This is a genomic window from Pectobacterium hainanensis, assembly GCF_046237015.1.
Lineage (GTDB): Bacteria > Pseudomonadota > Gammaproteobacteria > Enterobacterales > Enterobacteriaceae > JBJYIN01.
Map to the genome: position 1 here is coordinate 56,105 of NZ_JBJYIN010000018.1, position 49,780 is coordinate 105,884.

A 49,780-nucleotide genomic window follows, 5' to 3' on the forward strand; every position below is an offset into this window, starting at 1 on the left:
TTTGGTTGTGGGTACGGTCCATATGACCGAAATTTTTGAGTTCTTCTATGTCTTGAAAATTAACAACTGGAATGGGGTGTGGCAACTCGATCAGTTCCCATTCCGTGAAAATCATGTTGAAGCAGCCAAGCTGTCTATCCGTTTCCTGAAACACATTTATCGTGCGTTGGATAAGCTCGATATCCCGGCACTTCAAGCGGCGCAAGAAGCACAGAATCCTTTATTAGCGCAGCGGATTGTTCAGGATGCGTTACTCTCGTCGATCAAGGTGGACGAGTAAGTAACGATATGTGCAGGTGTACGGGTTATACCAGTGTTTCGGCGGTGAGCCTGTCGGTAATCAGCACATCAACATAATGACCTGATAAAGCGCCTCGAATCGCGGCGCTTTTTTCTACGCCACCTGCCAGCGCAACCACTCGCGGACACTTGCGTAACTGTGGTAATGCCATACCAATCACCGGATCTTCGCTTTCACGTAATACCGGTTCTCCCTCAGCGTTGTAATAATGCAGGCAGAGATCGCCTACCGCACCTCGTTCAGCCAAAAGCCGCAGCATTTCTTCGTGGTAATAGTTACCGGAGTTTTTCAGCAGTTGGGACGGCTCTAATACGCCGATCCCAACCAGTGCGAGGCTCACCTCGCTAAACTTGGCTACCACGTTGGATACTTCATCACTGGTTACCAGTCGAGCACGATCTTCTACCGAGCGTTCGATGCTTTGTGCGGGCAGCAAATAGGCCGCGCAGTTCAGTTGGTTTGCCAGTGTTTGTGTGAGGATCGTGGCCTGAACGTTACCATTTGGGCCGACGCCGCCTAACAGTTGAATGACGCCTTGAGCCTTAATCGCCAAGGGATGAAGATTATCAACCATCGCCCGGAGCGTACTACTCCAGGATGAAATCCCCACTAAATCGTCAGGTCGAATACTGGTCTGGACATAGTGTGCAGCGGCGGAACCAATCGCCTGCTTTACCTGTGCAAGGCTAGCGTTATCGGCAACATCAACCACGATAGCCTGATCGATGGCGTACCGTTTTTGAATCGCTGATTCTAACGTCATAAACATGTTAGGGGGTTGAATAACGCTGATTTTGACCACACCTTCTTTAACACAGCGCGTAATCGCACGTGACACAAATGACTGTGATAAATGGAGTGATTCAGCAATTTCTGCTTGTTTCATCCCTTCGCTATAATAAAGCGTGGCGATCTTGACCAATAATCGCTGCTCATCCTGTTTTGACATGTATCCTCCCGCTGGCTCACGGTTGTCATTTTTATTCAGCTTGGAATAAATAACAAGCACAGGCGATCGTAGAAGAGAATATCACCGTTTTTAGGTGTTCTTAGACAGCATCAAGACGCGTTTAAAGGGGAAAAAGGGCGTTTCGACACCAATATTTCCCTGTCAGCGCGATGGATGGTAATTTAATAGGGTATGTCGCCAAATTTTGGCATAATTCATCCGGTTAATGGGATATCACAGGAAAGAGAACGTGAAATACTTACTGATTTTTTTACTCGTGCTGGCGATATTCATCATTTCTGTCACACTGGGCGCAAACAACGATCAGGTGGTTACGTTTAATTACCTGCTGGCGCAAGGGGACTATCGCATATCAACGCTGCTTGCGACGTTATTTGCGCTGGGTTTTGTGCTTGGCTGGGTAATCTGTGGCTTGTTCTATCTACGTCAGCGTATTGCGTTGGGTCGTGCACTACGAAAAATTAAGCGTCTGGAGCAACAGCTTCCAACCTCGAGTGAGGTGAATGTGACGCCAGCACAGACTGTTACCCACTAAGGAATCATTCTCTATGTTAGAACTGCTGTTTCTGTTGCTGCCAGTGGCCGCCGCTTACGGCTGGTACATGGGCCGCAGAAGTGCGCAGCAGGATAAAGAGCAGGAATCGAATCGCCTGTCTCGTGAGTATGTGACCGGGGTGAACTTTCTGCTTTCTAACCAGCAGGACAAAGCTGTCGAACTCTTTCTGGATATGCTCAAAGACGACAGCAACACGTTTGAAGCTCATCTTACGCTGGGTAATCTGTTTCGCTCTCGCGGTGAAGTTGACCGCGCTATCCGTATTCACCAGGCATTGACCGAGAGTGCGTCCCTGACGTTCGAACAACGGTTATTAGCCGTTCAACAGCTTGGGCGAGATTACGTTGCGGCTGGGCTGTATGATCGCGCCGAAGAAATTTTCAATCAGCTGGTCGACGAAGAAGATTTTCGCCGCAGTGCGTTGCAGCAGTTATTGCAGATTTACCAGTCGACCAGCGATTGGCTAAATGCGATTGAAGCCGCCGAAAAATTAGTGAAAATGGGCAAAGAGGAACTCCGGGTGGAGATTGCACATTTTTACTGTGAGTTGTCTCTGCTTGCCATGGGAAGCGATGACCTGGACAAAGTGTTGCAGCTACTGAAAAAAGGGGCGGCAGCGGATAAGCAATGCGCACGAGTGTCCATCATGTTGGGACGTATTTATATGGCTCAGCAAGAGTATGAACGTGCGGTTGAAGCATTGCAGCAGGTTCTCGATCAGGACAAAGCCTTCGTTAGCGAAACACTGCCCATGCTGCAAGAATGCTACCAGCACCTACAGCAACCACAGAAGTGGTCTGATTTTCTTAAACGTTGCGTCGAAGAAAATTCGGGTGCGACGGCAGAATTAATGTTGGCGGATATCCTTGAGCAAGAGCAGGGGGCCGATGTCGCGCAGGTTTATATCAACCGCCAACTGCAACGCCATCCTACCATGCGCGTATTCCATCGGTTAATTGATTTCCATCTGAGCGAAGCCGAAGACGGCAGGGCAAAAGAAAGTCTTGTGGTTCTGCGTGATTTGGTTGGTGAACAAGTTCGCACCAAGCCACGTTACCGTTGCCATAAATGCGGATTTACGTCCCAATCACTTTACTGGCATTGTCCTTCCTGCCGGGCTTGGGCAAGCATAAAACCGATTCGTGGATTGGACGGTCAATAATCACGCCATTGTTCTTTTTAATACCGGAATGTGTTTGTTATCAAATTAGTTACAACATACTTATTTTTATCCTACTTACCGTGCCAGAAATAAAGGTGATGGTTCTGGCTTCCCAAGAAGCAAGATCACGGACTGCTGGGATTTAAGGTGTCGGATAGGTAAAATACGGCGGAATTTTTTGCGCGACGACCGATCTTTTCATCAAGGGGCAACAGGTGACACATCAAAAGACACAAGAAAATAGCCAGATGGCTTCATCCCCAATTATCGTGGCGTTAGATTATGCCGACCAAGGCGCTGCACTCTCTTTTGTTGATCGCATTGATCCTCAGGATTGTCGTTTAAAAGTGGGTAAGGAGATGTTTACGCTGTTTGGCCCACAGTTTGTTCAGTCTTTACAACAGCGCGGTTTTGACGTTTTTCTCGACCTGAAATTCCATGATATCCCCAATACGACCGCTCATGCGGTTGCGGCGGCGGCTGAACTGGGTGTATGGATGGTGAATGTCCACGCTAGTGGTGGGGTACGCATGATGACGGCAGCAAAAGAGGCTCTGTTACCCTTTGGTAAGGACGCGCCGCTGTTGATTGCTGTTACCGTCCTGACCAGCATGGATGCTGATGATTTACGTGGTTTAGGTATTACGGCATCGCCTGCTGAGCAGGCTGAACGATTGGCAGTATTAACACATCACTGTGGTTTAGATGGTGTAGTCTGTTCTGCGCATGAAGCCGCGCGTTTGAAACAGGTATGTGGCCAATCTTTTCGTTTGATTACGCCGGGTATTCGCCCTGCTGGGAGTGATGTCGGCGATCAGCGGCGTGTGATGACGCCCATTCAAGCCAAACTTGCGGGTGTGGATTATATGGTGATCGGTCGACCCATTACGCAAGCTATCGATCCTGCACAAACGCTGCGTGATATTCGTCAGTCACTGCTTTCTGGAGCGGAATAATGAGTAACAGCGATAACAGTCGTCTGGTCTATTCCACAGAGACAGGACGTATTAAGCCTGAAGAAGAGAAGGTTGCCCGTCCACAAGGCGATGGCATCGTACGTATTCAACGCCAGACCAGCGGACGTAAAGGAAAGGGCGTGTGCGTCATCAGCGGGATTGATCTTGATGATATCGCCCTGGATAAACTTGCCGCTGAATTAAAGAAAAAATGCGGCTGTGGCGGGGCGGTCAAAGATGGCGTGATTGAGATTCAAGGCGACAAACGTGATTTATTGAAACAACTGCTGGAAGCCAAAGGGATGAAGGTTAAACTGGCTGGCGGGTGAGTCTTGTCGATATATCATACTGAACGCGCTCAATGGCAGCAGGATCAACGTGTAGATGAACCTGCTGCCCGAGGACGTATTAATCGACCTGGCGACCAATCAACCCGCCAATGGCGGCACCACCCAGCGTCCCTAATGTTCCGCCATCCGTTAAGATTGCCCCCCCAACGGCTCCTGCACCGGCACCAATGGCTGTATTGCGATCGCGTTTCGACATATTTGAACAGCCAGCCAGCACCACTGTCAGTGTAATGGCGACTGCGGCAGTGGTGAGTCGTCTATTGAATTTCATGTTTCCCCCTACGGATTTTTGACCTCACACGTTTGTGAGGAAAATATCGTAAAATGACATTTTTACGGTATTAAATAACAACATCGTCCTTTCCATTGCTTAAGGGAAAGTATAATCATCGGCAGAAACCACAACAGGTAAAAACTCTTAATTCCCCATGCATGACGTTAACGATAGCAAGAATTGACAAAATTGGTGATTTTTTATCCATATGTATCAGGCTATAGATTTTGTGCTACAGCGAAACACCACTCGGTCTTTAGCGATTTAGACCATAGCGATAGAGGTTGGGGGTCGCGAGAATGACAGGATAGTCACGTCGTCGCTGGAGGCTGAACATGTTGGATAGACTGAAAAAACAGGTGTTAGATGCGAATCTGGCATTACCGCGGCATCATCTGGTGACATTTACCTGGGGTAATGTCAGTGCAGTTGATCGTCTACAGGGAGTGATGGTGATTAAGCCATCGGGTGTCGAGTATGACGAGATGTCAGTCGACGACATGGTTGTGGTGGAACTAGACAGCGGTAAGGTGGTTGAGGGAACGAAAAAACCGTCTTCGGATACGGATACGCATCGTGCGTTATATCTGGCGTTTCCAGACATCGGCGGTATCGTTCATACCCATTCCCGCCATGCCACGATTTGGGCTCAGGCCGGGCAAGATATTCCCGCCTGGGGGACGACACATGCTGATTATTTCTATGGCGGTATCCCTTGTACACGCTTGATGACCGATGAGGAAATTAACGGGCGTTATGAATGGGAAACAGGCAATGTGATTATTGAAACCTTTCAATCTCGCCAGTTATCGCCAACCGATATCCCTGCGGTCTTGGTCCATTCGCATGGTCCATTTGCCTGGGGGAAAGATGCCGATAACGCGGTACATAATGCCGTTGTATTGGAAGAGGTTGCCTATATGGGGATTTTCTCTCGTCAGTTGGCACCTTCACTCGGTGATATGCAACAAACCCTGCTGGATAAGCACTATCTGCGTAAGCATGGTAAAAATGCTTACTACGGACAGTGATCGTTTATCAAACCACATCACACCAACCCAAACTTAGTCGCCCCTGCGTAAACAGGGGCGACTAAGATGATTAGAAACAGTAAAACAATACGTTAGCTGTGGTGCGTACCTTCACGTAACACAACCGGCGTTTCTTTGGCGGTTGGTTGATCGCTATTAAGTGCTCGTCTAATGACAAAGAATGCTGAAACTAGCATTGTGACCGCAACCAACATAAAGAAGCCGCAAAGCGCCGCATTAATCTGATTACTGAACACAATTGTTTCCATGTCTTTAATCGTCTTTGCTGGTGCAATCAACGTGCCTTGCTCAATGCCCGCAGAGAAGCGTTTTGCCTGTGCCAGGAAACCGATGCTGGGTTTTTCGTGGAAAATCTTCTGCCAGCCGGCGGTCATTGACGTAATGAATAACCAGGCCGTTGGCACAATAGTGACCCACGCATAGCGCTGTTTCTTCATTTTGAACAACACGACAGTACCGAGAATCAATGCCATTGATGCCAGCATTTGGTTACCGATACCAAATAACGGCCAAAGCGTATTAATACCACCGAGTGGGTCGATGACACCCTGATAAACAAAGAATCCCCAACCTGCGACGGCAACGGTGGTTCCTGCCAGATTTCCCAGCCAGGAATGGCTTTTCCCCATCCCAGGGATCACGACACCGACCAGATCCTGCACCATAAAGCGGCAAGCACGTGTGCCAGCATCAACCGCTGTTAAGATAAACAGGGCTTCAAATAAAATGGCAAAGTGGTACCAGAAAGCCATCATGGCCCGACTGTTAAAAATCTCGGTAATAATGTGTGCCATACCGACCGCAAAGGTTGGCGCGCCACCAGCACGTGATAGCACGGACGCCTCACCGACATCACGCGCGATGTCGCTAAGTGCTTCCGGTGTGATCACGAATCCCCAACTGTTGATCACCTGGGACGCATTTTCTACCGTGGTGCCAATTAAGGCGGCCGGTGAGTTCATGGCGAAGTAAACGCCCGGTTCGATAACCGATGCACAAATCAGCGCCATAATGGCAACGAAGGACTCCATCAACATTGCGCCGTAACCGATAAAACGGATATGACTTTCACGTTCGACCAGTTTGGGTGTGGTACCGCTGGAAACCAGCGCATGGAAACCCGAGATCGCACCGCAGGCAATGGTAATGAACAAGAAGGGGAACAGGCTACCGGAGAATACCGGGCCCGTGCCATCAATGAAGCGGGAAACCGCTGGCATTTTCATTTCCGGCATGGCAAAGACAATTCCGACCGCCAGCCCAACAATAACGCCGATTTTCAGGAAAGTGGACAGGTAATCACGCGGAGCCAGCAGTAACCAAACGGGGAGCACTGACGCAACAAAGCCATAAATCACCAATACCCAGGTCAGTGTCGTGCCTTTTAATGTGAAAAGAGGACCCCAGTACGGATGGGCTGCGATGTTACCCCCGTAAACAATCGCCAGCATCATCAGAACGAAACCGATGATAGAGACTTCTGCAATTTTTCCGGGACGTAGAAAACGCATATAAACGCCCATGAAGAGCGCGATAGGGATAGTGGCCGCAATCGTGAACAACCCCCAGGGGCTATCAGCCAGCGCTTTGACCACCACCAGAGCCAGTGCAGAAAGGATAATGATCATCACGCCAAGGGCGCCGAGCATGGTGATGACCCCGGCAAAGGCTCCGAGTTCCTGTTTTGCCATTTCGCCTAACGAACGACCGTCGCGGCGGGTTGAAATGAACAATACCAGGAAATCTTGCACTGCACCGGCCAGCATAACACCAACCAGAATCCAGATAGTACCGGGCAAAAAGCCCATCTGTGCCGCCAGAATCGGGCCAACCAGCGGGCCCGCACCGGCAATTGCCGCAAAATGGTGACCGAACAACACCCATTTATTGGTCGGGACATAATCCAGACCGTCGTTATGGCGCTCAGCTGGCGTTAAACGACGATCGTCGAGTTCAAAGACTTTTTTGGCGATAAATAAACTATAAAAACGGTAGGCAATGCTATAACAAGATACAGAAGCAACGACCAACCACACGGCATTCACGTGTTCACCACGGCTTAATGCCAGCATGGCGAAAGCGGTTGCTCCCACCAGGCCGACTAATAGCCAGATCACCATGCTCTTGACGTTATTCATAGCAACGGCTCCTTCGTTATTCGGAAAGAAATATAGCGCGAGTGTTAATGCAATTTAACAATAGTGTGTTTAAGGCAGGTGAGAAGGGAGATTGATGAGAAAGTGTGAGCAGCAATGAATTTTTGTAAATAACCTTAAAGAATCGGTCAGGATGAATGCCATTTTGTTGACAGTAAAAGCATAAAAAACCCTGCGATACGTTGCAGGGTTAAAGGCAGATACGATGGAAAACCGATGTTATCAGAAGATTTATGCTGCTGGTTTTGCCAGAATGCTGCGAGTTTCCAGACGGACTTCGACAATGACAACATCGAAAACATCGCCTTGACGGTAGGCCACTTCACCTTTAACTGAAACGGTTCCCATCTCCTGGCTGCACACCAGTTCGTCGCGCACCGCGTGAATAAAGGAAGAGGGGATAAATGCCACCGCACCATTATCCAGCAGACGAACACGTAAACCACCGCGAGTCACATCCATAATTTCTGCGGAAAAACGGATCGCTGTGCCTGCTTTATCTTTCATGAAGCGGGCATACAGCCAATCACCCACGTCACGTTCTGCCATCCGGTTCAGGCGGCGGCGTTCAGCCAATTGAATGGTCACATCATCCTGTGGTTTTTCCACTGATTGACCCGTAATTACCGCTTTCAGCAGACGATGATTAATCATATCGCCGTACTTACGAATAGGCGATGTCCAGGTGGCATAGGCTTCCAGACCCAGACCAAAATGTGGTCCCGGTGTGGTGCTGACTTCGGCAAATGATTGGAAGCGGCGGATTCGATTGTCCAGAAACGGCGTGGGTTGAGCATCAAGTTCACGACGAAGCGCACAAAAGCCTTCCAGCGTGAGTAATGCTTGCGCATCGGCTTTAACACCATGCGTGTCCAGCACGGCAACCGCCTGTTCGACTGAAGCAGGATCGAATCCGTTATGAACGTTGTAAATGCCAAAGCCCAGCTTGTCGCGCAGCACTAACGCGGCACAAACATTCGCGGCAATCATGGCTTCTTCTACCATACGATTTGCGATGCGGCGCTGTTCAACCACGATATCCAGTACGTCGCCTTTCTCGCCCAATAAGAAACGATAATCAGGGCGATCTTTAAAGACCAGCGCATGCGTATGACGCCAGTTGCTACGAGCCAGACAAATGCGATGCAACAGGCGGATTTGTTCAGCGATGACATCGCTGGACGGTTGCCATTCACCCGTCTCTTCTAACCAATCGGAAACGTCATCGTAAGCCAGCTTGGCTTTGGATTCGATCCAGGCGGCGAAGAAATGAATATCGTTGCCTAATGCACCCTCAGCGTCGATGGTTACACGGCAGGCCAGAACCGGACGGCGCTCGTTAGGACGAAGTGAACAAATATCGTCCGAGAGTGGACGCGGAAGCATGGGAATATTGAAGCCGGGCAAATAATTGGTGAACGCTCTTTTCCGTGCGATGTTGTCCAGTTCGCTGCCTGTAGCGACGTAGGCTGTCGGGTCGGCGATCGCGATAGTCAGTTGCAGCGAGCCATCGCCGTTATCCTGAGCGAACAAGGCATCATCCATATCCTCAGTGCTGGCACTATCGATGGTAACAAAGCTCAGGGCAGTCAGATCTTCTCGCACCAGATGGTCATCGTTGCGTTCGGTTGCCTCAGCATCAGGGGCGGTACGCTCCAGATTGTGACGTGACAACGTCACCCACCACGGTACGAGTGGGTCATCGCCGGTCGTAATGTATTGCGTTAATTCAGCATGAAAGCCCCGGTCACCTTTTAACGGGTGACGACGCATTTCGGCTACAGCCCAATCGCCATCCTGAAATGCATGGGTAACCTCGCGCGCTGCACGGCAAGGGATGGCATCTTTTAACAGCGGGTGATCGGGAATAATGGACAGGCGATCGTCTTTTTTCTGCACGCGACCGACGAAACGGGTCAGAAAGGGTTCAATCAGTGATTCCGGTTCGGCGATCTCGCGTTCTTTCTCGGTATGCAGCGTGGCGGTAATCCGGTCACCGTGCATCACTTTTTTCATGTGTGGCGGTGGAATGAAATAACTCTTTTGCGCGTCAGCTTCAAGAAAACCAAAGCCTTTGTCGGTGCCTTTGACGACACCTTCAACCCGTGGCGTCTGAGAATGAAGTTGCTGTTTTAGCTGTGCAAGCAGCGGATTATCTTGAAACATAGCGTCCAGAAATACGGTTGTCAGTAGCTCGATTAGCGGCTGACAGTTTTACGCGAATCAGGTGCTGGCGGCAAGCATTCCCTGTGACCTTCATCATGCAATTCGCAGTAACGATTCGGGCTGTTCGCTACGGCGAATACTTACTGGTACGGATTTGGATGTCGGCGTGTGGGTCTCGTCACCGAAGCTGGATAAGGGCACCAGTGGATTGGTTTCTGGATAGTAGGCTGCCAGATTACCACGCGGAATGTTGTAGCCGACCAGTTTGAAACCACATACTTTTCGGGTAATCCCGTCATTCCATAGCGTTTCAATGTCCACCCGATCGCCATCTTCCAATCCTAACGCAGCAATATCGTCAGGGTGAATGAACAACACTTCACGCTGACCATAAACGCCACGGTAGCGATCGTCCAGACCATAAATAGTCGTGTTGTACTGGTCGTGAGAACGTAAGGTTTGCAAGGTAAAGGGGACGGTTTGCCCAGCTAACTGTGGGAATAAGGTATCTGGCAGTGGCGCATGGCTAAACTGTGCCTTACCGCTGGTAGTATCAAAACACAGGCTGGCTGCCGCATTCCCCAAATAAAAGCCGCCGGGTAAATCGCAGTTGGCATTAAAGTTCTCAAACCCTGGGATCGTTGCCGCAATATGATCGCGAATACGGCCATAATCGTCCGCCAATGCCAGCCAATCTACTTTTTCATTGCCTAATATGGCATGGGCGATGCCTGCCACGATGGCAGTTTCGGAACGCTGTAGGGGAGATAAAGGATGTCCGACGCCCTGCGAGGCATGCACCATACTGAAAGAGTCTTCAACGGTAATAAACTGCGGACCACTCGCCTGCATATCGAGGTCGGTACGTCCCAGCGTTGGCAGGATGAGTGCGTCAACCCGGCCAGTAATCAGGTGGCTGCGATTCAGTTTAGTGCTGATATGAACGGTCAGGTCACAGCAACTAAGAGCCTCTTCGGTTCTGGCTGAGTCGGGAGCGGCGGCGGCAAGGTTGCCTCCCAGTGCAATCAGAACCTTTACCTCTCCGCGTAGCATGGCTTCCAGTGCTTCGACGGTGTTATGGCCCGGCGCATAAGGCGGAGTAAAATCGAAATGCGTGGCTAAACGATCCAAAAAGGCGGCAGACGGTTTTTCATCAATTCCCATGGTGCGGTTGCCCTGCACATTGCTGTGCCCGCGTACGGGGCACAAACCGGCACCGGGTTTGCCAAGCTGGCCGAACAAAAGCTGTAGGTTGACGATTTCCCGTACGGTGGCGACCGAGTGTTTATGTTGGGTTACCCCCATTGCCCATGTGCAGATAACACGTGGGGATTGCTGATAAATCGCTGCCACATAGCGCAATTGGGCTTCACTCAAGCCTGATTGTTGCTCGATTTTTTGCCACGTCGTGTCATCAACAACAGCCAGATAGTCTTCAACCTGTCGTGTATGTGCCGCGATAAAAGCCTGATCAAATAAGCCAGCATCACCCGCACTTAAGCGTTGACGGTGTGTCTCCAATAAGGCTTTAACCATACCGCGAACGGCAGCCATATCACCACCCAGATTGGGTTGCAGATATGTTTCGCTGATGGTTCCGGAAAGGGGCGTCAGAAGTTCCAGCGGATTCTGTGGGTTGGCAAAACGTTCCAGCCCACGTTCGCGCAGCGTATTGAATGAGACGATATGCGCACCGCGATCCGCGGCATGGCGCAGGCTGTGTAGCATTCTGGGATGATTCGTACCGGGGTTTTGACCGAAAACGAAAATCGCGTCAGCATAATCAAAATCATCCAGACGAATAGTTCCTTTCCCAACGCCAATACTTTGTTTGAGCCCAGTACCGCTGGCCTCATGGCACATATTGGAACAATCGGGGAAATTATTGGTACCCAACATACGGCCAAATACCTGATACAGATAAGAGGCTTCATTGCTGGCGCGGCCAGAAGTATAAAGTTCCAGTTGGTCAGGATGCGCCATGTTTTTAACATGCTGGGCAATCAACAGAAATGCATCATCCCAACTGATAGGAACATAGCGATCACTGGCGCGATCGTAACGCATCGGGTGCGTTAACCGCCCCTGATACTCAAGGAAATAGTCACTTTGCTGGCGTAGCCGGGTGACGCTGTGCTTCGCAAAGAAGTCGAGATCGACCGATTTACGCGTAGCTTCCCAACTAACCGCCTTGGCCCCGTTTTCGCAAAAGCTAAAGGTGCTGCTGTTATCGTCACCCCAGGCACATCCAGGGCAGTCAAATCCTTTGGATTTATTGACCCGCAACAAATTTCGAATATTTTTCAACGCTTGCTTACTGTCTAAGACAAAACGCGTGGTGGCTTCTAAAGAGCCCCAGCCGCCAGCTGCATTGCGGTATGGCTTAATGGATGGTTTAAATTTCATGGTTGAATCCGCAGGTGTAAATGTTTTTTTAATGTGAACGAAATTTTAAATATTTGCTCTTGTGTAAGAAGTTTAGGTTGTCGGTGTGATAGCGTCTAATCAAATACGGCTATGGCGGGATAGAGCATATTGATTGATGGTTGAAAGATGAACGCGACTACATTTTGAAAGGAAAAGGGAGCTGCCAGGCGTTCAGATTCGCGATAAGGCGTTCGTTTGGCGTCTCGCATCCGGTTGGAGACACTATTAAAGCGTGAGCCAGTGATATACTGATGGCCCACATCATGACAGGCCACCGCGATGGATATAAAACAGCTCATTTATCTGTGCAATTTGGAGAAGGAACGCCATTTTGGTCGGGCTGCCGAAGCCAGTTTCGTTAGCCAGCCGACGCTTTCAATGCGGTTAAAAAATCTGGAACGTGAATTGGATTTGGCATTGATTAATCGGGGGAATAATTTTGAAGGCTTTACGGCGGAGGGGGAACGGGTTTTGGCCTGGGCTCGGGAAATTGTCTCCGTCTATCAAGGACTAAAGCTGGAAGTGGCTTCATTAAAACGTGGCGTAAGTGGCATACTGCGTATCGGCACGGTACCTCAAAGTAGTATGGCGTTATCCTGTTTACTGGCGGCAGTGAATGAGCATTACCCGCAGTTGGATTTTCAAATATCCTTGTTTAGCGCTGATCAATTGCTGGAAGCGTTAAACGCACATTCTGTTGATGTTGGTATCGGTTTTTTCGAACTCTCGACGTTACAGGAACTACACTTTCAGGCCGTTCCATTGATGGAGCAAGGTGTTGACCTGATCTTTCATCCCCAGCATTTTCCGCAAATGGTTGGCGATACGCCTCTGGGTTTACATGACATCGTTAACCTCCCGCTGTGTCTGGCTGAGCCGAGCCGTTATTTCCGTCGTTATCTGGATAGCCATTTCCGGGGTACCGGTGTGTCGTTATGGGTCAAGGTGGAAAGCAGTTCGATCCTGCAATTGTTGCAAAGTGTTTTTGTCGGCCTGGGGTGTGGTATCGTCCCGCGAGGTAGCCTGATCCCCGAGATGACGCCAGCATTGAGTATGCGGCCGATTACGTTGCCCGCCATGCAACGGCGGGCAGCCATTGTGGTGGCGCAGGTTGGGCGAGCGACGCCGCTGGCGCAGAATTTTTTTGCCGCAGCGCAAGCGTGGCTTGTTCGAACACAATAATGGTTAGTCGTAGAGATGATCGTCCTGCACAGGGGCATGGGTTTTACTGGGGCGGAGCCGTCGCACGGAATCGCGAGTAACCAGTTGCCCGTTTAGTAGCAGGTTGCCTATGGGCGCGTCGGGCTGCATTAACTGACGCTGTAGTAGGCGGACGGCTTCTTCACCTAGCGCCTCCCGGGGAACGAGTACCGACGTTAATGGAATATCATGAATGGCAGCCAGATTAAAACCGTCCATACTCATGACTGAAATATCCTGTGGAACTCGTAAGCCTGCCTGACTGAGCGCATTGACCGCGCCAACGGCAATAAAATCCCCACCAGCAAGAATCGCCGTCGGCCTTTGTTCCGGCGGACATTGTGCCAGAAATGTCGCCATTTTCTCTTCGGTTTCTGCCGTGCTGAAATTTCTCAGCATCAGCAGATTATGTTGGTCGGAAAACGATAAATTATGATTCTGGTACGCGTCACGAATGCCTGCCAGACGGGATTCCATCGTATAGCGGCGCAAGCAGAGTAGGGTAAGAATGTCGCGATGTCCCTGTTCAAACAGGTAGTTCAGGGAGAATTCCCCGATTAATCGATGCGCTGGCGCGACGCCAGATAATCTCATCTTTTGGTCGAGACAATTTATCAGGATGCAAGGCTTGCCAATATCAGCAGCCAACGCGTGAATATAGGGATCATCAATACCGATTAGCATGGCCGCTTCTGTCTCTGGATCGCTCATTTTCTCCAGAAAAAGTGGCACATCGCTATTGTTTTCATCCAAACCACAATAGCGCACACGCACTTCATGAGGTGCCAGCGCATCAATAATACTTTGTATGACCTTGTGATAAAAGATGTCAGACCGGATGTCAAAAGCACGCTGTGGTGCGAAGACGATAAGGCTGTTTAACAGCAGGCGACCGGTCGCTAAATCATTCAATACGCCATATTGGCGAGCCGCAGTAAGAATTTGTGATTTTGCCATATCGCTGGTATTGGATTTCCCCGACAAGACGCGTGATACCGTGCTGATCGAGAATCCAGTCTGGGCCGAAATTTCACGTATTTTCAGGTTTCTTTTCATTTTGTGATCTTGTTCAACTTATAAAATGACAAAATTTTCACGGCTGATAAGTTGGCATTTTAGCTATATCAGCACCGCCATTCGATTTAATTATGAGCTTACCATGAAAATTTTTGCAAAAAAGTGAGTGTTGTGACGTTTTTAATTGTTCTAGTCTCATTTTGGTAAACCAATTTTTATGAGTAATAAAACCGATATTTATTTTAAATTCTTAAAATACAGATAGATAAAAAGATGATATGTCTCTAAGAGGGTAAATTGTTAAAACCCTATCAACATATCAGACCAATATAACCTTATCTCGGCGAGGAAGTTCATAATGAGTCTCGATATTAATCAGACACCGATTGCAACAAAGGGAAAGCGAAAACTTAAAAATTTGCGTTGGTGGATACTGGCGCTGTTTTTACTGGGGGTGACCGTCAACTACATCACCCGCAACTCACTGGGCATACTCGCGCCTGAACTAAAAAGCAGTCTGGGTATTACCACAGAGCAGTACTCATGGATCGTTGGCGCATTTCAATTGGCCTACACGATTTTTCAGCCATTGTGTGGTTGGCTGATTGATGTCATTGGCCTAAAGGTCGGGTTCCTTGTCTGTGCGGTTATCTGGGCGGCAATGTGTATGTTGCACGCCGGTGCCGGAAGCTGGATTCATTTGGCGATCTTACGCTTCTTTATGGGGGCCTCTGAAGCCGCCGCCACCCCCGCAAATGCCAAAACGCTGGGTGAGTGGTTTCCTAAGAAAGAACGTCCGGTTGCGGCGGGTTGGGCTGGTGTCGGCTTTTCCGTCGGTGCGATGCTGGCTCCGCCTATTATCGTGATTGCCCATGTCAATTTTGGCTGGCAAGGGGCATTTATGTTCACCGGTGCGTTGGCCATGCTGTGGGTTATTCTTTGGTGGTTGTTTTACCACAACCCGGAAAATCACCCCAATTTGAGCCGTGATGAGCTGGATTTCATTCGTCAGGATAATGAACTCCCACCGGTTAAACTGCCGTTCTTCACCGCGCTGAAAACCGTATCGAAAAATAAGCGGTTCTACGGTATTGCCATTCCGGCATTTATGGCTGAACCCGCCTGGGCTGTGCTGAGTTTCTGGGTACCGCTCTACCTGGCGAATGAACGTGGTATGGATCTCAAACAAATTGCCATGTTTGCCTGGCTGCCGTTTTTGGCTGCCGATTTGGGGAGTGTGGCGAGTGGTTATCTGACTCGTTTATATGTGCGTCTGTTTGGATGTTCTCGCGTCAACTCTATCGTTGCCAGTTCAGTAACCGGTGCGTTTCTCATGTTATCGCTGGCATTGGTCGCGATTACTCGCGATCCCTGGATGGCTATCTTATTGATTTCTATTGGCGGATTCGGTCATCAGGTTATTTCCTGCATGCTCAGTGCGTTGGTTGTGGAATCGTTTGATAAAGGTCAGATGGCGACAGTGAATGGTATGCGTGGCTCTTTCGCCTGGATCGCCAGTTTCCTGTTTTCCCTATTGATTGGCGTTACCGCCGACAAAATTGGTTTTAACCCGCTCTTTGTGGCGATGGGATTCTTCGATCTTATCGGTGCGGTTTTCCTTATTGCTTTTATTGCTGAGCGTCGTCAAAAAACGCGGTCACTGTAATTTCTTTTTTGCTTAATCATTTCCTGAAAAGGACGCTGTATGAAAACGCTAAAAAATTGGGTATTTCGCCATCAAACCCCCGAGTATGTTGAACTGCTGGTTGATGATAAACACACTTTTCGGCTCTACATTTTAGAGCAAGGATTGGCCCGTGTATTGATCAAACAGAATGATGAGCTACAGCTCAAACGAACCTGGAGCATCGCGCCGCAGCAGGATGTCCCCTGGACGGGGCGGAACAGGGAAAGCAGTGAAGGCTTCAGCCTGCCAGGGTTCTTGCTGGAAGAGTATGAGGGCGGTTTGCGTGTTAGCACCGATCGCCTGCGGGTGACGATCCACCAACCGTTGTGGCTGTCGTGGGAATATTTTGATGCGCAAGGTGAGTGGCAACTGCTGGCCGCCGATCGTGCCACCAGCGCCTACCTACTTAACCAACACGGTGATGGTGTGGCGCACTATCAGCGTCGTTTTCCACAAGAACGTTATTATGGTTTAGGGGAGAAAGCCGGCAACCTGGAGCGCACAGGGCGGCGTTTTGAATTTCGCAATCTGGATGCCATGGGCTATAACGCGGCGGAAACCGATCCTCTGTACAAACATATTCCATTCACCATTACCCGGCGGGAAGACGTGAGTTTCGGGCTGTTCTATGACAACCTGAGCAGCACGTGGGTCGATCTGGGTAATGAAATCGATAACTACCACCAGTCTTATCGTCGCTATCAGGCAGAGGCTGGCGATCTGGATTACTACCTGTTTATCGGACCGCGCGTATTGGATGTCACCAAATCCTTTGTACGTCTGACGGGTAAAACGCTGTTCGGGCCGAAGTGGAGCCTGGGGTATAGCGGTTCTACGATGCATTACACCGATGCCCCCGATGCGCAGCAGCAGCTCATTAAATTTATCGCGTTATGTCGTGAACACGATATTCCATGTGATTCATTCCAGCTCTCGTCTGGTTACACGTCGATTAATAACAAACGCTACGTGTTTAACTGGAACTACGACAAGGTGCCGCAACCGGAAGTGATGTCACAGGCGTTCCATCATGCGGGTTTAAAGCTGGCGGCGAATATCAAGCCTTGTCTGCTTCAGGATCACCCGCGATATGATGAAGTGGCAACACAGGGACTCTTTATCCGTGATTCGGAATCGGATGCGCCGGAACGTTCGAGTTTTTGGGATGATGAAGGTTCCCACCTGGATTTCACCAACCCGGCAACGGTGGCATGGTGGCAGGAGAATGTGACACGTCAACTGCTGGAAAAAGGTATTGATTCCACCTGGAATGACAACAACGAATATGAAGTCTGGGATGGCGAAGCCCGTTGTCATGGCTTTGGTGAAGCGATATCGATCAAAAACATTCGACCGTTGATGCCGTTACTGATGATGCGTGCTTCTCTGGAGGCACAACAGCGCTTTGCCCCTGAACTGCGCCCGTATCTGATTTCTCGCTCTGGCTGTGCCGGAATGCAGCGTTATGTACAAACCTGGAGTGGTGATAATCGCACTAGCTGGCAGACATTACGCTACAACACGCGCATGGGTGTTGGTATGAGCCTGTCTGGTTTGTATAACGTCGGTCATGATGTGGGTGGCTTTTCCGGGGATAAGCCCGACGCAGAGCTGTTTGTACGTTGGGTACAGAATGGTGTGATGCATCCTCGTTTTACGATCCACTCATGGAATGACGATCATACGGTTAATGAACCTTGGATGTATCCGTCCGTGACGTCGGCTATTCGTAGTGCGATTGCACTTCGCTATCGCATGCTGCCGTATTTCTATACGTTATTGTGGCAGGCGAGCGCAGATGACGAGCCGATGATTCGTCCGACCTTCCTTGACCATGAACAGGATGCGGCTACGTTTGCAGAAACCGATGATTTCATGCTGGGACGCGATGTGCTGGTGGCCAGCGTGGTGGAACCCGAGCAGCGTCAACGGTCTGTCTACCTGCCAGCCAATGAATCAGGTTGGTATGATTTTTATTCCGGCCAGTGGTTTATGGGCGGACAAACGATCACTCTAGATGCCCCGTTGGAACGCTTGCCGCTGTTGGTTCGTGCGGGAGCGATGCTTCCACTGTCTGGACGAACGGCATACGTTAATCAGAAAGAAGATGACTGCCGCGAGTTTTTACTCTTTCCTCCCGCAGGGCCAGGAGTCGATCGTGGTTTGCTGTTTGAGGATGATGGTGAAACGTGGGGATGGAAACAGGGGAATGCGCTGTGGTTGCGTTGGGAAATCCGCGCCGATAGCCAGCGTATTGACGTTAGCTTTACCTCGGAAGGGGAATATCAACCGGCGTGGCATCAGGCTGAGATCCGTTTGCCAGCCGGAGAACAGCGTACGTTGTATATCAACGGTGAGCGAACCAATGTGTTTAAACGTTAATCACTGAATTGTTATCTCTGTTATCCAAACGCTAATCCCCACTAATCCGTGGGGATTTTTTTGCCTCGTCGATGTTCCTTTTTTTCTACCTATTCTTTGTCGTGTAGCCTATTCCATCCTTAAAAAGGGGTATTTATTTTGATAAGTACCAATAAGCTATTTTTTATCACATGTTCAATTATTGTTAATTAAATTAAGATCAATAATGGTTTTATTTCTTGATAAGATGCGTAGATGTTAATAAATATGATAGTGGCTAATATTATAATCATATATGACCTCAATCCCTTACTTTTTGTGATTATATCTGGCGATTAAAATATTAAAAAAAAGTATTAATATATTAAAAAAAATACATACTCGGTAAGTAATAACATTAGCCAAAAAAACAATGAAAAAACCATGGCTTTATTGTGCTTTATTTTATGAAGAATTTTTATTTTAAAGTGGAGAGTTCATCATGATGGATATTAACGCGCAGTTGTTAAAATCTTTCACCTTACCTAATGGCTTTTGTCTCAAAAATAGGGTGTTGATGGCACCAATGACGACCTGTAGTGGTTTCTTTGATGGCAGCGTGACGAAAGAGTTAATTGAATATTATGAACGGCGAGCGGGCAGTATTGGAACTGTCATTGTGGAATGCTGTTTTATTGACGACAGAGGGTTGGCATTCCCAGGTGCGATTGGTATTGATAAGGACGATAAAATCGCCGGTCTGGCAAAAATCGCCGCGGCAATAAAAGCGAAAGGTTCAACAGCGATATTGCAGATTTACCACGGTGGACGCATGGTTGAACCCCGCTTCATCGGTGGGCAAACACCGGTGGCACCGAGTGCGCTGGCTGCGCCGAGAGCGGGGACAGTAACGCCCCTCGAACTGACCGCTGAAGGCGTTAACGAAATGGTCAGGAAGTTTGGCGATGCGGTCCATCGGGCGATCCAAGCCGGTTTCGATGGTGTTGAAATTCATGGTGCCAATACCTACTTGATCCAGCAATTCTATTCTCCTAATTCCAATCAACGTACTGATGAATGGGGAGGAAGTCGAGATAATCGGGCAAGGTTCCCTTTAGCAGTATTGGATATTACTCATAAAGTAGTAAATAAGTATGCCGATCGTTCATTTATTATCGGCTATCGGTTCTCACCAGAAGAAATAGAAGAACCCGGTATTCGTTTTGACGATACGTTATATTTGCTCGACAAACTCGCAAAAAAAGGACTGGATTATGTTCATTTCTCAATGGGAAACATTTTGCGATCATCATTGGTCGATATTGGTGACCCAACGCCGCTGATTAAAAAATATATCGCTCAGCGCTCCAGTGAACTTGAAAAAATACCCGTTATAGGCGTAGGGGAAATAGTGACAGGCTCTGATGCTGTGAGTGCGTTGGAAAATGGCTATGATCTTATTGCCGTCGGGCGAGCATGTATTGCTTATCCGGATTGGACCGATCGGATTAGCGAACTCAACAATATCGAACTCTATATTGAAAGTGATAAACGTGAAGCATTAACGATCCCTGAACCGTTATGGCGTTTTTCCCTGGTGGAAGCGATGATTCGGGATGTGAGTTTAAACGGGAAGAAATTCAAGGCCGGTATTTATCAGGAAAAAATTCAGGATGAAAGTGGTGAAATAAAGCTGAATGTCAGCTTTGAACCCGATCGGATAAAAAATATTGAGTTGGAAGATTCGGGGGAAAATTCATCATTGCTTATTAGCTTTGACGTGATCAAAAGTCGAATTCTGGCGACCAATAGCCCACATGTTGATGCCGTAACTGGTGCAACGATGCAGAGCGAGGCGATTAAAAAAGCGGTAACGAAAGCGATGGTAAAATCCTGCAAGGCGGCTTTTCTGGAAGAAGGGGGAAACCCGGATGAAAAACCGGAAGTTGATGTGGTCGTCATTGGCAGCGGTGGTGCAGGGCTAGCGGCGGCCATTCAGGCTAGCGAAGCGGGCGCTCGCGTGATGATTATCGAAAAAATGCCGGTGATCGGGGGGAATACCATCAAGGCATCGGCGGGGATGAACGCGGCGGGAACCGTCTTCCAAAAAAGGAAAGGCATTGAGGATAGCCAGGATGTGTTTTATCGCGAGACGTTAAAAAGCGGTAAGCAAAAGAACAATCCTGAGCTGGTAAAATATTTCGTGGAACATGCCGCAGAAGCCATTGATTGGCTTGCTGAACACGACATTGAGCTGAGCGATATCACCACGACTGGCGGTATGAGTATCGATCGAACACACCGTCCCGCGAGCGGCGCAGCGGTCGGTGGTTATTTGGTCAGCGGGTTAGTGAAAAACGTCAATAAGCAAAATATTGATGTCATGCTGGATACTACGGTGCTGGACGTGCTTCAGGAAAATGGCAAAGTCACTGGGGTTCGTATTATTAATGATGAGAACGAAGAAAAAATCATTCTAACGAAAACGGTGATCGTCGCGACAGGAGGATTCAGCGCCAATGAAGCGATGGTGGTAAAATATCGGCCTGATTTGCACGGTTTTGTCACAACAAACCATAAAGGGGCGACCGGTGGCGGTATTCGCCTGCTGGAGAATATTGGCGCGAGTACCGTCGATATGGGGGAAATTCAGACGCACCCCACGGTTGAACAAACCACATCCTATCTGATCTCAGAATCTATTCGCGGCGGAGGGGCTATTCTGGTCTCTCAGTCTGGTGAACGGTTCTTTAATGAGTTGGAGACTCGCGATAACGTTTCTTCCGCCATTGTTAATTTGCCGGAAAAATACGCCTATATCGTGTTCGATCAGCAAGTGAGAGAGCGTAACCGGGCTGTTGAAGAATACCTATCACAAGGATTAGCCGTTTGCGGCGAAAGTATTGCCGAACTGGCGGACAAATTAGGCATTGCGTCGACGGCTCTGCAAGAGACGCTCAGCCGCTATAACGTTTTTGTTAACAATGGATATGATGAGGAGTTTGGCCGAACCACCGGTATGCGCTCTCCGCTTGCTCATGCACCATTTTATGCCATTAAGGTTGCGCCCGGCGTGCACCATACGATGGGGGGTGTCGTGATCAATGCTGATGCTGCCGTACTGGATCACCGTCAGCAGGTTCTCCCCGGCGTTTATGCCGCCGGTGAAGTGGTGGGGGGGATTCATGGTGCAAACCGTATTGGCGGTAATGCCGTCGCGGATATCATCATTTTTGGGATTCGCGCCGGATTGCAGGCTGCGGCTTATGCAACGTCAGTAAATAATGTGGCACAGGTGGATTTCGAAGAGAAAACCGTGAGGCTGAAGGCCGCGTCATAATCGCTCAAATCGTTATCCCCGCGGTAGTTAGCGGGGATTTTTTCCCGATCGTTGAGAGTGTGAAGGCGCGAATAGCGCCTAAATATCATGAAATCTGAAGGCCACATCTATTCCTATACTGCCCAACTGATGGGAAGCCCAATCCTACTGAAAACCTTTGTTCACGATGAAACACGGGTGAAGCAGATATTTCTCGCGATTAAGCAGCTTGAAGATCGTCTGACGGTCAATCGTGCTCAGTCTGAAGTCATGAGTATTAATCATGCGGCGGGCAAGATGGCGGTGAAGGTGAGTCCTGTCGTTTTCAGCCTAATTAAACAGGCTAAGGCCGCCAGCCTGTTAAAGAACAGCTGTTTTAATGTGGCGATTGGCCCACTGGTGAAGCTGTGGAAAATCGGTTTTAGCGGTCACGCTATCCCCGATGCGGATAAAATCATTCAGGCGCTGGCGTTGACCGATCCACTCCGCATTATTCTTAATGAGGACGATAACAGCGTTTTTCTGGAAAGCGCAGGGATGGAAATTGATTTAGGGGCAATCGCGAAAGGATATATTGCCGATCTCATCAGGGCGTTACTGTATCAACAGGGTATTTATGACGCACTCATCAATCTGGGAGGGAATGTTTTTGCCATTGGTCGGTCATTAACGCAAGGCGCTTGGAGTGTGGGGCTGCAAAAGCCCTTTTCGGCAAGAGATGACTTGCTGGGGGTGATCAGCGTCGTTAATAAATCGGTGGTCACATCGGGCATTTACGAGCGTTTTTTTACCGTCAATGGGCAGGTTTATCACCATATTTTAAATCCTGAAACAGGTTATCCACTGGATAATGACTTATACAGCGTGACCGTTATTTCAGATCACTCTATTGATGGTGATATTTATACTACTTTGCTTTACGGCATGGGTGTGGACGCTGGAATAGCCTATTTGCACACCCGTCCGGACCTTAGCGCGATCTTCGTTACCCGAGATAAAAAGATCGTTATTTCTTCTCCGTATCATGTCGAATTTAAATTGCTGAACGAGGCGTATTCGCTGGAGTATAGGATTAACGGTGATCAAACGGGTGGAAAGGTGGGGAAATAAAAATGCCCCAACAGTGTGGGGCACAAGTCGTATTCTGAAATAGCAAGATTAAAGATTAATCCAGTTCCAGCTCGTTCATTGCCGCGATGTTGAAACCGCCATCGACGTGCAATATTTCACCAGAGATACCGGCAGCCAAATTGGAACACAGGAATGCAGCCGTGTTGCCGACATCTTCAATCGTGACTACGCGACGGATTGGCGTTACCGCTTCGCAATGAGACAGCATTTTCTTGAAGTTTTTGATGCCAGACGCAGCCAATGTGCGGATGGGGCCGGCAGAAATCGCGTTAACACGAACACCTTGAGCACCCATGGCATTTGCCATATAACGGACGTTTGCTTCCAGAGACGCTTTCGCCAACCCCATCACGTTGTAGTTCGGGATGGCACGCTCTGCGCCCAGATAGGACAGCGTGACCAGCGCAGAATTCGGATTCAGCATTTTACGGCAGGCTTTTGCCATCGCCACGAAACTGTAAGAGCTGATGTCGTGAGAAATACTGAAACCTTCACGGGTAACAGCATCAACGTAGTCGCCATCCAACTGATCGCCTGGTGCATAGGCGATAGAGTGTACGAAACCATCGAAGTTTGGCCATACTTTAGCCAGTTCAACAAACAAAGCGTCAATGCTGGCATCTTCAGCGACATCACACGGCAGAACGATGCTGGAGCCCAGTTCGCTGGCAAAACCTTCAACGCGAGATTTCAGCTTATCGTTCTGATACGTGAACGCCAGTTCAGCCCCTTCGCGGTGCATCGCCTGTGCGATACCGAATGCAATAGAACGGTTACTGGCAACGCCAGTGACCAGAATGCGCTTACCGGTAAGAAAACCCATAGCAGTAATCCTTGTGATCGTTGTTGCTGCGATCATCAATAATTAAAATAAGCAGTTAGTGATGATCGAGATGAATAAACCGGGCGATTCTACCATGCCTGACGCGGGCGGGGTACTCCGAGCAGTCTATTGTGAGCCCAAAGTCGCGCCAGCCCGTAGTCATGGTCACTTATTTTTCTTTACGGTGGGTGGAATGTCTTATTAGTGTTCCATTTTCATCAAAGCCGAATAACATCGTCGCTGAGCCATTGTTACAGATTAAAGAGTCGGTTCCATCTGAATCAACGATCGGGTCTGAACATGCCATCATGCTGGTGTATCTTTTGAGCTGACATTGCTTGGTGATACCGTCTTGCAACTTCAGCATTCCCCCTTTTTGCAACTGTGATGGCGTGGGTTTGGGGCAATTGTCATTCCACCGAGCGTACCAGGGATCGCGTGGTGTGCAACCTTGAATGGTGACCATGATTGCTAAAGCGGAAAGAAAAGTTGATGGCTTCATGACGATATCCTTTTATCTATCCATGCCAACGATTATCAACACGATTTTCAGCACTTCTTATCGGATAAAGGCTGAGAGCGGTCCATCTGATTAATCTGAAAGACGTGTTAAAACTGCACACCGTCCTGTCGCCAGGCATCGGCGCTTAGCGCCTCACCGAAATGGCTGGCAATCAGTCGTTTGGTCAGATCGTGCAGTGGGGCGGCAAGCACCTCGGCAGTACTACCGCGCTCAACCACTTCTCCTGCATGCATTACCAGAATTTGATCGCTGATATGCTTCATCATGCCTAAATGCTGGGTGACATAAATATAGGAAATACCGTGCTGTTCTTGGAGTTCCAGCATCAGATTGATGATTTGTGACCGCATCGACATATCCAGTGCGGCCAGCGCCTCATCCGCAACAATGACTTTAGGTTGCAGGATCAGCGCACGGGCCAGACCGACACGCTGTTTCTGACCGGGCGCCAGCGCGTGTGGATAGTAGTAGGCGTGGTCGGGGCGTAGCCCGACCTGTTGTAGCGCCTGATTAATGGCTTTTTCACGAGCTTGTGCATCCAGTTCGGTATTGAGTTTTAGCGGTACATCTAACAACTGTCCGATACGTTGGCGCGGGTTTAATGCGTTGCCTGCATCCTGAAAGATCATGCGAATACGCTGACTGCGATAGCGATAGTCGCCGTAGTGTAGCGGGTAATCATCGATCAGCAGTTCGCCCGATGTTGGCGCGATCATACCGGATAGCATTTTTGCTAACGTGGATTTACCCGATCCGTTTTCGCCAATGATCGCCAATGTTTGGCGTTCACGTAAGGTAAAACTGACCGATTTTACCGCCTCAACATGTTGCCGACGAAATAACCCCGTGCGGTAGCGAAATGTTTTCGTCAGATTACGGGCTTCCAGCAAGGTTTCAACCATCAGGATTCCTCCATGTTGAGTGGAAAGTGGCAGGCATACCAATGGTTTTTTGCTGAAAGCAGTCTCGGCGTTTGCATACATTGTTTTTGCGAATAGGGACAACGGGGCCCCAGGCGACAGCCCACCGGTAAATGTTCCAGCGAAGGAATCGCGCCCGTCAGCGTATTCAGACGGCTTTTATGGGGTAATGAACGCCCAAAATCCGGCATTGCCCGAATGAGTGCCTGAGTATAAGGATGATGCGGCGCAGTGATCAAGTCTTCACTGGGGGCGCTTTCCACCGTCTGACCGCAGTAAAGCACATTGATTCTGTCTGCCCATTTGCTCATGGTTTGTAAATCATGGCTGATCAGTAAAATGGTCGTGTTGTTATTTTGGTTCAGGCGTGACAATAGACGGAAAATCTGGGCCTGCGTGGTGGATTCCATCGAGTTTGTCGGTTCATCGGCAATCAACAGACGCGGTTGGTTCGCCAGTGCGATGGCAATCATGACTTTCTGGCATTCCCCATCGCTGAGTTCATAGGGATAACTTCTCATGATGTCTTTATGATCTTTGATACCGACGCGGTGCAATAGCTCGATAGCGCGGCGTTTACGCCAGTTAAATCGTTGCCACCACCGGCCCTTGTAGGTCCAGCCGGGAATGGCTTGCACTAACTGGCGTCCGATGCTTTCTGACGGATCAAGACAAGATTGTGGCTCCTGAAAAATCATGGAGACATTGTGCCCAACCAACTTGCGGCGTTGGCGCGGCGACAGTTGTAGCAGGTCGATATCATCGAAACGGAAGCGATCTGCCGTTACCCGCCAGTTATCTTTAGTGATTCCGCAGATAGCTTTGGCAATCAGGCTTTTCCCTGAACCAGACTCGCCGACCAGACCACGTATTTCGCCCTCATTCAGCGTCATACTGACGCGGTCAACGGCTTTAACCGCCCCATCTGAGGTCAGAAACTCAATGGTCAGATTCCGAATATCAAGTAGTGGCATTATCTCGTCTCCACCATTATTCCGTTTCTGCAATCAAGGCACGGCGAATGCCATCGCCAAGCAGGTTAACGATCAATACGCTTAAAGCAATGGCGGCACCGGGCAACATGACGGTCCAGGGAGCGGCATAAACCAGTTCCAGCGAATTGCCAAGCATCGCTCCCCATTCCGTCGTCGGCAACTGTGCGCCCAGATCAAGAAAACCTAACCCGGCAATATCTAAAATCGCGATGGATAAGGCACGGGTAAATTCCGAAACTAACAGCGCAGCGATATTGGGCAGGACGACATACCAGACAATATAGCGGGTTGAAGCGCCGTCAAGCCGGGCGGCGATAACATATTCTTTGTTCATCTCCTCATGCACGGCACTGTAAATGGTTCGCACCATACGCGGTAATAGCGCTAACCAAACAGCCAGCATCGCATGCTCAAGCTTCGGACCGATGAACGCAATGACCACAATCGCCAATAGCAACGATGGGATGGACAGTAAGGTATCCAGAATGTGATTGAGCATCGCGGAGCGCAGCCCATGAGTGACGCCAGCGATTACCCCTAACACGATGCCAAAGAACGCCGCTGCGTAGGTGACAATCAACGCTGACCCTACCGTAGGTGCCGCACCACTAAGAAGACGGCTCAATTGGTCGCGCCCCAGATCGTCTGTCCCCAGGAAAAAGGCGATGTCACCATAGTGTGACCAGGACGGCGGTAATAACTGATACCCTAAAAATTGTTGGTCTACCTCATAGGGCGTCAGCCACTTGCCAAACAGGCACAGCCCAATCAGGATGAGGAAGCTATAAAAGCCGATCATCGCCAACATATCATGATGAAAAACCCGCCAGGTATCCCCCAGACGGCTGGGTAGGCGTTTTTCGCTGTAAACATTATCGAAGGGCATACCATTCCTTATGTTTCAGCGGGTTTGTCATGGCTCCCCAAATATCAGACAGCACGTTAACCGTGATCACCATGGCGCCAACAACCATGACGCCAGCTGAAATTGCGGCATAATCCTGTTGGCGGATGGCATTGACTAGCCAGCGTCCTAACCCCGGCCAGCTAAACACGACTTCGGTAATAATAGCCAACGTCAGCATGGTGGAGAACTGTAATCCCAGTTTAGGGATAATGGGCGGTAGCGCGTTATGTAGCACATGCCGGTGGATGATGGTCAGCTTTGATAAACCACGAGTGGCGGCTGCTTTGATATAGTTTTTACCAATGATATCGGTGGTGCTGATGCGCATCAGGCGGATTACTTCGGTGGTTGGTCCGACAGCCAGTACGGTAATGGGCAATATCAAATGACGAATTGCACTGACTATCATTTCGTCACGATACGGTGAGTCAGATAACCAGGCGTCAATCAACGCAAAACCAGTAATGGATTCCACCTGATAGAGCAGATCAAAACGACCGGAGACGGGCAACCAGCCGAGATAAAGAGAGAAAAACAGCGTCAATAGCAGTGCTAGCCAGAATACAGGGAGCGAAAACCCGACAAGCGCCAGTGTACTGATGACGATATCCGGTCCGCGATTCTGCATCATGCCCGCAGTAATACCCAATGGGATACCCACCATCAATGAAAAGGCAAACGCCAGTATGCAGAGCTCTATCGTCGCAGGGAGTACGTCTTTTAACTGTTCGCTGATGGCCTGCCCATTGATACTGGAACGACCAAAGTCGGCCTGTAGCAGGCTGGAAAGGTAAAACTGGTACGCGTCAAACAATCCAGCTCCGCTGAGTGGCGCACTGGGCGTGTAGTAACTCAGACTGAATCCGACCAGCGTGAGCATGAATAGCGTGACCAACAGTAACAGTAAGCGACGCAGGGTAAAGATAATCACGGTTGTTCTCCTTCAACGTTGTCCGGTGAAGAAGGGGCGGTTGGTTGCGTGGGATGCGGTGATTCTCGGAACACGCCCGCAAAAGAGGCGTTGCCAAACGGGCTAAGTACCAGACCTTTCATGTCATAACGATAGGCCAATAAACGCAGAGAGGAGGCGAGGGGCAATACAGGAAGTTGCTCCGCCAGAATTCTTTGCGCTTGCTGGTAATATTCGATGCGCTTTGACAACTGCTGTGAAGACAGGGCATTTTGTAATACGCCATCAAATGTTGGGTCGCACCAATGAGCATAATTGGTTTGCGAACGAATCGCCGCGCAGCTTAATAATGGACGGAAAAAACTGTCCGGATCATTGCTGTCGGTTGCCCAGCCAGCCAGTGTCAAATCGTGGCTCTGTTCCATCAACCTTGCTTCCTGAAAACGGCCTTCAACTGGCACTATCGTGACCTGTATCCCGACTTGCGCCAGATCGGCCTGAATTAGCTCGGCGGTTTTTAGCGGACTGGGGTTGTAAGATTGTGAAGCGCTGGGGACCCACAGGCGCAGACTAAGATTAGTCATGCCCAATTCCTGCAACAACCGACGAGATTTTTCCGGGTTGTATTCGGTGATCTGTGACTCGTTGTCATATGCCCAGGAGGCTCGTGGCAGGATAGAAGCGGCCGTTTCTGCCGTACCGTAATAAATGGATTGCATCAGTCGGTCATTGTTAATGGCCAGTGCAATCGCTTCACGCATCTGGCGATTATCTAACGGAGGTTTCCGGACATTAAAGGCAAGATAGGCGACATTCATGCCCGGACGCAGCGAGAGACGCAAGCGGGGATCGTTACGCAAAATAGTTAACTGGCTGGCGGCAGGATAAGCCAGTACGTCACATTCGCCAGTGAGGAGTTTAGATAAACGCCCTGTGCCACCGGATCCCAAGTCGACTACCACCTGTGACATTCGCGGTTGCCCACGCCAGTATTTTTCATTGCGGGTTAAACGAATATGTTGTCCGTTGCGGTATTCATTCAGTCTATAAGGGCCGCTCCCAACAGGCTCTCGATCGATTAACTCTTGTTTATCATCTTGCGTCAGCTTTTCGGCGTACTCGGCGGAAAGAATCGGAGCATAGTGCGTCGCCAGATGCCATAAGAACGAAGCGTCTGGGCTATGAAGCCGAATTTCTACCACATATTCACCCAGTTTACGGATGCTTTGCACGGAGTCGGCAAACTGTAGGCTGTCGAAATAGGGATAATCGCCGCCGTTAATATCGTGATAGGGATGTTTCTCATCCAGCATGCGCTGAAAGCTGAACAACACATCATCGGCGTTCATGTTGCGGGTCGGGGTGAACCAATTAGTCGTCTGGAAAGGGACATCGTGGCGCAGATAAAAACGGTAGGTAGAACCGTTGTCCAGAACTTCCCAACGTTGGGCAAGCTCTGGCATCAGGCGATAGGTGTAGGGATCGACGTCCAGCAAGCGATCGTATAATTGGGCCGCCAGCGTATCAATCGTCACGCCGCTGCGAGCCATTTGTGGATTGAATGTGTTCAGCACATCGTTCACACAATAAACAAAACCACTTTGACGGATAGACGCCATTGGTGGTTTTGCTGGCGAGGGTGAAGCGGTCGCCGCAGACGGTGGGGCCGCCAATGCAGGTAACGTCAACCAGACGAATGCCAGTGCGAAGCAGTATTTTCCAGACATACGGTGTTTTCAATCAGGGCGCAATACACAGAGTGTACCGCACTCTTGTCGTCCTCCCCACTGTGTTGTGTGCATCTGATGACTTTCCAACCGTTTGTATACTTACCAGAGGCCTATTCTCGTTGGTCGGTAAAATTCATTTCCAACGAATTTGTCGTGCAGTTTCTGCATGATGATACCGTTTTATCTCGCTACTCGAATGGTTCGGGGGGATATCTCACGATAAAGAGAGAAAGAGATTTGTTATTTTTGAGACCTGACTGCATCAACGCATTGCCCTGAATTTCGTGATGAGGTTCACAATTATTCTTTTATTTTCAGATATCATTTCATAACGTGCTTTGTAGTGGCTGAATATATTGGCATTGCTGTATTTGTTGAACAAGTTTATTAGTTTCGTAAAGTTATAATTATCTCTGTAATATATTCAGTCGGAATATTAAATTTAGTAATTGGGTGGCATGATTAATGCTGGCAATTAAATGTGTTAAATAACACATGTATTCCCGAAATAATGAGAGTCATGCAGTTAATTCATATGCGGCTTGAGGTATGGCGGGTATAAAATCTAATTCATAAGAGGAAGGTATATGTCAAATTATTATTTCTTACCGACAAGAAATGTTTTCGGTGAAGGTAGCGTACAGGAAGCGGGTGAGTTAGCAAAAACGTTAAAAGTTAAAAAAGTATTGATCGTTACAGATAAATTCCTTGCGCAAAGTGGTATGGCAGAGAAGATTGCCAAAATTTATAAAGAAGCCGGAATTGATGCGCATATTTTTGGTGGTGCCGAACCTAACCCAACCGATAAAAACGTGGCTGATGGTATTAAGGCCTACCATGATAACGAATGTAACGCGATCGTCTCTCTTGGTGGTGGTTCTTCACACGATTGTGCTAAAGGTATTGGCCTGGTGGCCTCTAACGGTGGGAATATCAGGGATTTTGAAGGCGTCGATAAATCCAACAATGATATGATTCCGTTAATGGCGATTAATACAACGGCGGGTACGGCATCCGAAATCACCCGTTTTTGTATTATTACGGATACCGATCGGAAAGTTAAGATGGCAATTGTGGATTGGCGCGTTACGCCACAAATTTCCATTAACGATCCTGAGTTAATGGTAGGGATGCCGCCTTCATTGACTGCTGCAACGGGGATGGATGCGTTAACGCATGCGATCGAAGCCTATGTATCAACAATGGCAAATCCGCTCACCGATGCCGCAGCGTTAAAAGCCATTAAAATGATTACGCAATATTTGCCTAAAGCTGTCGCAAATGGTGAATATATGAAAGCCAGAGACAATATGGCCTATGCCCAATATTTAGCGGGTATCGCCTTTAATAATGCCTCTCTGGGATATGTGCATGCGATGGCTCACCAATTGGGTGGTTTCTATAATTTACCTCATGGCGTTTGTAACGCGATTCTGCTGCCTTATGTCGAATCCTTTAATTTAATGAGTAACCTTAACCGGTTCAGAGATATTGCTGAAGCGATGGGCGAAAATGTCGCAGGCTTATCAACAGATGACGCCGCAGTTAAAGCGATTAGTGCTATCCAACGGTTAGGCAAACAAGTTGGTATTCCGCGCGATCTGAAGAGTCTGGGTGTTAAACCGGAAGATTTTGCGGTTATGGCTGAAAATGCTAAAAAAGACGTTTGCCAGCTTACCAACCCCCGTAAGGCGACGAAAGAAGAAGTTATCGAATTGTATCGTCAGGCCTATGAAGGGTCGTTGGCGATATAATTTCGGCGCGACCTTTCAGTATTGTTCCTGTTACGGACGAGGCCCATGGATGGGCCAGATAGTGAATCAGCATGAGAAAAAGGAGGGTTTTTCGTTCGTATTGTTGTCATAGATCATGACAATGTCATTTTCTTACCACAATTGTGATCTTTTACTGAATGTAGCATCGCCTATGCCGTTAATGATCAGGACTCATACCTGAAAAACGGAGCAATTCTTGATGGACGGTATTACCCCCCATAACGCTTCACAACCCTATCAAACAGATGACGCTGTTCAAATGTCGCATGGCTCGCGTGTTGATGCTTCGCTTGCCCACTTTGAAGCCATCAAATTTGCTGATACTTGCCATAAAGGTCATTCTGAATCGGCTTCACATTTGATGGCGTCGCTTACATCCGATGATGCTGAGACATACGACTTTTCCTGGTTTTTCACGCTAACGAAAGAAAAGGCAAAATATTCCACCGCGGCGCTTACAGACGCACTGCATGAAGCTTTATCCAGTCCGTTGCATGCCAATATGACTGCGACCACTCAATTATTTGATATTGCGACTAAAAAACAGAAACTGATGTTCATTAAAGATCATTTGTTAGTTGAAGCGTATCGGGCGCAGGCAATTAGCGTCATCAATAATTATATTAATAAACTGGTGGAACATCGGGATAACGCGCTGATGGATAAAGTGTTATCGATCGCCGATAGCGCACAAAGCTTTGCCGATATGCTCGACCAGTTTGAAATGATCATCAGAAATCAGGGGGGGACATCCTTCGAATTGCAGAGCATTAGCCAACTTGCCGATCATTGGGAAGATTTTGTACAGCGGTATGCCTGATAACCATTAAAAAAACCAACGGGAGCAGGGGCTGATAATACATTTGGTTGTGTGCTGAGTGAGCGGTTTGGATGATGTTTGAGCAGTCAGAACCTCATACTTTGTATGGAAATGAGAAAAATTCTCAACAAAGTGCTTTACAGATGATACTGATAACTATTATCATCATTTCCGCACTTCAGCAGTTGCTTCTTACGTAGGCACTGAAGGAGAGCACGACATTGCTCACATTGCTTCCAGTATTATTTTAGCCAGCCTCTGCGCTGGCTTTTTTTTATCTTAATTTTATCAACAGCGCTGTTTTTCATTCCTTATCTGCCTCCGCTTAAACCTGACTTAATGTCAGGTTATTCGTTCACGACGATGGCATGTTTTTTCAGTAACCCGCGCAGTTGATGGTAGGTTAATCCCAGGAGTTCCGCCGCCTTACGCTGATTAAAACGCGACTGATTCAATGCCCGAATGAGCAGCGCATTTTCCTGAGACAACTGCCATTGCCTCATATCCAACGGCAAATCAGGTTGTTCATCCTGAGAGTGTTGCGGCGTCAACGGGGATTGGGTGGTGGATGCCGGCTTCTGGAAAGGGTTGAGAATGATATTATCCAGCATCTTGTCGCTGTTACCGTGGCGGTAGACGGAGCGTTCAACCACATTCTTTAATTCACGAATATTACCAGGCCAGCTGTAGCTCGAAAGGGTTTCACGAGCTTGCATCGTAAAGCCGGGAAATAGCGGCAGGCGCAGTTCCCGACACATCTGAATGGCAAAATGCTCAGCCAGCAACATGATATCCTGCTGACGTTCGCGCAAGGGGGGAAGTTGCACTACATCGAATGCCAATCTATCCAGGAGGTCGGCGCGAAATTTTCCGCTAGCGGCTAATGCGGGTAAGTCGTCATTGGTGGCGCAAACCAGACGAACATCGACCTGTAATGCGTGGCCGCCGCCAACACGCTCCAGTACGCCATATTCAATCACCCGAAGCAGCTTTTCTTGTACCAACATGGGAGCTGTTGCCAACTCGTCCAAAAACAGCGTCCCGCCATCGGCACGTTCAAACCGTCCGAGGTGGCGTTTCTGTGCGCCGGTAAAGGCACCCGCTTCATGACCGAACAGTTCGGAATCCAGTAGGTTTTCGTTTAGCGCCGCACAGTTCAGTGAAACAAATGGCCCCTGCCAACGGGGGGAAAGGTAGTGTAAACGGCTGGCGATCAACTCTTTGCCTGTCCCTCGTTCGCCAATCACCAGAACGGGTTTATTAAGCTGCGCGAGTTGTGATACTTGCTCAAGCACTTCAAGAAAGCTGTTTGCTTCGCCCAATAGGTTTTCTTTTTCTTGCATCATCACTTTACACCATGTGATTTTTACTAACAGTTAGTGTATTTAACTAATTTAGCGGGTGTTGAAAAATAGTCAAAATATAAGGATGTTTAATTTTCAATGAGTTACTGCAAACAAAAAATTGGCACGCTTATTGATATAGCTTTAGCGGACTCGCATCCTAATCCGTCATAACGGGTCAGGATAATAAATCAGGCGTAATCAGACGCTGGAAATTGCTAAGAGGATTGGATTATGGGTATTTTTTCTCGTTTTGCCGACATCGTGAACGCCAATATCAATTCGTTGCTGGATAAAGCAGAAGATCCGCAGAAGTTGGTTCGGCTGATGATTCAGGAAATGGAGGATACGCTGGTTGAGGTTCGTTCGACGTCAGCGCGGGCGTTGGCAGAAAAGAAACAGATTGCCCGTCGTATTGAGCAGGCTCAGTCTCAACAGACACAATGGCAGGATAAGGCCGAGTTGGCGCTGAGAAAAGATAAAGACGATCTGGCACGTGCAGCGTTGATTGAGAAACAAAAGCTGACCGATTTAATCGACATGTTGCAGCATGAAGCGGAAAGTATTGATGAAACGTTGGAGCGCATGAAACGTGAAATCGGCGAGTTGGAAAACAAACTGACAGAAACGCGTGCACGTCAGCAGGCATTAACGTTACGCCATCAGGCTGCTTCTTCGTCCCGTGATGTGCGTCGTCAACTGGACAGCGGTAAGCTGGATGAAGCGATGGCTCGTTTCGAACAGTTCGAACGTCGGATTGATACGATGGAAGCGGAAGCAGAAAGCGTTGGTCTGGGTAAACAAAAGTCACTGGATCAGCAATTTGCCGAATTGAAAGCTGATGATGAAATCAGTGCGCAGTTGGCCGCGCTAAAGGCTAAAGTTAAACCAGCAGAATAACTGGCTTGTGTAGGTGGGCTATCGTCAGGGTTGGTGATAGCCGTAACCGGTAAACACCATGATTAAGGAGACACGATGAGTGCTTTGTTTCTTGCCATACCGCTGACCATTTTTATGCTGTTTGTGGCGCCGATATGGCTTTGGCTACATTACAGTCAGCGTAAGCAAAACAATGCTCAGTTAGGACAAAGCGACATGCAGCGTCTGACGCAATTGACTGAAAACGCCCAGCGTATGCGTGAGCGAATTCAGGCGCTGGAAGAAATTCTGGATGCAGAACACCCGGACTGGAGAAAATCGTCATGAAGAATACATGGTCAGGTAAAACGTTGTATCGCATACCGGAAGAGGGAATGCTCAAAGGCGTATGCGCGGGTCTGGCTCGCTACTTTGATGTCCCGGTGAAACTGGTGCGGGTCATCGTCGTGTTATCCATGTTCTTCGGGTTGTTCTTTTTCACGATTGTGGCTTATATCGCGCTGAGCTTTGTCCTCGATCCGATACCCGCGATGCACTATCGCGACCAGGATGAAGCGTCGAAAACGCCGGGGCAATGGCTTCATGATGTGGACGCCACATTGATGAAAAGTGAACAACGGCTACGTGATATTGAACGCTATGTCACATCGGATACCTTTGGCGTACAGAGCCGCTTTCGCCAGTTGTAATCTCATTACACGGCGCTGATATCAAACCGGCTACGGTGAGACGTCTCCATAACGGTCAATCAGCGTCGTTAATAACAAAATCATACTCTCTTTCCGCTATCCGGATGATTCTGTACTAGATTTGGAGTCAGTGCGGGATTTGTACGTTCCCCCCCGTTTCCTGTAAAACGCTTTGTTCATCTCACTCATGATTAAGAAGGGGCTTCATGGATGATATAACGATTTTTATCGGTAGCCTGTTCGTGCTGGCCTATTTCATCGTGATACCGATAGCGATGATTGTGGTGTTCCTGCGTAGCAAACAATTAAGAAAGAAGAACGAGCAGCTAGAGCAGACGATGGCACAACTACAGGTGAGTTTGCTTCGTTTAACGGCGCAGATAAATAGCCCATCACTATCGTCACATACAACTTCATCGTCGCATACAGCTTCATCGTCACGTACAACTTCATCGTCGCATACTGTTTCTCAGGCTGAGCCTACGGTTACGGCATCGGCGGCGGTTGAACCCATCCCCGCATGGGGAACGGATGCACCGGTCGAGTCTGCGAGTCAACCGCGTTCTGATAGGGTAGAAAATGTGACGCCGTCACTTGAGCGTGTGCATTCCGTGACTGAGTCGGAATGGCGTAGTCGCCGGGCAGATACCCGCGCCGAACGCTTTGATGTTAGAGATGAAGATGACACCCCAACGGAAAAACATGCCGGTATTCTTTCTTCATTAATCGGTTGGTTACTGCGCGGTAATCCTTTGGCAAAAGTGGGCGTTTTGCTGCTGTTTTTTGGCCTAGCTTACCTGATGAAATACACCATCGAACGAGACATGCTAGCGATTCAATGGCGGTTAGGTATTGCGGCGCTCATTAGTAGTGGATTGCTGGTATTTGGCTGGCGTTTACGCCATCAACAACGGCTTTACGCCCTTATTTTGCAAGGCGGGGCGGTCGGTGCGTTGTATATCACGATATTTGGCGCGTTTCGGCTTTATTTCTTGCTGCCCTATGTCGGGGCATTCGCGTTGTTGCTATTGGTCTGTATCGCCAGCGTGGGATTGGCGATATTGCAGCGTTCATTGAGCCTGGCGATGTTGGCGAGTATCGGTGGCTATCTGGCACCGCTATTGCTATCACAAGGTGGCGGTAGCCATGTGGTGCTATTTTCGTACTATCTGCTGCTTTCGCTGGGTATTCTGGCGATAAGTGCCCGGCAGTCGTGGCGAGAACTCAATCTGCTGGGGTTGATCTTTACCTTTGGCGTCGCCGCAAGCTGGGGGGCGGCTTACTATCAGCGCGATTTTTATCTGAGTAGCCAACTGTTTCTGATCGCCAATATTTTGTTGTTTGGCGTAGGGGCGTTGTTGTTTTCTTTGCGCCATCAGCCCACGAGTAAGCCAGTGGTCGATGGCGTACTATTATTTGTGCCGCCGCTGATTGGCTTTGGTATGCAGTACCTTATTACCGAACATTGGCAATACGGGCCAGCGGTATCGGCTTTGGCATACGGTCTGGGTTATCTGCTGCTCGGTGGGCTGACGCGTCGGTCGTCTCCGCGTTTAGGTTTGTTTGCCCTTAGTTTAGGGGGCTGCTTTTTGACGTTATCTGTACCATTAGCGTTGTCTGCGCAATCTACTGCTATGGTATGGATGGTTGAAGGCGTGTGTCTGCTGTGGAGTGGACTGCATCAGAAGCAGCGTCGCATGGGATGGAGTGGTTCTGTTGTGCTGCTGCTTGGCGCATTATCAGTAGCATACGCTTTCGTGGTGGGAGAATTGTCGTCAGCGTCGTTTGCCTTCATCTTTTTCACCGGTGGCATGTTGACGATGACTTCACTGTGCGCCGCCTGGTGTTGGTCGCATTATCGCCAGGTTGAAACGCAGTGGCGTAAGTTTGCGCAGGTTTTTTACCTGCTGGGTATGGTGTCGTGGCTGATTTGGATCCTCTATATTGCCGGGCGCGTAATAAGAGAATACACCAATGCGTTTTGGCTCGGCAGTGAGTTTATACCACTTTGGCGAGCGCAGGATTTGCTGCAACCACCGTTGTTTTTGGCGTTGATGGCGATTTCCTGCCTACTATGGCAAAAAGTAGGAAAGTCCCTGAAATGGCCGATGCTGCGCTACAGTAGTGGATTACTGTGGCTATTCATGCTGTATGCCGTTATCCAACTGGTTGATTTTTCTGGTTATAGCCAACTCCGATTACTCAGCGTCGGCGAGCAGATCGCCGTGTTTTTGGGGTGGATCGTCAGCTTTTCGATTGCTTATGGTTTGCTCTACCTCGAGTCGGAAAATATACCGCGTCGGTTAGCGCAGGCCTTTCACCTATCGCTGTTCTGGATGGCGCTGGCTTTCTTTTTCCTGATGGCCGAACAGTATTGGTATCCTCTGATCCCAGCCTATATCGACGAAGGTGCGCCGGTTCTGTCATGCATTCTGCTGGCAACAATTATTTTGGCGCTGGTATTGCCAGCGCGTCACCGATTGTGGCCGCTGACGCACTGGGCGCAGTTGTATAACCGAACGGGATTAGTGCCACTGGTGGCAACATTGTTCACGCTATTGGCAAGCGCTAATCTGCTGGATGGACAGATTCGATGGGGCGCACAAACGTGGCCTTATGTGCCATTGTTGAACCCGTTGGAGGGTAGTATGGCCTTTGGGGTGGCTGCGTTAGCGTTGTGGTATCGCCGAGCGTTAAGTGATTCGCCACCGAGTCACACATTGAAGCGTTCGTGTCGGCTGGGGCTGTGGGCACTGGTTATCTGGTTGCTGAATGGCCTGCTGATGCGTGCACTGGCCTGGTATACCGAGACGCCGTGGGACGCGGCGGCATTGTGGCGATCTCATCTGATTCAGGCAACGTTTGCACTGTTGTGGACATTTTCCGCATTGGTTTGCATGGTATGGTCAACTCGCCGTCAGCAACGTAGCGGATGGATGATGGGTGCATTGCTGCTGAGTTTAACCATTCTTAAACTGTTTCTGGTGGATAGTGCAAACAGCGGTGGGCTGGCGCGTGCGGTAGCATTTATTGGGGTCGCTATCCTTATTTTGATTGTGGGGTATTTTGCGCCACTGCCACCCAAAAAATCGATCAACCCGTCGGAGACAACGGTCATTCAATGAAACGATTACAAAACGAATTTAATTCACTGGTTAACCGTAGTGTGGATCGCCATTTACGATTGGCCGTTACCGGCCTGAGTCGCAGCGGTAAAACGGCGTTTATTACGGCATTTGTCAATCAATTACTGAATATACACAGTGGGGCACATCTGCCATTGTTTTCCGCTGTGCGAGAAGGCCGCTTGCTGGGGGCCAAACGCGTACCGCAGCGCGATCTCGGCGTTCCGCGTTTTGCCTATGATGAAGGCATGGCTGCGTTGTATGGCTCCCCGCCGGACTGGCCGACGCCGACTCGTGGCGTGAGTGAAATACGTCTGGCGCTGCGCTATCGTTCTAATGATTCTTTGCTGCGTCATTTTAAAGAAACTTCGACGCTGTACTTGGAAATTGTCGATTATCCAGGTGAATGGCTGCTGGATTTACCGCTGCTTGAGCAAACGTATCTTAGCTGGTCACGTCAGATGACAGGGTTGTTACAAGGCGAACGCGCCGAGTGGGCTAAGCCATGGCTGGCGTTGTGCGAGAAGTTGGATCCGCTGGCACCGGCTGATGAAAATCAACTTGCCGCTATCGCGCAGGCATACACCGATTACTTGGTACGCTGCAAACGGGAAGGTCTGCATTTTATTCAGCCTGGACGCTTTGTATTACCGGGGGATTTAGCGGGAGCACCTGTTTTACAATTTTTCCCTTGGCCGCAGGTCGATAAATGGGGAGAGGCTAAATTGGCGTCGGCTGACAGTAAAACCAACATTGGCATGCTACGCCGTCGCTTTGATTACTATTGCCAATCGGTCGTGAAGGGCTTCTATAAAGATCACTTTATTCGCTTTGATCGACAGATAGTGCTGGTCGATTGCCTGCAACCCCTGAATAGCGGTATCCACGCGTTTAACGACATGCGACTGGCGCTGACACAACTCATGCAAAGTTTTCACTACGGCAAACGAACATTATTTCGACGCTTGTTTTCACCGTGCATCGACAAACTGATGTTTGCCGCCAGTAAATCCGATCATATTACTGCCGATCAACATGCCAACCTGGTGTCATTGTTGCAGCAGTTGGTGCAGGAAGCCTGGCAGAACGCCGCATTTGAAGGGATTAGTATGGACTGTGCGGGGATTGCTTCCATTCAATCGACGCAAAGTGGCGTTGTTGAACATCAAGGGCAAAAAATTCCAGCACTGAAGGGGCATCGACTCAGCGATGGTCAACCATTAACGGTTTATCCGGGTGAGGTGCCCCCTCGTTTGCCGAGCGCCGCATTTTGGCAGACTCAAGGGTTCCATTTTGATGAATTTCGTCCCCGTGAAATGACGGTGGACACGCCGTTGCCGCATATCCGTCTGGATACGGTAATGGAGTTTTTATTGGGAGATAAATTGCGATGAATGAGCCACTGAAACCGCGAGTGACGTTTGATGACGTGTTGCCGGAGGAACCTCAGCCGCTGTTACGGGGCAATGTTGCGTTTGATGAGCAGGGCGCGGAACGTTTTTCCCCCGTTAGTCGTGAGGAAGAGGTGCCGGAAGAGGGCGTTGCCGAAGCGGTGGTCAGCGAGGCGTTACGGCCTAAGCGCAGCCTGTGGCGACGCATGGTCATCGCGGGGTTAACGTTGTTTGGTGTGAGTGCTGTTGCGCAGGGTGTCCAGTCGCTACATAACGCTTGGATCCAGCAGGACTGGATTGCGCTGGGCGGCATCACGGCGGGTAGCCTGATTGTCGTTGCTGGTGTCGGATCGCTAGCGGTGGAATGGCGGCGGCTTTATCGCTTACGCGAACGCGCTGCAGAGCGCGATGTCGCTCGCGATTTGCTGCATAGCCATGGTATCGGGCATGGACGAGCATTCTGTGAAAAACTGGCGCATCAGGCGGGGTTGGATAAAGGACATCCTGCAATGCAGCGCTGGCAGGCGTCTCTACATGAAACCCATAACGATCGTGAAGTTGTGGAACTGTATGCCAGATTGGTGCAACCCGTTCTGGACAGTCAGGCGCGACGGGAAATCAGTCGCTCGGCGGCAGAATCTACCCTGATGATTGCCGTCAGTCCGTTGGCCTTGGTTGATATGGCTTTTATCGCCTGGCGTAACCTGCGGCTGATCAATCGTATTGCCGCGCTTTACGGCATCGAACTGGGCTATTTTAGCCGTATCCGTTTGTTCAAATTAGTATTACTGAACATCGCCTTTGCTGGTGCCTCGGAACTGGTACGCGAAATCGGTATGGACTGGATGTCGCAGGATTTGGCCGCGCGTCTCTCTGCCCGAGCAGCACAAGGAATTGGTGCGGGTCTGCTGACAGCGAGACTAGGTATTAAGGCAATGGAACTGTGTCGGCCACTGCCTTGGCTGGATGATAAGCCGCGTCTGGGTGATTTCCGTCGTGAACTGATTGGGCAGGTGAAAGACACGTTGCAAAAAGCGCGGTGATTAGCCGGGAAAGAGATGGAATATTCCATAGCTGTCAACTTTTACTGACACTTTGCTTCATACGTGTCAGACGAAAGGGTATTATCTCCGCTTATTACCCTGTCGCTTTTGTTGAAGAAGGTCATTGTTGATGCGTCTGGAAGTGTTTTGTGAAGACCGTATCGGTCTGACTCGTGAATTGCTGGATCTCCTCGTGTTGCGCAATATCGATCTGCGGGGCATAGAGATTGCACCCATTGGTCGCATTTATCTTAATTTTGCCTCACTGGATTTTGAGGATTTTCGCGTATTAATGGCCGAAATTCGGCGTATCGAAAGCGTCAGCGACGTTCGTACCGTCGCTTTTATGCCTTCAGAACGAGAACATCGTGCGGTGGCCGCACTGCTGGAATCGATGCCGGAGCCGGTGTTTTCACTCGACTTGCATGGCAAGATTGAACTGTTTAACCCCGCAGCACTGGCGTTGTTCGAGCAACCTGCCGAAAAAATCCGCAATTTGACGATAGGGACGTTGATACCTGGTTACAACGTCACGGAATGGTTGGATCGCGGCAGCATGACGGCAATGGAGCGTGTGGTGATCCGCGGTCAGGATTTCCTGTTGGAAATTACGCCTATTCATCTGGAAAATGATGAAGGTAAAAGTACCACGGCAGGTGCGCTGGTGATGCTGAAATCCGCTGTGCGAATGGGGCGGCAATTGCAGGATCTGGCCGTGAACGATGATAATGAATTTGCTCATATTGTCGCTGTCAGTCCGAAAATGCGTCAGGTGGTCGAGCAGGCTCGCAAATTGGCTATGTTGGATGCGCCCTTGCTGATCGTTGGCGATACGGGAACCGGCAAAGACATGATAGCGCGAGCCTGTCATTTGCGGGGACCACGAGGCAAAAAGCCGTTTTTGGCGCTGAATTGTGCGGCATTGCCTGATGAAGTTATGGAAAGTGAGTTGTACGGTCATGCACCTGGTGCCTATCCCAATGCATTGGAAGGTAAAAAAGGTTTCTTCGAGCAAGCGGATGGCGGATCGGTTCTGCTGGATGAAGTCGGAGAAATGTCTGCTCAAATGCAGACTAAGTTATTGCGTTTCCTTAATGATGGTACATTCCGCCGGGTAGGTGAAGATCACGAGATGCATGTCAATGTTCGTGTTATTTGCGCGACGCAAAAGAACCTACTGGAAATGGTGCAGCGCGGTGAATTCAGGGAGGATCTTTATTATCGCCTGAATGTGTTGACCTTAACGTTGCCGCCGCTGCGTGAGCGGCCGACCGATATCATGCCGTTAACTGAATTATTTGTTGCCCGTTTTGCCGATGAACAGGGCATTCCTCGACCGAGGTTGGCAGCAGATTTACGACAGTTCCTGCCACAATATGGTTGGCCAGGTAATGTGCGTCAGCTAAAAAATACGATTTATCGAGCGTTGACGCAGTTGGAAGGTTATGAACTGCGAATGCAGGACATCGATTTGCCGGCCTTCTCGGCTGACATTCAGCACAATGAAGAAATGCTGGATGGTTCGCTGGATGACATCAGTAAACGTTTCGAACGCGCGGTGCTCACTCGCCTTTATCAGACTTATCCCAGTACGCGAAAGCTGGCTAAACGACTCGGTGTTTCACACACGGCGATTGCCAATAAACTGCGGGAGTATGGTTTGAGTCAACGTAAAGTGGCCGATGAGACTGACGAATAAAGCGGGATAGCGGTTGTTGGAACAAACGGCTGCGAAAGCAGCCGTTTTTAATAACCTTACTTCAATGCTGCCAGTGCGGCATCGTAATCCGGTTCGGTGGTAATTTCGTTCACCAATTCGCCGTACAGTACGTTGTCGTTTTCATCCAGCACGACAACAGCACGTGCAGTCAGCCCTTTCAACGCACCATCAGCAATCGCGACGCCGTAGGCGTCTTTAAACTCTGCACCACGCAGGGTGGACAGCACGACCACGTTATTCAGGCCTTCTGCACCACAGAAGCGGGATTGTGCAAACGGGAGATCGGAAGAGATACACAGTACCACGGTATTATCCAGTTCAGACCCCAGTTGATTAAATTTACGCACTGACGCGGCGCAAACACCGGTATCGATGCTTGGGAAAATATTTAGAATTTTACGTTTTCCAGCATAGCTACTCAGGGAAACATCAGACAAATCTTTGCCTACCAGCGTGAAAGCTGGCGCTTTGTTTCCTTTCGCGGGAAACGTTCCTGATAGCGGTACTGGATTACCTTGAAAATGTACGTTCTGTGACATGTATGCTTCCTCAGTTACAGGTTGTTAACACGTTCTCAGTTTAAGGCAACATCAGCAACATTGATATAAAAAAACGCCGGGAGCGTTTTTCAACGCTAATACATTGTGGTGATGAATAATTATCTCAATGCTGCCACCTTCCATTTCATCGCCCCTGTGTTGTTGGTCTATTTTTATCATGGCAACTTAAGATATTCCCTGGACACCTACGGTGGTTATCGCCATAAGCTGAATGAGTATATGAGCGAGTGGTTACGATGGATGGTTTATTGGCTATTATGCTTTTAGTTATATGATTAACAGCCTGTCAGAAAGCGAGCCTTTTATCGTGCGGGAGATTATCGCTGACGAGCGTTTTAATGGGTAAGGGCAATTCATGATGAAAAATGGGAATGCTGTTCGCTATGCGGTACTTTTGGGGCTCGTGGCGGGTAGTGCGGGCGCGGCGCAGATACCGGCGGGAACAGTATTAGCGGAGAAACAGGAAATAGTCCGGCATATCAAAGATGAACCGGCTTCGTTGGATCCGATAAAGGCGGTCGGTTTACCGGAAGCTCAGGTATCGCGTGATCTGTTTGAAGGGCTAGTCAATCAGGATGAGAACGGCAACACCGTTCCGGGTGTGGCACTGCGTTGGCAAACGAATGACAACCGGACTTTCACCTTCCATTTACGGGAAGATGCACGTTGGTCAAATGGCGATCCGGTAACCGCGCAGGATTTTGTCTATAGCTGGCAACGATTGGTTTCCCCGGAAAATTCATCGCCATTTGCCTGGTTCGCTCGTTTAGCGGGAATCCTTAATGCCGATCAGATCATTGCGGGTAACATGCCCGCGAATAAATTAGGTGTAGCGGCGATTAATGATCACACGCTCAGCGTACAACTGGGAAAACCGGTTCCTTATTTTGTCAGCCTGATGGCGAATTTCAGCCTTTTTCCTGTCCATCAGGCAACGGTAGAAAAATACGGCAATGAGTGGACTAAACCGGGTAATTTGGTCGGTAATGGGGCGTTCAAACTGGCACAACGGGTCGTTAATGAAAAACTGGTTATGGTGCCCAATCCATATTATTGGGATCATACCAATACGGCGTTAACGAAAGTCACATTTGTTCCTATCAATCAAGAGTCGAACGCGACAAAACGCTATCTCTCCGGTGATATCGATATCACGGAGTCATTTCCCAAGAACATGTATCGAAAACTGCTGAAAGATCTGCCGGGTCAGGTTTATACGCCAGAACAATTGGGGACGTATTACTACGCGTTTAATACGCAACGCGCGCCGACAAATGATGCGCGAGTTCGCAAGGCGCTGTCCTATGCCATCGATCGGAAGATTATCGCGGAAAAAGTGCTGGGAACGGGGGAAAAGCCAGCCTACCACTTTACACCTGACGTTACCGCCGGGTTTACACCCGATGAAAGTGTGTTGCAGCAATATACGCAAGCCGAATTGGATGCACAGGCGAAAGCGTTGATGGCGGCAGCCGGTTATGGTCCAGGACGTCCCATGAAATTGTCATTGTTATATAACACGTCGGAAAGCCATCAGAAGATTGCAATTGCCGTGGCGTCAATGTGGAAGACTAAGTTAGGCGTTGATGTAAAATTATCCAATCAGGAATGGCAAACCTATATTGACAGCCGTAACAGCGGTAATTTTGATGTGGTACGAGCATCGTGGGTGGGAGATTACAATGAGGCGTCTACGTTCCTGTCGTTATTAACGTCACATCACAGCGGGAATATCGCTCGATTCAAACGGGCTGATTACGATCGCTTACTGGATGAAGTGGGCGATCAATCCGATGCCAAAATAGTTAATGCCGACTACAACCGCGCTGAACGTATTCTGATGGAAGACGCACCGATTGCACCGATTTATCAATATACGAATGGTCGTTTGATTAAACCATGGGTGAAAGGGTACCCGATTACTAACCCTGAGGATGTCGCTTACAGTCATTCGCTTTATATCGTGAAACACTGAGGCAAGTATGGAATGGTTTGAAGGAGAAGCGTTGCAACATTCGGGAGCGGTACATGCTTACCAACTGGATGGACAGGGGGGCGTGAAACCTATCGGCGATCGCGATGTTGCGGATAGCATCCAGCCTTGCTGGCTACATCTGGATTCGACATTGCCAGCCAGTGCTCACTGGCTGAGCGAAACGCGTTTAGTGCCTGATAGTGTCCGTGACGCGTTGTCTGGTGAGAGTGTTCGTCCCAGAGTGACTCGCCTGGGAGAAGGGACAATGATTACGCTGCGTAGCATTAATCTGAATGTCGATTCCCGCCCAGACCAGTTGGTTGCGATGAGAGTATTCATTACGGATCGGCTGATTATTTCAACCCGTCGACGTAAGGTGCTGGCGATTGATGAGGTCATGACCGATCTGAAAGAAGGAAATGGGCCAACGGATAGCGGGAGTTGGCTCGTGTCGGTTGCGGAATCGCTCACCGACCATACCAGTGAATTTATTGATGATCTACATGAAAGAATTATCGATCTGGAAGAAGATCTGCTGGAGCAAAAAATTCCACCGCGCGGTGAGTTGGCGTTAATTCGTAAACAGTTGATCGTGTTACGGCGCTATATGACGCCGCAGCGAGATGTTTTTTCTCGGCTGTCTGGTGAGAAGTTGCCCTGGATGCAGGATGACGATCGCCGTCGGATGCAGGAAATTGCCGACAGGTTGGGGCGAGGGCTGGAAGACCTGGATTCGAGCATTGCTCGCACGACGGTGCTGTCGGATGAGATCACGGCACAGATGACGGAAGCGATGAACCGCAGAACGTATACGATGTCACTATTAGCGATGGTTTTTTTACCGACGACCTTTTTGACGGGGTTGTTTGGCGTCAATTTGGGTGGCATTCCGGGAGGCGATTCTAAGATTGGATTCGGAATGTTCTGCTTAATGTTGGTGCTATTGGTTGGTGGCGTTGCATGGTGGTTAAAACGTAGTAAATGGCTATGAATACCAAGGAATGGTTATTGCGTTGATTATCACAGACTTCCAGCGTGAGTTGAAAAATGACGTCTAAATTGAGCAATATCAACATTTTTTACATGATAGTACGGCACTATCCTTCTCGCAGGTGAATGCAACGTCAAGCGATGGGCGTTGCGCTCCATATTGTCTTACTTCCTTTTTTGAATTACTGCATAGCACAATTGATTCACACCATGCCGACGATATCGTCGGCATTTTTTTGCTCATTCCTCGTCCGTACCTTGGCTATCAGCACGTAACGCGGCTAGTGTTGTTTCCAGCTTTTTTTGATCATAAGTCAAAAAGAGGCTCCATCCGAGACAGCCTGCAGCCAGAAGTATCTGAACCAAGGCATAGGTTCTATCGCCATAAGGGTTGGAATAAATATCTAAAAAAGCAGATCCGACGGTGGCTACCCCGCCAATAAATGCCCATTTTTTTACCTTCATTTTCCCCTGTAATTCCTTTTCTAACCGTTCAATGGTTATTGTTTTCGACTCCATCATGATTCCTTAGACAGTATTGAGTATAAACTTGGGGCATTCTGCCCCTAATTATTTGATTTCCAAAACATCCAGCCGGGTTTGCGGCGAGGTGTCATCTTCATCTTCTGGTTGCCAACCAACGGGTTGCAGGGGAAACTCTTCACGATCAAACGCCAGGTCACCACCGTCAATGATCCCGCTATCGTGGCGAATATGTTTAAAATCGAAGAGCGAGTGATCGGCAAGATGCGATGGCACAACGTTTTGCATCGCACTGAACATGGTTTCGATCCGACCAGGATAACGTTTATCCCAATCTCGCAGCATATCCTTGATGACTTGACGTTGCAGATTGGGCTGAGAGCCGCATAGGTTACACGGGATGATGGGGTACTGACGGGCTTGCGCAAAACGTTCGATGTCTTTTTCTTTGCAATAGGCTAATGGGCGAATTACCACATGCTTGCCATCATCACTCATCAGTTTTGGCGGCATCCCTTTTAATTTTCCGCCATAGAACATATTGAGGAACAAGGTTTGCAGCATATCGTCACGGTGGTGACCCAGCGCAATTTTTGTCGCCCCTAATTCCGTGGCGGTACGATACAGAATGCCGCGACGCAATCGAGAGCACAGGGAACAGGTCGTTTTTCCTTCCGGAATTTTTTCTTTCACGATGCCGTACGTGTTCTCTTCGACGATCTTGTACTCGATACCGATTCCGTCTAGATACTCAGGTAAAACATGTTCAGGAAATCCTGGCTGTTTCTGGTCCAGATTGACGGCTATCAGTGAAAAGTTCACTGGCGCACTTTGTTGCAGATTACGCAGAATATCCAGCATCGTAAAACTGTCTTTGCCACCGGACAGGCAAACCATAATACGATCGCCTTCTTCAATCATATTGAAGTCAGCAATCGCTTCCCCGACGTTACGGCGCAAACGCTTATGCAGTTTATTAAGGTTGTATTGCTGTTTGTTGTTATGTGTTTGATTTTCTTGCATTTTATTTTGTTCCTACACCCATAAGGGGCACCAAAGGGGCAAAACGATTCACAGCGCGAGCTTCCGATTCAGCATGCCAACCTGATCTTCATTCATGTCTTCAATCCATTTTCCGTAGATTTCATACACCATTTGCGCGTTCTCATGTCCCATTTGGTTTGCAATAAACGAAGGGTTCGCACCTGCCGAGAGTAACCAGCAAGCATAAGTATGGCGCGTATGGTACGGATTACGACGACGAATACCAGATCGTTTTACAGCAGCATTCCACAATTGCCCGATGGACGAGAAAGAGTAACTAATTTTTTGCTCACCTTTGCGCAATCGAGGGAGAAAAACGAAGCGTAAATGCTGGGTTTCAGTAAGGCCATACTCTCTGTGGTGATAGACAATTTCATTTTGGCGCTGATTCCCCGTTATTCGTATTTGTGACCGGAGCGCTTCCAGAGCCGGTTTAAGTAAAGTGACTGTACGGATACCTGCAAGAGTTTTAGGTGGGCCAAAATCCCCGAGGGTGGTTAAGTTACGTGAGACATGAATAACACCTGCATCCAAATCGATATCCTCCCATGCTAGCGCGAGCAATTCGCCATGCCGCAGCCCAGTGTAGACCGCCAATTGCCACAGGTTTTTACTTTGTCCTGATAAACTCTCTATGAGCTGAGTGAACTCATGCTGAAGAAGTGGATCGGGACGCGGGCGGCTTTTTTGTAGTTTCTTGATGCCCTCAAATGGCCTACCTGATATGAAATTAGACCGGTATGCAAAGCGGAGTAGTGAGCAAAGAAGGGATATGTAGTTATCGACAGTTCTAACTGTTCGACCTTTTTTGTTGCTTCGAGCCATAACTTGATAGTGAGTTTCTCCGTGGAGTAGTTGATTTCTATAGCCCAAAATATCGTTTTGGCTAATATCGGCAATAGGGGTCATATCACCGATGATATGAACCAATGTATTTAACTGAGAGCTTGTTTTTCGTAAGGTATTTGCTGCCAGTTCTATTTCACGGTTTTTTAGCCAGGTAGAAACTAACTCGCCAAAGGTTGATATTTTGCTGGTGGAATTTCTTTTCGCCCTGACTGAGTTAGGGAATCGCCTTGTATAATCGAATTCCCCAAGGTTAATTTCACTCACAATAATCGTTCGTAGGTTACCCGCTTTCTTTATGTTTGCGGGGGTATTCAACCATCCAGTCAGGATTTCCCGACAACGTTCACCACGATACATAAACCAAATGCAGAGGCTTCCGCTTCGTATTTCAACACCTGTAGGAAGCTTTGCCATTTATGCCTCTCGGATAAGCTGATTTATTGCGGGAAGGTTGTACCAGGTAATACCGCGTTGAGTTTTTTCGCCCGTGGGTGATACGCGCTTGAAGTGGACACCTTCAATCCAGCAGCCTTGCCGATATCGTTCTACTTGGCGCCCATCAAGCCCGGTTTTGTTTTTTAGTTCATCTTCGACAACCCACTCGCGATCGAAAACAATCAATGATTTGGTCATGGTCAGTCCTTGTGAAAAGGGCATGCAAAAGACACGCCCGTATTCTGGTCGTTTGGTCTATGTAAGGAAGGGGCTTTGGTTAGAAGAAAGTCCAGCTTTCCGTTTCGGCGTTATGCCCGAAGTTGTATTCGAACTGAGGGGACGACAAATCCAGCTTTTTCATTTCTTCAACAACGGTGGTGATAATGGCGATATCCTGATTTAACCGCATCAGATGATATTTTTTTCGACGAAGTAGGCTTTCTAGCGCCAGTTGTTGTGATGGAAAGGCAAAAGAGCGTTCTGCTGATTTTGCGACTTTCTTGATCGCGTATCGCATATTTTTCTTTTTCCAACCATCAAGCCATCGCGCCTTATCCCGATCGATATCATAATCCTTAGCCCAATGAGCGGGGCAGAGAAAGGCATAGCTATTGGTCTGGTGAAAGGCAATATATTGCTCGGCAATAACCTCAATACCCGCTTCCTGAACGGTTTCAAAATATCGCCAGTAAACGGGGTAGCCGTTATGTTCAGTTTTCGATTCCGGGAATGGTGATCTTACCCAGCATTAGTGGACACGCGACTAAGTGAGTAAACTCTCTACCAG

The 49,780-nt window shown here is 48.9% G+C and carries 42 protein-coding genes (1 of these 42 only partly in view); 22 read left to right on the forward strand and 20 right to left on the reverse strand.

Translation table 11 applies throughout. The features are described 5' to 3' along the window. A protein-coding gene (locus ACKPVM_RS16815) for a sugar phosphate isomerase/epimerase family protein (protein WP_409310831.1) crosses the window boundary here: on the forward strand, positions 1-280 show its end. It extends 719 nt beyond the left edge of the window; only the last 280 of its 999 coding nucleotides appear in the window; the start codon falls outside the window, past its left edge; the stop codon is at positions 278-280. 25 nt (positions 281-305) lie between these two features. Here ACKPVM_RS16815 and ACKPVM_RS16820 read toward each other — a convergent pair whose 3' ends face one another. Then, on the reverse strand, positions 306-1,250 hold the full coding sequence (locus ACKPVM_RS16820; RefSeq protein ID WP_409310833.1) for a sugar-binding transcriptional regulator: 945 nt from the start codon (positions 1,248-1,250) through the stop codon (positions 306-308). Positions 1,251-1,500: 250 nt separating this feature from the next. Here ACKPVM_RS16820 and ACKPVM_RS16825 point away from each other — a divergent pair, with 250 nt between their 5' ends. The 4 genes from ACKPVM_RS16825 to yciH all read left to right on the forward strand — a co-directional run bounded on the left by ACKPVM_RS16825 (position 1,501) and on the right by yciH (position 4,274). After that, positions 1,501-1,806: a LapA family protein gene (locus ACKPVM_RS16825; RefSeq protein WP_409310835.1), complete on the forward strand. Its 306-nt coding sequence runs from the start codon at positions 1,501-1,503 to the stop codon at positions 1,804-1,806. Between the two features lie 13 nt (positions 1,807-1,819). After that, positions 1,820-2,989, forward strand: a complete 1,170-nt coding sequence (gene lapB / locus ACKPVM_RS16830; RefSeq protein ID WP_409310836.1) for a lipopolysaccharide assembly protein LapB — start codon at positions 1,820-1,822, stop codon at positions 2,987-2,989. A gap of 248 nt (positions 2,990-3,237) precedes the next feature. Beyond that, positions 3,238-3,945, forward strand: a complete 708-nt coding sequence (gene pyrF, locus ACKPVM_RS16835; protein WP_409310917.1) for an orotidine-5'-phosphate decarboxylase — start codon at positions 3,238-3,240, stop codon at positions 3,943-3,945. Then, a complete protein-coding gene (gene yciH / locus ACKPVM_RS16840; protein ID WP_409310838.1) occupies positions 3,945-4,274 on the forward strand; it encodes a stress response translation initiation inhibitor YciH in 330 nt (109 codons plus the stop codon). The genes pyrF and yciH overlap by 1 nt, the downstream gene beginning before the upstream one ends. Positions 4,275-4,353: 79 nt before the next feature. Here the strand turns inward: yciH and osmB are convergent, their stop codons facing one another. After that, a complete protein-coding gene (gene osmB, locus ACKPVM_RS16845; protein WP_409310840.1) occupies positions 4,354-4,566 on the reverse strand; it encodes an osmotically-inducible lipoprotein OsmB in 213 nt (70 codons plus the stop codon). 338 nt (positions 4,567-4,904) lie between these two features. Here osmB and araD point away from each other — a divergent pair, with 338 nt between their 5' ends. Then, a complete protein-coding gene (gene araD, locus ACKPVM_RS16850) occupies positions 4,905-5,600 on the forward strand; it encodes an L-ribulose-5-phosphate 4-epimerase (protein ID WP_409310842.1) in 696 nt (231 codons plus the stop codon). Between the two features lie 92 nt (positions 5,601-5,692). Here the strand turns inward: araD and ACKPVM_RS16855 are convergent, their stop codons facing one another. The 3 genes from ACKPVM_RS16855 to ACKPVM_RS16865 form a co-directional block, all read right to left on the reverse strand. Continuing rightward, complete coding sequence (locus ACKPVM_RS16855) at positions 5,693-7,759, reverse strand: carbon starvation CstA family protein (protein ID WP_409310843.1); 2,067 nt, start codon at positions 7,757-7,759, stop codon at positions 5,693-5,695. A 249-nt stretch (positions 7,760-8,008) separates the two neighbouring features. Further along, the gene (locus tag ACKPVM_RS16860) at positions 8,009-9,943 is read right to left on the reverse strand and encodes an exoribonuclease II (RefSeq protein WP_409310845.1); all 1,935 of its coding nucleotides are present in this window, start codon (positions 9,941-9,943) and stop codon (positions 8,009-8,011) included. A 93-nt stretch (positions 9,944-10,036) separates the two neighbouring features. Continuing rightward, the gene (locus tag ACKPVM_RS16865; protein WP_409310847.1) at positions 10,037-12,349 is read right to left on the reverse strand and encodes an FdhF/YdeP family oxidoreductase; all 2,313 of its coding nucleotides are present in this window, start codon (positions 12,347-12,349) and stop codon (positions 10,037-10,039) included. A 300-nt stretch (positions 12,350-12,649) separates the two neighbouring features. Between ACKPVM_RS16865 and ACKPVM_RS16870 the strand changes: the two genes are divergently transcribed. Beyond that, the gene (locus tag ACKPVM_RS16870) at positions 12,650-13,552 is read left to right on the forward strand and encodes a LysR family transcriptional regulator (RefSeq protein ID WP_409310849.1); all 903 of its coding nucleotides are present in this window, start codon (positions 12,650-12,652) and stop codon (positions 13,550-13,552) included. Between the two features lie 3 nt (positions 13,553-13,555). Here ACKPVM_RS16870 and ACKPVM_RS16875 read toward each other — a convergent pair whose 3' ends face one another. Then, positions 13,556-14,626, reverse strand: coding sequence for a LacI family DNA-binding transcriptional regulator (locus ACKPVM_RS16875; RefSeq protein WP_409310851.1), 1,071 nt, complete (start codon positions 14,624-14,626; stop codon positions 13,556-13,558). 319 nt (positions 14,627-14,945) lie between these two features. Between ACKPVM_RS16875 and ACKPVM_RS16880 the strand changes: the two genes are divergently transcribed. From ACKPVM_RS16880 to ACKPVM_RS16895, 4 genes are all read left to right on the forward strand, one after another. Next, a complete protein-coding gene (locus ACKPVM_RS16880) occupies positions 14,946-16,253 on the forward strand; it encodes an MFS transporter (RefSeq protein ID WP_409310853.1) in 1,308 nt (435 codons plus the stop codon). Positions 16,254-16,292: 39 nt separating this feature from the next. Continuing rightward, entirely contained in the window at positions 16,293-18,656 is a 2,364-nt protein-coding gene (locus ACKPVM_RS16885; RefSeq protein ID WP_409310855.1) for a glycoside hydrolase family 31 protein, read from the forward strand. A 463-nt stretch (positions 18,657-19,119) separates the two neighbouring features. Then, the gene (locus tag ACKPVM_RS16890) at positions 19,120-21,954 is read left to right on the forward strand and encodes a flavocytochrome c (protein ID WP_409310919.1); all 2,835 of its coding nucleotides are present in this window, start codon (positions 19,120-19,122) and stop codon (positions 21,952-21,954) included. Between the two features lie 87 nt (positions 21,955-22,041). Next, positions 22,042-23,043: an FAD:protein FMN transferase gene (locus ACKPVM_RS16895; RefSeq protein WP_409310856.1), complete on the forward strand. Its 1,002-nt coding sequence runs from the start codon at positions 22,042-22,044 to the stop codon at positions 23,041-23,043. Between the two features lie 55 nt (positions 23,044-23,098). On the opposite strand, the gene fabI is transcribed toward ACKPVM_RS16895, so the two are convergent. From fabI to sapA, 7 genes are all read right to left on the reverse strand, one after another. Next, positions 23,099-23,887, reverse strand: coding sequence for an enoyl-ACP reductase FabI (fabI, locus tag ACKPVM_RS16900; RefSeq protein ID WP_409310858.1), 789 nt, complete (start codon positions 23,885-23,887; stop codon positions 23,099-23,101). 169 nt (positions 23,888-24,056) lie between these two features. Then, positions 24,057-24,389, reverse strand: coding sequence for a hypothetical protein (locus ACKPVM_RS16905; RefSeq protein WP_409310860.1), 333 nt, complete (start codon positions 24,387-24,389; stop codon positions 24,057-24,059). 107 nt (positions 24,390-24,496) lie between these two features. Continuing rightward, a complete protein-coding gene (gene sapF / locus ACKPVM_RS16910) occupies positions 24,497-25,312 on the reverse strand; it encodes a putrescine export ABC transporter ATP-binding protein SapF (protein WP_409310862.1) in 816 nt (271 codons plus the stop codon). Beyond that, on the reverse strand, positions 25,312-26,304 hold the full coding sequence (sapD, locus tag ACKPVM_RS16915; RefSeq protein WP_409310864.1) for a putrescine export ABC transporter ATP-binding protein SapD: 993 nt from the start codon (positions 26,302-26,304) through the stop codon (positions 25,312-25,314). The genes sapF and sapD overlap by 1 nt, the downstream gene beginning before the upstream one ends. Positions 26,305-26,320: 16 nt before the next feature. Next, positions 26,321-27,211 (reverse strand): putrescine export ABC transporter permease SapC, encoded by an 891-nt coding sequence (gene sapC / locus ACKPVM_RS16920; protein ID WP_409310865.1) that lies wholly within the window; start codon positions 27,209-27,211, stop codon positions 26,321-26,323. Further along, the gene (gene sapB / locus ACKPVM_RS16925; RefSeq protein ID WP_409310867.1) at positions 27,198-28,163 is read right to left on the reverse strand and encodes a putrescine export ABC transporter permease SapB; all 966 of its coding nucleotides are present in this window, start codon (positions 28,161-28,163) and stop codon (positions 27,198-27,200) included. Before sapB ends, sapC begins: the two co-directional genes overlap by 14 nt. Next, positions 28,160-29,869 carry an ABC transporter substrate-binding protein SapA gene (sapA, locus tag ACKPVM_RS16930; RefSeq protein WP_409310869.1) on the reverse strand — a complete coding sequence of 570 codons (1,710 nt, stop codon included), beginning with the start codon at positions 29,867-29,869 and terminating at the stop codon, positions 28,160-28,162. Before sapA ends, sapB begins: the two co-directional genes overlap by 4 nt. A gap of 590 nt (positions 29,870-30,459) precedes the next feature. Between sapA and ACKPVM_RS16935 the strand changes: the two genes are divergently transcribed. Beyond that, entirely contained in the window at positions 30,460-31,626 is a 1,167-nt protein-coding gene (locus ACKPVM_RS16935) for an iron-containing alcohol dehydrogenase (protein WP_409310871.1), read from the forward strand. Positions 31,627-31,846: 220 nt separating this feature from the next. After that, entirely contained in the window at positions 31,847-32,467 is a 621-nt protein-coding gene (locus tag ACKPVM_RS16940; RefSeq protein ID WP_409310873.1) for a hypothetical protein, read from the forward strand. A gap of 347 nt (positions 32,468-32,814) precedes the next feature. Here the strand turns inward: ACKPVM_RS16940 and pspF are convergent, their stop codons facing one another. Beyond that, positions 32,815-33,813, reverse strand: a complete 999-nt coding sequence (gene pspF / locus ACKPVM_RS16945) for a phage shock protein operon transcriptional activator (RefSeq protein ID WP_409310875.1) — start codon at positions 33,811-33,813, stop codon at positions 32,815-32,817. A 231-nt stretch (positions 33,814-34,044) separates the two neighbouring features. On the opposite strand from pspF, the gene pspA reads away from it, so the two are divergent. From pspA to tyrR, 7 genes are all read left to right on the forward strand, one after another. Then, on the forward strand, positions 34,045-34,710 hold the full coding sequence (pspA, locus tag ACKPVM_RS16950) for a phage shock protein PspA (protein WP_409310877.1): 666 nt from the start codon (positions 34,045-34,047) through the stop codon (positions 34,708-34,710). Positions 34,711-34,785: 75 nt separating this feature from the next. Then, positions 34,786-35,016, forward strand: coding sequence for an envelope stress response membrane protein PspB (pspB, locus tag ACKPVM_RS16955; protein ID WP_409310878.1), 231 nt, complete (start codon positions 34,786-34,788; stop codon positions 35,014-35,016). Then, entirely contained in the window at positions 35,013-35,378 is a 366-nt protein-coding gene (gene pspC / locus ACKPVM_RS16960) for an envelope stress response membrane protein PspC (RefSeq protein ID WP_409310880.1), read from the forward strand. Before pspB ends, pspC begins: the two co-directional genes overlap by 4 nt. Positions 35,379-35,584: 206 nt before the next feature. Continuing rightward, complete coding sequence (locus ACKPVM_RS16965; RefSeq protein ID WP_409310882.1) at positions 35,585-38,503, forward strand: DUF2339 domain-containing protein; 2,919 nt, start codon at positions 35,585-35,587, stop codon at positions 38,501-38,503. Next, complete coding sequence (locus ACKPVM_RS16970; RefSeq protein WP_409310884.1) at positions 38,500-39,897, forward strand: YcjX family GTP-binding protein; 1,398 nt, start codon at positions 38,500-38,502, stop codon at positions 39,895-39,897. Before ACKPVM_RS16965 ends, ACKPVM_RS16970 begins: the two co-directional genes overlap by 4 nt. After that, positions 39,894-40,937, forward strand: coding sequence for a TIGR01620 family protein (locus ACKPVM_RS16975; protein WP_409310886.1), 1,044 nt, complete (start codon positions 39,894-39,896; stop codon positions 40,935-40,937). The genes ACKPVM_RS16970 and ACKPVM_RS16975 overlap by 4 nt, the downstream gene beginning before the upstream one ends. Before the next feature lie 130 nt (positions 40,938-41,067). Next, the gene (tyrR, locus tag ACKPVM_RS16980; protein ID WP_409310888.1) at positions 41,068-42,636 is read left to right on the forward strand and encodes a transcriptional regulator TyrR; all 1,569 of its coding nucleotides are present in this window, start codon (positions 41,068-41,070) and stop codon (positions 42,634-42,636) included. Positions 42,637-42,692: 56 nt separating this feature from the next. Here tyrR and tpx read toward each other — a convergent pair whose 3' ends face one another. After that, complete coding sequence (tpx, locus tag ACKPVM_RS16985; RefSeq protein WP_409310890.1) at positions 42,693-43,196, reverse strand: thiol peroxidase; 504 nt, start codon at positions 43,194-43,196, stop codon at positions 42,693-42,695. A gap of 379 nt (positions 43,197-43,575) precedes the next feature. Between tpx and ACKPVM_RS16990 the strand changes: the two genes are divergently transcribed. Both ACKPVM_RS16990 and zntB read left to right on the forward strand, forming a co-directional pair. Beyond that, complete coding sequence (locus ACKPVM_RS16990) at positions 43,576-45,192, forward strand: peptide ABC transporter substrate-binding protein (RefSeq protein ID WP_409310921.1); 1,617 nt, start codon at positions 43,576-43,578, stop codon at positions 45,190-45,192. A gap of 7 nt (positions 45,193-45,199) precedes the next feature. Then, complete coding sequence (gene zntB / locus ACKPVM_RS16995) at positions 45,200-46,183, forward strand: zinc transporter ZntB (protein ID WP_409310892.1); 984 nt, start codon at positions 45,200-45,202, stop codon at positions 46,181-46,183. 239 nt (positions 46,184-46,422) lie between these two features. Here the strand turns inward: zntB and ACKPVM_RS17000 are convergent, their stop codons facing one another. The 5 genes from ACKPVM_RS17000 to ACKPVM_RS17020 all read right to left on the reverse strand — a co-directional run bounded on the left by ACKPVM_RS17000 (position 46,423) and on the right by ACKPVM_RS17020 (position 49,510). Continuing rightward, positions 46,423-46,704 (reverse strand): hypothetical protein, encoded by a 282-nt coding sequence (locus ACKPVM_RS17000; protein WP_409310894.1) that lies wholly within the window; start codon positions 46,702-46,704, stop codon positions 46,423-46,425. A 48-nt stretch (positions 46,705-46,752) separates the two neighbouring features. Beyond that, positions 46,753-47,688 (reverse strand): tRNA 2-thiocytidine(32) synthetase TtcA, encoded by a 936-nt coding sequence (ttcA, locus tag ACKPVM_RS17005; protein ID WP_409310896.1) that lies wholly within the window; start codon positions 47,686-47,688, stop codon positions 46,753-46,755. Positions 47,689-47,736: 48 nt separating this feature from the next. Then, entirely contained in the window at positions 47,737-48,972 is a 1,236-nt protein-coding gene (locus ACKPVM_RS17010; RefSeq protein ID WP_409310898.1) for an Arm DNA-binding domain-containing protein, read from the reverse strand. After that, positions 48,973-49,191: an excisionase family protein gene (xisR, locus tag ACKPVM_RS17015; protein ID WP_409310900.1), complete on the reverse strand. Its 219-nt coding sequence runs from the start codon at positions 49,189-49,191 to the stop codon at positions 48,973-48,975. A 79-nt stretch (positions 49,192-49,270) separates the two neighbouring features. Beyond that, positions 49,271-49,510 (reverse strand): hypothetical protein, encoded by a 240-nt coding sequence (locus ACKPVM_RS17020; protein WP_409310901.1) that lies wholly within the window; start codon positions 49,508-49,510, stop codon positions 49,271-49,273. Positions 49,511-49,780 lie beyond the last annotated feature (270 nt).

Coding starts and splice junctions, on each gene's coding strand:
- ACKPVM_RS16820 (WP_409310833.1), bottom strand. CDS start 1,250: ATGTCAAAACAGGATGAGCAGCGATTATTGGTCAAGATCGCCACGCTT.
- lapB (WP_409310836.1), top strand. CDS start 1,820: ATGTTAGAACTGCTGTTTCTGTTGCTGCCAGTGGCCGCCGCTTACGGC.
- pyrF (WP_409310917.1), top strand. CDS start 3,238: ATGGCTTCATCCCCAATTATCGTGGCGTTAGATTATGCCGACCAAGGC.
- yciH (WP_409310838.1), top strand. CDS start 3,945: ATGAGTAACAGCGATAACAGTCGTCTGGTCTATTCCACAGAGACAGGA.
- osmB (WP_409310840.1), bottom strand. CDS start 4,566: ATGAAATTCAATAGACGACTCACCACTGCCGCAGTCGCCATTACACTG.
- araD (WP_409310842.1), top strand. CDS start 4,905: ATGTTGGATAGACTGAAAAAACAGGTGTTAGATGCGAATCTGGCATTA.
- ACKPVM_RS16855 (WP_409310843.1), bottom strand. CDS start 7,759: ATGAATAACGTCAAGAGCATGGTGATCTGGCTATTAGTCGGCCTGGTG.
- ACKPVM_RS16860 (WP_409310845.1), bottom strand. CDS start 9,943: ATGTTTCAAGATAATCCGCTGCTTGCACAGCTAAAACAGCAACTTCAT.
- ACKPVM_RS16865 (WP_409310847.1), bottom strand. CDS start 12,349: ATGAAATTTAAACCATCCATTAAGCCATACCGCAATGCAGCTGGCGGC.
- ACKPVM_RS16870 (WP_409310849.1), top strand. CDS start 12,650: ATGGATATAAAACAGCTCATTTATCTGTGCAATTTGGAGAAGGAACGC.
- ACKPVM_RS16875 (WP_409310851.1), bottom strand. CDS start 14,626: ATGAAAAGAAACCTGAAAATACGTGAAATTTCGGCCCAGACTGGATTC.
- ACKPVM_RS16880 (WP_409310853.1), top strand. CDS start 14,946: ATGAGTCTCGATATTAATCAGACACCGATTGCAACAAAGGGAAAGCGA.
- ACKPVM_RS16885 (WP_409310855.1), top strand. CDS start 16,293: ATGAAAACGCTAAAAAATTGGGTATTTCGCCATCAAACCCCCGAGTAT.
- ACKPVM_RS16890 (WP_409310919.1), top strand. CDS start 19,120: ATGGATATTAACGCGCAGTTGTTAAAATCTTTCACCTTACCTAATGGC.
- ACKPVM_RS16895 (WP_409310856.1), top strand. CDS start 22,042: ATGAAATCTGAAGGCCACATCTATTCCTATACTGCCCAACTGATGGGA.
- fabI (WP_409310858.1), bottom strand. CDS start 23,887: ATGGGTTTTCTTACCGGTAAGCGCATTCTGGTCACTGGCGTTGCCAGT.
- ACKPVM_RS16905 (WP_409310860.1), bottom strand. CDS start 24,389: ATGAAGCCATCAACTTTTCTTTCCGCTTTAGCAATCATGGTCACCATT.
- sapF (WP_409310862.1), bottom strand. CDS start 25,312: ATGGTTGAAACCTTGCTGGAAGCCCGTAATCTGACGAAAACATTTCGC.
- sapD (WP_409310864.1), bottom strand. CDS start 26,304: ATGCCACTACTTGATATTCGGAATCTGACCATTGAGTTTCTGACCTCA.
- sapC (WP_409310865.1), bottom strand. CDS start 27,211: ATGCCCTTCGATAATGTTTACAGCGAAAAACGCCTACCCAGCCGTCTG.
- sapA (WP_409310869.1), bottom strand. CDS start 29,869: ATGTCTGGAAAATACTGCTTCGCACTGGCATTCGTCTGGTTGACGTTA.
- ACKPVM_RS16935 (WP_409310871.1), top strand. CDS start 30,460: ATGTCAAATTATTATTTCTTACCGACAAGAAATGTTTTCGGTGAAGGT.
- ACKPVM_RS16940 (WP_409310873.1), top strand. CDS start 31,847: ATGGACGGTATTACCCCCCATAACGCTTCACAACCCTATCAAACAGAT.
- pspF (WP_409310875.1), bottom strand. CDS start 33,813: ATGATGCAAGAAAAAGAAAACCTATTGGGCGAAGCAAACAGCTTTCTT.
- pspA (WP_409310877.1), top strand. CDS start 34,045: ATGGGTATTTTTTCTCGTTTTGCCGACATCGTGAACGCCAATATCAAT.
- pspB (WP_409310878.1), top strand. CDS start 34,786: ATGAGTGCTTTGTTTCTTGCCATACCGCTGACCATTTTTATGCTGTTT.
- pspC (WP_409310880.1), top strand. CDS start 35,013: ATGAAGAATACATGGTCAGGTAAAACGTTGTATCGCATACCGGAAGAG.
- ACKPVM_RS16965 (WP_409310882.1), top strand. CDS start 35,585: ATGGATGATATAACGATTTTTATCGGTAGCCTGTTCGTGCTGGCCTAT.
- ACKPVM_RS16970 (WP_409310884.1), top strand. CDS start 38,500: ATGAAACGATTACAAAACGAATTTAATTCACTGGTTAACCGTAGTGTG.
- ACKPVM_RS16975 (WP_409310886.1), top strand. CDS start 39,894: ATGAATGAGCCACTGAAACCGCGAGTGACGTTTGATGACGTGTTGCCG.
- tyrR (WP_409310888.1), top strand. CDS start 41,068: ATGCGTCTGGAAGTGTTTTGTGAAGACCGTATCGGTCTGACTCGTGAA.
- tpx (WP_409310890.1), bottom strand. CDS start 43,196: ATGTCACAGAACGTACATTTTCAAGGTAATCCAGTACCGCTATCAGGA.
- ACKPVM_RS16990 (WP_409310921.1), top strand. CDS start 43,576: ATGAAAAATGGGAATGCTGTTCGCTATGCGGTACTTTTGGGGCTCGTG.
- zntB (WP_409310892.1), top strand. CDS start 45,200: ATGGAATGGTTTGAAGGAGAAGCGTTGCAACATTCGGGAGCGGTACAT.
- ACKPVM_RS17000 (WP_409310894.1), bottom strand. CDS start 46,704: ATGATGGAGTCGAAAACAATAACCATTGAACGGTTAGAAAAGGAATTA.
- ttcA (WP_409310896.1), bottom strand. CDS start 47,688: ATGCAAGAAAATCAAACACATAACAACAAACAGCAATACAACCTTAAT.
- ACKPVM_RS17010 (WP_409310898.1), bottom strand. CDS start 48,972: ATGGCAAAGCTTCCTACAGGTGTTGAAATACGAAGCGGAAGCCTCTGC.
- xisR (WP_409310900.1), bottom strand. CDS start 49,191: ATGACCAAATCATTGATTGTTTTCGATCGCGAGTGGGTTGTCGAAGAT.
- ACKPVM_RS17020 (WP_409310901.1), bottom strand. CDS start 49,510: ATGCGATACGCGATCAAGAAAGTCGCAAAATCAGCAGAACGCTCTTTT.